The sequence below is a fragment of the Paenibacillus aceris genome (genome assembly GCF_017874035.1).
In the GTDB taxonomy this organism is placed as follows: Bacteria; Bacillota; Bacilli; order Paenibacillales; family NBRC-103111; genus Paenibacillus_E; species Paenibacillus_E aceris.
This window is the reverse complement of the sequence record NZ_JAGGKV010000006.1, coordinates 1-57,671: the sequence shown is the minus strand read 5'-3', so window position 1 is coordinate 57,671 and position 57,671 is coordinate 1. Positions and strand designations below refer to the sequence as shown.

Genomic DNA, 57,671 nt, shown 5'->3' with positions numbered 1-57,671 from the left:
CCATTGATTGATCAAGCTTATATCGAACTACACGAAAAGCAAAAATTCGAAGCATTAAGCCGCTTGCTTGATATGGAAGCTCCGGAACTGGCCATCATCTTCGGACGTACGAAACGCCGCGTTGATGAATTAGCGGAAGCTCTACAAAAAAGAGGCTATGCAGCTGAAGGTTTGCACGGGGACTTGTCCCAAAATCAACGTGACAATGTCATGAGAAAATTCCGTGACGGAAGCATCGATGTGCTCGTTGCAACAGACGTTGCGGCTCGCGGTCTTGATGTATCCGGTGTAACGCACGTTATCAACTTTGACCTTCCGCAAGATCCTGAAAGCTACGTTCACCGTATCGGTCGTACGGGACGTGCTGGTAAAGAAGGTACAGCTTGGACATTCGTAACACCTAGAGAGATTGATCACCTGCACTTCATCGAGAAAGTTACTCGTCATAAAATTAGCAAGAAGCCACTGCCTAGCTTGGCTGAAGCAATCGAAGGCAAACAAAAAATGACAGCTGAGCGAATTCTGGATGTGCTTCAAAATGATGCGCAATTCGAATTCAAAGGCTTGGCTATCCAAATGCTGGAGCAATATGATTCCGTCAACTTGCTTGCAGCTGCTATGAAGCTTTTGACAGGCGACAAAAAAGAATTAAACATCGAATTGACACCGGAAGATCCGATCCGTGCCAGAAAGAAAAAATTCGATGTACGCAGTTCAGGCCGTCGCGTTGGCGGTGGATATGGTTCCGGTTCAGGAGATCGTCGTCAAGGCGGTTACAGCTCTGGCGGTTCCGGCAGTTCCAATTCCCGTTACCCGCGTAAAGATGGCAGAGATTACGGTTCAAACAGAGACGGTGGAGAAGGACGCAGCTCCTCTTCCAGAAATCGTGAATACGGAAGCAACAATCCGGGCAACCGCGATCGTTCAAGAGCTCCTCGTAAAAGCGAAGACACTTTGGTGAACAAATAAGGGTTTACACCCATACAAATAAAGGCGGAGATCCTTGATGGATCTTCGCCTTTTTACAATAGTAGTTGTGATAAAAATTTGGGAGTTGTTCCATTAATAATACTATCTTATGTAAAAGCACCTAGAACGACTAGACGTCTACCTATATGTTCAAAAATAGGCTATAATTAAATCTATAGTTGGCAAGACAAGCTATTGAGAACGCATGGACAATCAACGTAGAAAGTTTCCTAAAGGAAACGCTAAGGAGGAAGCGGTTTTGGAGTTTAGAGGAGTTATGGGAGGACTTTACAAAATATCAGAATGGATCATGCGTTTATCGGTGATTAATCTGTTGTGGATGTTGTGTTCCATTCCGGTTTTCTTTTTTGCTTTTATGGGATTGGTGAGTCAATCGCCTGACGGACTGAAAGCCATGTTACCGATCATTGCTATTTTGGCACCGTTTACTTTATTCCCGGCGACAACGGCCATGTTTGCAGTTGCTAGGAAATGGGTTACTGGAGAAGAAGATGTTCCTCTGCTCAAAACATTTTTCCGCGGATATAAAGAAAATTACGTACAGAGCATGGTTGGCGGCATTTTCTTCGTTATCATTTTCGTAATCATTAGTGTGAACTACTTCTTTTACTTAAAGCAAGGAAGTTCGCTTAAAGTATTGGCCGTTCTGTTCATTGCTTTCACGGTCATAATGATTATTGCCTTATTCAATTTCTTTTCGATCATGGTTCATTTGCATATGAAGATTTTCCAGATTTTAAAAAATTCTGTTCTGATCTCCATTGGAAATCCAATCAACTCCATCGTGTTATTGCTTTGTAATGGAGCGATTTTCTACATTTGTATAACGAAATTCAATTTCTTCCTGGTGGTTTTCTTCATGGGAAGCATTATGGCGACTTTTTCCTTCTGGCAGTTTAACCGCAGCTTCACTAAACTGCAAATTAAGCAGCAAGAGCTGGAAGAAAAAGAACAGCAGAGACTTGCGGAAGCTGAAGAAGGCGAAGATAGTAATGAAGATGGGGCAGAAGACAAAGATTCTGTTGTTAACCTGCATAAAAAGGATGAAAAGGATAGAGAATAAACCTACCAGTTGATTATCAGCCGGTACAGCACTATAATAAGAAATACAAAAGAATCCTGCGATGTACGTAACGGTTTTAAGTTGTTTTAAACCAATGACTGTTTCTAGGGAGACCTAAATCGAAGTGTGGCTGACATGCCCTCGAAAGGGGACCTCAAATACACTTCTGCGGACACCCACCTGCGAGAGCGGGTTTGAAGCACAAAAACCGGACGGCATAGGCGGGTTTCTTTGCGTTCTTAAGCATAAAACAAATAAGCGGTTGAGCAGGAGATTTCCTGTTCAACCGCTTTTTTAGTTCTAAGAATTAAGAATGACCGGCAAGGTCGCTTAATTGGTGAAAAGTATGTTGAAGGGTACCATAGAGACCGCGATAGATTTGATAATAGGACTCATATTTACTTTGATTATCAGCATTTGGCTCAACGCGATCTGTGACTTGGATCCACTTCTCACAAAGCGATGTGATGTCTTCTCCTAAGACTCCGGAGGCTGCCATGATGGCAGCGCCATAGGCCGGACCGTCTGTGGAGTTGACAGTGACGACAGGGATGCCGAAGATGTCGGCAATCATTTGACGCCAGAACGGGCTTCTAGCACCGCCTCCGTTCACGCGAAGTTCGGTCACTTCGACACCGGACTCCCGGATTAATTGAAGGGAATCGCGAAGCCCGAACGTAATGCCTTCAAGAACGGCACGGGTAAGATGGGCTTTGCCGTGTCTAAGATTGAGCCCGATGAATGCACCGCGGGCTTTAGGGTCTGGGTGCGGCGTCCGCTCACCGGACAAGTAAGGCAGGAACAGCAAGCCTTCGCTCCCCAGGGGAGCGGTAGAGGCTTCGGATGTCAAGATCTCGTAGACATCCTTGCCTTCCTGCTGCGCACGCTCCAACTCCTCGTGTGCGAAGTGGTTGCGCCACCACTGGAACGAGCCGCCGGCCGCCAGCATAACCCCCATGCGGTGCCATTTGCCTGGCACGCCGTGACAGAAAGAATGAAGCCGGTATGCTTCATCCACTTGATACGAGTCGTCATGAACGAAGACGACTCCGGACGTACCGAGCGCCACCGACGCGATGCCCTGGCGAACGACGCCGACACCTACGGCGCCGCATGCTTGGTCTCCGCCGCCGGCTACAATCGGCGTACCTGCGGTTAGGCCCGTGAGGCTGGCTGCTTCCGGCAGCAGATGACCGGCTACGTCGCCGGATTCAAACAGCGGCGGCAGCCACTCCAGCGGGATCTCCAGCCGCTCGGCAACGGTTTGGGACCAGCTGCGGTGTGCGACATCCAGCAGCAGCGTGCCGCTTGCGTCGGCCATGTCCATGCCGAACGCACCCGTCAGGCGCAGCCTGACGTAGTCCTTCGGCAGCAGCAGATGCCGAACGCGTTTGTAGTTCTCCGGCTCGTGCTGCCGGAGCCAAATGACTTTGGGCGCGGTGAAGCCGGTCAGCGCCCTGTTGCCTGTCAGTCGGCCGAGTTCGGCTTCGCCGACGGTCGACTCGATGTAGGCGCACTGCTCCGCGGTGCGCTGATCGCACCAGAGCAGCGCAGGACGGATGACCTGCTGCGCCTCGTCAAGGAAGACAGAGCCGTGCATCTGTCCGGAGAAACCGATCCCCGCAACATCGCTGCCAGCAATGTTTGTTTTCGTTAAGAGGGCGCGGATGCCCTCTATCGTGGCGTTCCACCAGTCCTCAGGATGCTGCTCAGCCCAACCGGGATGAGGCTGTTGAAGCGGGTATTCGACGCTATGACTGTCAATGACAGTTCCTGAGTCATTCACAAGTATGCATTTAACTGCAGAAGTTCCTAAATCTAAGCCCATGAAATACGACATAAGAATTCACCCTTTGTTGATTATGATAGAATGTTGTTCTGGATAATCTTTGTTTGTTTAATAAATATACAAAGATGACTCATTTAATATATTCGCAAGAAAAGGATAAATTCCTTCTTTTCGAAAGATGATTTCCATGTTTTTAATTAAATGATCTGTTGCAGCAGAGCGAGAGTGTGAATGCGAAGGGCAAACCCACTCGCCGCTATTGACTTGTAATGCCCTTGATTAGGGAGACAAATAAGCAAATAACGGCCGCTGAGTCCATTACCACATCAAATGCATCTCATGCCATTGGACTCCTCCGTGTTCGGATGCTGATGGGGAGAGATAACAAAACCCGTGCTTTTTATAGAATGGAATTAAGTGCTCCTCGCACATTAGAACGATACCTGCTAAGCCCTCTTCTCTGGCTGTATCGATGATTTGCTTGAGGAGCTGTGAGGCAATGCCTTGACGTTGATAATTAGGATGGACAGCAATCGTAAGCAAACAAAAGTATCTCCCGTTTACATCATATTCTACACCTTGTTTGATACTCTCATCAGCGAGGTCCTTATGATTTAGTTTCACACCATTAGCCACTCCGACGATTGGATGCTCGGAACCAAATTCTGTTTCGGCCACCAGGAAGTAGGAGCCGAACACCTGCTTTCTCATCTGAAAAGCTTCCCGTGTAGCGGCGGATTCTTTCGCATAGACGGTCATTTCAATGTCGTGAGCTTCGAGTAACTCTAGATTATTAGCAATTGGACGAATATTCATATCGGATGAGGCTCCTTTTTCTTAAGTTTTTCCCATGGGAAAATTTATTTCGTATGCACATAAGTGTTTGCCTATAGCATAGTATAGGTTTATATAGTATAATTCTAAATAAAAAGTTTCCCTAGGACAACATTATTGGTCTTACGAAAGAAGGAGATAGATATGGAAGCAGCTTATAAAGAAACCGAGCAGGAACGGAAAGGCTGGAGAAGGAAATCCTCTTTGCCCAGCTTACCTGAGGTTCATCAAAGTATGCGAGTGCCTAAGAAGGCTGGATTTTTCCGTAAATTGCTTGCTTTCGTTGGTCCTGGCTACCTTGTAGCGGTAGGATATATGGATCCCGGTAACTGGGCGACCGATCTGGCAGGGGGTTCACAATTTGGTTATACACTTTTGTCCGTAATTTTAATATCAAACCTGATGGCTATTCTCCTGCAGGCTTTAGCTGGCCGCTTAGGTATTGTAACAGGACGTGACTTAGCGCAAGCTTGTCGGGACCATTACAGTAAACCTGTGTCGTTTGTGCTATGGGTGCTATGTGAATTAGCGATTGCGGCATGTGATTTAGCTGAAGTCATCGGCGCGGCGATCGCTTTGAATTTGCTGTTCGGGATTCCGTTGATATATGGCGTTATTTTAACGTCTATAGATGTTCTGTTAGTTCTTATGCTGCAAAAAAGAGGCTTCCGATACATTGAAGCAATGGTTATCAGCTTGATTGCCCTAATTACTTTTTGCTTCGTAATGGAACTGATATTTTCAAGACCTGATTTTGCGGCTGTGGCAGCGGGCTTCATCCCAAGAACTGAAATTGTAACTAACCCTGCGATGCTGTACATTGCTCTTGGTATTCTGGGGGCGACGGTCATGCCTCATAATTTATATTTACATTCTTCGATTGTACAGACGCGTAAAATTGAACCGACCATTGAAGGAAAACGCGAAGCGATAAAATTCGCTACCATTGATTCTACTGTCGCTTTAATGCTAGCATTATTCGTCAACGCGGCTATTCTCATTCTCTCGGCAGCAGCTTTTCATTCGGCTGGTAAGGAAGTAGCCGAGATCCAAGATGCTTATCATCTATTAGGGCCAATGCTTGGAACTGGCGCCGCGAGTATTTTATTTGCCGTTGCTTTGCTGGCTTCAGGGCAAAATTCTACGCTTACAGGCACCTTAGCCGGACAGATTGTCATGGAGGGCTTCCTGAACATCAGACTTTCACCATGGTTGCGCCGCTTAATTACACGGATGATTGCAATCATTCCAGCGGTCATTGTGATTGGCATTTATGGTGAAAGTGGTGCTACGGATTTACTTATTCTAAGTCAAGTCATCCTATCGCTGCAGCTTTCCTTTGCTGTTATCCCGCTTGTTAAGTTTACATCGGACCGGAAAAAGATGGGTGAGCTTGTAACACCGAAGTGGATGATTGTGCTTAGTTGGTTTGTTGCGATATTGATTGCCGTCTTAAATGCTTATTTGCTATACAGCACCTTTTTTGGTTAATAATTAGAAACATCTGGAAACAGAAGCGGAGTAATCCCATTGATTTCATTTTCCCTCTTTTTCTTATCCCCAAACAGTGGTAATATAGAGAACAGTGTAGAGATGGCAAGCGGTCTAAATGCACTTCATTGAAGGGGGAAAAGGCTTTTGCTTAAGAGAACTTTAATCGGATTACTTCGCAGTCACGAAACGACCGGAGATAAAGCCAAAGATCCTTTGCTTAAAACAAGATATTATAAGCTTCCCAAAGATCAGGTGTGGGAAGAGGTCACGGCTGTTCTGAAAAAAACACCGGGGTATAAGCTGCTGCACGAAGTTCAAAATGTAGGCGAGATTCTCGCGGAACGCAAAACAATGACAGGCAGGACACAAGATGTTACTTTGACACTGTTTGCGATCAATCCCGTGAAAACTGCGGTGGACATTTATTCGGCATCCCGCGGTTCGATGGGAGATCTGGGCTCCAACTACCGTACGATTATAGATATTTATAAACAATTAGACCGAAAACTAGCTCAATATAAAATTGAAGGATAATAAAAACAGCAGGGAAGCTAGGCCTCCTTGCTGTTTTATTTGTGTGTATTAAACTAGTTTTTTGACTGCTTCAACGGCAGCTTCGTAGTTAGGGTGAGCTGTCATTTCGCCCAAGTACTCTACGTATTGAACCGTATCGTTTGCATCAATGACGAAAATGGAACGCATATCAAGTTGAAGCTCTTTGATTAATACGCCGTATGCTTCGCCGAAGGATTTTGTTTTGTAATCGGACAAAGTGATAACTTTATCGATTCCTGCAGCACCGCACCAGCGGGATTGTGCGAAAGGAAGATCCACGCTAATTGTCAGAACAGCAACATTGTCGCCAAGGCCAGCTGCTTCTTCATTGAAGCGGCGAGTTTGTGCGTCACAAACGCCTGTATCCAAAGATGGAACTACGCTGATCAGCTTTACTTTACCAGCATAATCTGCCAAAGTTACTTGAGTCATCAAATCTTTGTTCACAGTGAAGTCAGGTGCTTTGTCACCTACTTTAATTTCAGGTCCTACCAAGGTGATCGGGTTACCTTTGAGGGTAGCAACACCAGTGCGGTCTTGTGCCATTTGAACAGTTCCTCCTTTAATTTCCATGCAAGATAACAACTTTTTTATTATAAGCTTTTTGATCTTAAGTTGTCCAATTGATGCTGTGAAGCTATAATTTAGATGCATAAAATGTAGACAGAATCGTAATTCTGTAAGAAAAGTCGGAGGATTTATCCAAGTGGAATTAAGACAATTGCAGTACTTTGTGAAAGTTGCAAGAAAACAGCATGTGACCCAAGCTGCGGAAGAAATGCATGTGGCACAATCGGCTGTTAGTCGCCAGATTCATCTGTTGGAAGAGGAGCTGGGCGTTAATTTGTTTGTTCAAAAAGGGCGTAACCTGCATCTCACTTCAGTTGGCCATTTATTCTTGAGCCGCATCGAGGGGATATTAACGGATTTGGAACGCGCGGTAGGTGAGATGCATGAATTTCTAGATCCTGAAGCCGGCGAAATCCGTATTGGCTTCCCGCACAGCTTAGTCATTAATTTGCTTCCTGCGGTTGTTGCGTCTTTTAAGAAAGATCACCCTAATGTTAAATTTCGGCTGCGTCAAGGAACTTACACGTCCTTGATTCGAGATGTTTCAAAAGGTGAAATCGATCTTGCTTTCATTTCGCCATTCCCAGAGTCACACGAGCATGTGACGGGTGAATTATTACTGACAGAAGAGCTATACGCGATTATTCCGTCCAATCATATCCTTGCTGACTATACGTCGATTCGACTTGAACAACTTAAACATGAGAATTTTGTTATGTTTAGCGAAGAATATACGCTACGCTCGATCGTGATGGAGGCTTGTCTGAAGGCGGGGTTCGTTCCGAAAATTGAATTCGAAGGAGAAGAGACGGACACGATACGCGGTCTTGTTGCCGCGGGAATGGGTGTCAGCTTGCTGCCTTCTATGGCTTTAATTGAAGGCGGGCAGATGCAGCCTGCCAAAATTCGCGTGACGGATCCGCAAGTAACCCGAACCGTTGGATTAATCTCGCGGAAGGGCGAGAAGCTTCCGCTAGTGGCTGAAGTGTTCAGACGGTTTCTGCATGAATATTTTCAATAATAAAAGCTCTCCTTGTGTGTGTGATCCCACAGCACAATGGAGAGCTTTTCATGTTAATCGTCGCTATTACGACCGGTGAATATCATAATATATTTCAGCAACTCAAGGACGGAGATTAGTGCCGCTGCCACATAGGTCAGTGCGGCTGCATTTAGGACCTTAGCTACTCCGCGTTCTTCCTGATTGGAGATGAACCCCTCAGAGATCATCAGATCACGGGCCCTTGAGCTCGCATTAAACTCTACTGGCAATGTCACCAATTGGAAGGCAACAGCGGCTGCGAAAAAGATAATACCCAGACCCAGAAGCCATGGAATCTGTTGGAACAAGAAACCGGCTAATATTAAGAGCGGCGCTACACCGGATGCAAAATTGACGACTGGGAACATATGATGTCTTGCAACGAGCATCGGATAATGAACTTTGTGCTGAATCGCGTGCCCTACTTCGTGGCAGGCGACGGAAATGGCTGAGATGGAGCTTTCGTAATAGACGGGCTCCGATAAGCGAACAACTCTAGCCATCGGGTCATAGTGGTCGGTTAACGTGCCTCGTACGGCTTCAACGGGGATATCGTAGAGCCCGTTGGCATCCAGCATCCTGCGTGCTGCTTGGGCGCCTGTCATTCCTGAATAGACAGGGACATTTGACCATTTGTTGAATGTTCCCCGAACTCGAAACGAGGCCCACAAAGAAAGAGCGAATGCAATAATAATGAGAAAATCCATTGGGTGAAAAAATAACATTTCACACGCCTCCGTAATTCGTTATGAGAACGGATTTTTACCTAGAAGAACGATTAATGCTTCAATGCATGCTGCAGTTGGCTGTGTCAGTATGCGATAAAGCTTTTTTAGCTGGTTTGGGTTCAGCTGCTGGATAATCGGGCCCAGCTCCTTGGCTTCCTTCATTAACTGTTCAAGATGAAGTTGAATGGATGTCAGCTTATCTCTCACGTTATCATCTGGGGACACCTTGCTCCATTGCTGTAAGTTTGCTTTGATCTCCTCTAGGGTATACTTCTCGTTCTTCATTGTTTCAATACGTTTAAGTCGATTCAAAGTTTCATCACTATAAAGACGGTAATTCGTATCGGATCTTTTCTCGGGCTCGATCAAGTTTAGCTTGGTGTAGTAATCAATGGTTCGAGAACTGACATCGGCAAGTTTAGCTAGTTCCCCGATTTTATAGAGCTTCTCATTCCCCATATTTCATTCACCTCTACTCCAATGTCATTTGATAATTTGCTTCTATAATAATGATACCTGATTACAAACCGTACAGTCAAACGTGATGCTTATCTATGGTGAGAATGTTTAAGATAGAAAACTTAACATTTTTCATCATCTATGAATGAAAACACGAATTATGCCTGTTTGATGTCAGGTTATTTTTCGTTTTTTTCATTTTTTTAGAGAAAATCCTATTGTCAAACCCAAATAACCTGTATATAATGACATTAAGAGTTTCATCTTATGTTATTTAATCTAACATTAAAGGAAGTGGTCGTATGGTTAAGAAATTGTTGTTAGCTTTTGGTGTCATGGCCTTATTGTTTCCTACTCTCGCATTTGCTGCAGATGAAGCGACAATACCCCAATTGCAAAGTGCAATCGATGCTGTTTGGGTTATGTTAGCCGCGATACTGGTTATCTTCATGCAAGCTGGTTTTGCCTTATTGGAAGCGGGGTCTACTAGAATGAAAAATGCCGGTCACGTAGCCGGTAAAACAATCTTAACTTTCGGATTATGCGCCATCGCTTTCTGGGCAGTAGGCTTCGGCTTCGCCTTCGGTGACGGAAATGCTTTCTTCGGAACGACAGGCTTCTTCGTAACAGGCTTGGAAGATCAAGCCGCCGCGGCTTTCGGTTCCTTGTCTGCCTCTGATGTGCCTATCGGAATCAAATTCTTATTTCAATTAGCTTTCGCGGGTGTATCCCTGGCAATTGCTTGGGGCGGATTTGCAGAAAGAGCTAAGCTTCCTGTTTACTTTATCTTCGGAATTTTGTTTACCGTAGTCATTTATCCCATCGTTGCTCACTGGGTATGGGGCGGCGGCTGGTTGAGCAAGCTTGGCATGCAAGATTTCGCGGGTTCGACGGTTGTTCACTTGCAAGGTGCGACAGCAGCGCTTGTAGCTACGATCTTGTTAAAACCACGTATTGGCAAATATAATAAAGATAAAACGCCAAACCTGATTCCCGGTCATAACCAAGTGTTATCTGTTCTCGGTGTTATCATTCTCTGGATTGGTTGGTTCGGATTTAACCCAGGAAGCACGCTAAGTGCAATGGGAGATGGATTCTTCGGTTATATCGCATTGACAACGAATATGGCTGCTGCGGCAGGTGGCGTTGCGGCGTTGATTATCTCATGGATGTACTTCGGTAAAGCGGATATTCCTAGCATGTTGAATGGTGTACTTGCTGCGCTTGTTGCGATTACAGCAGCTTGTGCGTTCGTAGACACATGGGCGGCGATTGTTATCGGAGCAGTGGCAGGTATTGTAACATTCTTCACGGCGCAATGGTTTGAAAAAGCAGGTATCGACGATCCGATCTATGCTTTCTCTGTTCACGGTATCGCGGGTATTTGGGGTACACTTTCCACGGGTCTTTTCGCAACGCCAGATTTATCGGCTAAAGTGGGTGTCGGCGGCGCAGGATTATTCTATGGTGGCGGATTGCACCAATTAGGAATTCAAGCGCTTGGCGTTTTTGGAGCCCTGGTATTCGTGCTTGTTCTATCATTCATTATCTTAGGAATTCTTAAAGCTACAGTAGGTCTTCGTGTTACAGAAGAAGAAGAAATCATTGGTCTGGACTTGTCTGAACACGGTTCATACGGTTACCCAGAACAAATGAAGAAAGCAGCTCAAAACGGCGTGTCCGTTTAATACCTCATAACTTTCTACATGAGCAAAGGGGATGCAACATGAAACATCTCTCAATGGAACAGATCCTGGAGCGTATCTATCTATCGGAACAGTTCGATGAGATGCGAATAACCAGAGATCAGGTGCATGAGATGTTTCGGGAGCATCTCCTTTTCTCTCATACACCAGAATTAGGTCGAAAAGTGAATGCGATCCATGATGCTTTTATTCAAAGGACGATCGAACTGGCTGAACATATGTTAGAAGACGAGGGCTATGGGAAGCCTCCTGTGCCATATGCTTTCATTTTGTTCGGGAGTGGTGGACGCAGTGAGCAAACCTTATGGAGTGATCAGGATAACGGGCTTATTTACGGTGAAAGTGCAGAACATCTTGAGGAATATGTAGAAGCGTACTTCATAAAATTGGTTGATTGCATTTTACAAGGGTTAGATGCTCTGGGTTACCCGCCTTGTGAAGGGAATGTTATCTCTAGTAATAAACAATGGCGTAAGCCGATTACCGGATATACCGGCATGATGCTGGGGTGGTTGCAAGAACCGGATTGGGAGAATGTCCGTTATTTACTCATCATGGCGGATATGCGCTGTATATATGGCTCTCAAGATTTAGTGGATCAGCTTAAAGGGGCATTTCTGACCTATGTTCAGGAGCACCCGGGCATTTTGAATCAATTACTATCGAATACGCTCCACCACAAAATATCGTTGGGCATCTTCGGCCAACTCATTACTGAAAGGTATGGCGAAGACGCAGGTGGTTTTGATATCAAGTATGGCGCTTATATTCCTATTGTAAACGGCATTCGTCTGCTTGCCATCCAGGCTGGGATAACGCACTCATCCACGTCGCAAAGGATAAAGCTGTTGAAGGAAGGGGCGTTTATTCCGGAACAACAGGCGAATGAATGGCTGCAAGCTTTTGGCGTCGCGCTTAGACTGAGGGATTTGACTCCATTTCAACTGGAAAATGAGATGTATACAACCCGGGGGAAGCTTGGGGCCGATCAATTGACCAAAGAAGTCAAACATGAATTAAAGCAATGCTTACGCTCTGGGATTGAACTGCAGAAGTATGTAAAAAGGTCGATTGTTTCACACATAGAAGAGAAAAAGGTTAGATAAATCGGATTGCATTTTTTCTTGTGCTGGAGAGGTGAATCGGAATGAAAGATATGCGCCCGGCTGGACGTATGTGGCAATTGTACAAAATGGGAGGCTTAACACCGGCGATTACCTCCATGTTTGATGTGCAAAGTGCGCAGCAGATGGCATTTATTCGCTCCATGTTAAAAGAACAGAGGAAGGATTCCCTGTTTGAAATACCGCTGCACTCGATGGAAATTGTAGTTTTTGATTTGGAAACGACGGGGTTTTCTCCTTATAACGGTGATGAAATTATTTCGTTCGGCGGGGTCTCTGTCATTGGCGGTGAAGTGCAGAAAGATCAAACCTTCTATAGTATGGTAAACCCGAAACGGAAAATTCCCGATGACATTGTTGAACTAACGGGGATTACGAATGAAATGGCTGCGGATGCGCCGGAACTGATCGGCGTACTGAGTGATTTTCTGGAGTTTGTCCAACAGCGAATCTTGGTTGCTCATGCAACCGGTCATGATAAAAACTTTTTGAATTCTGCCCTCTGGCGTACCTCTAAGGTCAGCTTGTCTCATCGCGTTCTCGATACGATGATGATAGCGAAGTGGTTGATGCCCAAGAGGAAAAATTTAAGCCTAGATTCTTTACTCCATGCTTATGAGATTCCGGTTACGAAACGTCACCATGCCCTTGAAGATTCCTTAATGACGGCTACGCTCTGGTCAAGATTTATGGAGGAAATCAAAGCGAGGAATGTAGATACATTAGGTGATCTATACGCCCTTTTAAGCCATCATTGACCGATTACAAACGAGAGTTTGTGATACCCGGTTGAGACGGCTTTTTTTATTTGGTAAAGAAGCAGTTCAGGGTTATGCATATGCTGCAAGGACAAGATCCAGTAAGTGGGAATCGTGTGCCAAAGTGTTTGCAGGTCCAACTCGGATGGAATTGCTGGGGCTGTAGGATGTGAGTGAAACAACCCGATGACTGGATTTTGGCTATCTGTAAGATAGGGAATCATCTCGTTAGGACTTAATTCGAAATGACCCCTAGGATCATTGGCGCAATTATGAAGTGGAATAAGAGCATGGGCGAAAAGACTCCCGTTCGCACTTGGAGAGTGTTCGCCCAGGATGAGGCCGCACGCTTCTTCGGGCAGCTTTTGGAGGCTATGTTGGAGAAGTTGGTTGTAAAGCTCATCTTTAAATTGAACGATCACTAGCGTTCACACCTCATTACAGCTCTTAGCTCAGAATGTGGCTAGTATATCATGCTTTTTCTTTCAATTCCTCATTCGGTTTAATAAAGAAGAAGACAAGAGCCAGCATGAGAAGTGCCATTGAGGCTACTGTGATGAATAAGGTTTTGTGCGACATGTTCATGAGCCATCCGAATAAGGGTGGACCAAAAGCTACCCCAATAAAGCGAAGGCTGTTGTACAACGATGTGATCATACCGCGCTGCTCACGCTCGACAGAACCGGTTATCATGGTATTTAAGCAGGGGAGCAGGAGGCCTGTTCCGATTCCACTGAGTGAAAGTAAACCGATGAAAACATAGAGATTCGTGTTCAGAAAGATGGCTAGCGTTAATGAAACGGTCATTAAGATCAGTCCGATATTCATTAACCAACGCATTAATACGCCGTTCTGTTTGATTTTGGCGCCTGTTGTATACGAGGTAATGACCATACATAGCAGCGGGACAGCAAGAACAAAGCCTTTACGGACCCCCTCAATGCTGTAAGGCTTCTCTTCTAATATTTGCGACAAGTAAAAGAGAACTCCGAAAAGAATAAATAGCGTAATCGAACCCGCGAAAAAGGCAGGGATAAGCCAGCGCCCTTTTTCCCGAAGTATATCGCGTATTTGCTTTAAGTAGACCCCAAGAGGGTCTGCTTTTTTCTCATTGGGTGGTTCTTTAATCATGAAAATGACAGCAAGCAAGGCTAACAAGCAAAATATCGGAAATGCGAAAAAAGGAGCGAACCAGACGATCATAGCAAGCAAAGAGCCTAATATCGGGCTAACCACCTTACCAGTCCCATTAGAAGCTTCGATGAGCCCGAGAGCTTTACTTGCGTCACCGCCTTTGTACAGATCACCAACGAGTGCCATGGCGATAGGCGCAGTACCAGCCGCTCCAAGCCCTTGTATGGCGCGAGCGATGATAAGGACAGGGTAAGAGTTCCAAACAGCGCCAAAGCCTGCCAGAACCCCGGCAGCTCCATAAACGATGAGTGACGGGATGATAACTGATTTCCGTGTGAAGCGATCGGATAAATAACCGGACACTGGAATGATAATGCCTGCTGCGACGGAGAATAAGGTGATGACGAGAGAGCTTTGGAAGCGGGAAATACCCATTTTTTCTTGCAGATCAGGTAAAATAGGGACCAACATGGAGTTCCCTAACACAAGTACTAGAGGAATTGTGGCAATGGCGATGTACTCCCAGATAGAACCTTTGCTTGATTTAGTGCTGGATTTGTTGTTGGAACTGTTGTTAGAGCTGTGATTGGACATGTCTTTGAATCTGTTTTTGTCTCTTGTTCTGGCATTTGATGTTGCGACTTTGTTCACTTTTGTGGTTCCTTTCCGCATGATTGGTAGGCTTACTTTACCCGATTATGGAGAAAGCATACTTGCGGACAAGCCAATGTTGGAAATTCGCCCGATTTGGGGATAATATAGACAGAGTGGAGGTGAAGACTTTTTTGAAAAAGAATGTATTCGTGATCGTATTGGTCGTAATATTGGCGGGGATAGCCATTTATCAAAATGCCCAGCGTGAGAATAAAGAAACATTGATGCCTACAGAACAAGCCCCTCAGGTGAATTTCTTAGCTCCTTCCTTTACACTGACAGGACTCGATGGGAAGGCGTATTCGATTGGCGGTCCGCGTGAGAAACCTCTGCTCGTTAATTTCTGGGCCTCCTGGTGTGGTCCTTGTGAAGAGGAAGCGCCGGATCTGGTGAATGTCTATCACAAATACGAGGGACAGTTTGATCTGTATGCGGTGAATGTAACGCCTGGAGATAAATTGGAAAATATCAAGAAATTTGTGGAGACGTATAAATATCCTTTCCCAGTGCTTTTGGATAAGCAAGGAACGAATGCGGATACGTATCGGGTTGTTGCCATTCCGACGAGCTTCTTGATTGATAAAAATGGGGTTGTCCGTGAAGTTATTCACGTGCTTTCGCACAAAGAGCTGGACAAGAAGATTGCTAGTCTCATCAAAGGATGACAAAAAAGCTGCAAGTTGGCCTCATGGGCTGAACTTACAGCTTTTATTTTGTTGAAAAATGCTAGTGATTGATTAAACCGAGCCGCTCGTTCTGCTCTTTGTTGGCTGGCTCCACGCGTTGTCTGCCGATGAGCGCATAACGCAAGCTATCCACGAGCGCATACCAGCTGGCTTCGATGATGTTGCTGGACACCCCGAGTGTGTTCCAAGTAGTGTTGAAATCTGTCGTTTCCATCAAAACACGAACTTTACCGGCGGTAGCGCCTTTCTCGTCTAGGACACGAACTTTATAGTCCGAAAGGTGGACGTTCTTGATATCCGGATAATATTGCAGGAGCGCTTTACGTAAAGCATTATCCAAGGCATTGAGTGGACCGTTTCCTTCTGCCGCGGTGTAGATCGTTTCGCCGTGAACCTTAACCTTGACGATGGCTTCGGACGCGACGGAATGATTCGCTGATTTCTCAACGAGCATTTTGAATGACTCTAATGTGAAAATCTCTTCAAGTCCTTCGAAGGCTTCGCGCAGCAAAAGCTCCAGTGTTGCGTCAGCTCCCTCGAATTGGTAGCCTTGATGTTCGAGATCTTTAATCTTTTCGATTACTTCTTTGGTTTTCTGATGTTCTTTATTGAAGTCTAAGTTCAGCTCTTGGGCTTTGACAAGCACATTGCTTTGGCCCGCAAGTTCAGATACAAGAACGCGTTGTTTGTTACCTACAAGCTCAGGCTTGGTGTGCTCGTAAGTGCTCGCATCCTTAAGAATCGCAGAAACGTGAATGCCGCCTTTGTGGGCAAAAGCCGCATTACCGACATAAGGCTGATTGATCGGCATATGCATGTTGGCGATTTCGCTGATATATCTCGATACCGGCGTTAGCGATTTCAACTGCTCTTCGGAGATGACATGATAACCCAGTTTCAACTGCAGGTTAGGGATGATTGAACTCAAGTTGGCATTTCCGCAACGTTCGCCATAGCCGTTAATCGTGCCTTGGACTTGTCCGGCACCCGCTTGAACGGCGGCAAGGCTGTTAGCTACGCCTAATTCGCAATCGTTATGTGCATGAATGCCGACAGGCGTCGAAACATGCTGCTTTACCGCTGTCACGATAGCCGTTACTTCGCCAGGGAGCGAGCCTCCGTTCGTATCACACAGCACGATCCAGTCCGCGCCGGCATCCTGGGCTTTGGTGATTGTTTGCAAGGCGTAATCAGGATTGTTTTTGTAACCGTCAAAGAAATGCTCCGCGTCATAAATAACTTCTAAGCCGCAGCTCTTCAAATAAAGAACGGAGTCGTAAATCATCGCCAGGTTTTCTTCAAGTGTCGTTTGAATGGCGGTATGAACATGGAAGTCCCAGGACTTCCCGAAAATGGTTGCTACCTGCGCGCCCGACTCGACAAGTCTGTTCAGATTTATGTCATCCGAAGCGATGGAGTCTTTGCGTCTTGTACTTCCGAAGGCAGTGATTTTTGCGTTGTTGAACTTCATGTCACGAACGCGCTCAAAGAATTCGATATCTTTGCTGTTGCTGCCCGGCCATCCGCCTTCAATATAATGAACCCCAAGCTCATCGAGCTTGCGGGCTATTTTAATTTTATCCTCAACGGATAGGCTGATGCCTTCTCCCTGAGTTCCGTCTCTTAATGTGGTGTCGAAGATTTTCACTGATGTTGGCATGGGTTCCTCCTTCAAAAGCTAGCAAAGTGACATGGTGATTGTGTGCAGGTTAGTATGCTTGCTTTAAAGCGCTAATGTATAATTTACAATTATATCATAATGTTTCGGGTAAAGACATCATAACGCAAAAATGCGTTTGCTTGAAACAATATTTTTTTGTATGCTGAAAAAGGCTCTATTCTAGGTTTTGAACGTGGAGGGATTGTGAAATGGCGACGGTCGAGCATCATTATCCCAAGCAAGGCAGAGTCATTTTGCACATCGATATGAATGCATTCTATTGTTCGGTACATGAGGCTGTTGAGCCAGACATATATAAAGGGAAACCAATTGCAGTTGCAGGCAGTGTCGAACTACGCAAAGGGATTATCGTTACTTCATCTTATGCTGCACGATCCGTAGGGATTAAGACCGGCATGCAGGTTAGACAGGCGATGAAAATTTGTCCGGATTTGATTCTTATCCGTCCGGATTTTGAATTGTATCGCAGCTTTTCCCGGCATTTTATGCAAATTGCTTATAGTTATTCGCCAATGGTTGAATCTATGTCTATTGATGAATGCTTCGTAGATATCACGGGCTCCAAGCAGTTTGGCACACCCCTTGAAATCGCTGGAACAATTCAACAACGTATTATGAAGGAACTGAAGCTGCCCTGCTCCATTGGTGTAGCGCCTAATAAATTGTTAGCCAAAATGGGCTCAGATATGAAAAAACCGAATGGTATTTCTGTTTTGCGCTTGCGTGATGTACCTGCTGTCTTATGGGACCAGCCGTGCAACTATTTGTATGGGATCGGTAAAAAGACGGCTGATAAGCTAACAAAGCTTGGCATTCATACAATAGGTCAATTAGCGAATGGCGACGAGGCATTACTTAGTAAATTTTTTGGGGTTATGGGGCCGCATTTAAAGCGTTCGGCTAACGGCATCGACAACTCACCTGTTAATCCTGAGCAAGAACAAAGCAAATCTATCGGTCATACGACCACACTGCCGCGGGATTATATAGAAAGAAAAGAGATCCATCGCGTTTTCTTGAATCTTGCCGATCAGGTTGCCCGAAGGCTTCGCAAGCAGGATTTGATGGCGTCCACCATCCAAATTACGATACGTGATCCAGAAATGAGGACGATTACGCGTTCCGTTACCTTGCCAACACCGACGGAACATATGGATGATATTTATAGAACCTCCTGTCAGCTCTATGATCATCAGTGGGAGGATGGAAACCCTGTCAGGCTGTTGGGAATTACGCTGCAAAATTTGACCAGCAAGGAAGAGACGTTCGTGCAGCTTGATTTATTTGACTATGAAAAGCAGCCCAAACGCGAAAATCTAAATAAGATTATGGATGGACTGCGGGACAAATTTGGGGAGAATGCGATATTGACCGCAGGGATGATGAGTGACGATCCTTCGGCATTTATCAGAAATCATAAGGCGAGAGGGACTTCTTTGCAAATGGACCATTTAAAAAATAATCCCCTTCATCAAGAAGAGGAGAAGTGAGGAGCATATGGCACATTGTATGGGCTTTGCCGGTTATTCGGGCAGCGGCAAAACGACACTGATCGCCAAACTGGTTGTGGAGATGAAGCGTCGCGGCAAGCAGGTTGCTGTCATGAAACATGATGCGCATGGACATTATAAAGAGGCATCAGGTGCGGATTCTACAATTTTTGCGCAATCCGGTGCAGAAGCAGTTGTTACGATCTCACTTGAGTCCATTCATATTTATGAGAAAAAGCGGAATCCGGATTTGCAAGAGCAGATCAGTGCTTTTGGACATCTGGATTATGTTTTTATTGAAGGATTCAAGCGGGAAAAGCATCCAAAGATCGCTGTTTATCGTACAATGGAGCAGAGTGCAATTATTCAAGCTCTCGAGCAGGAACCCGTTGCGATTGCAACGCATTTGGAGGTGCTAGATTCACATTTATCAACCCTACCCAGTTTTCATTTAAATGACGTTGTTGGTCTAGCGGACTTTATTGAAAGGTATTTTAAGGGAGAACAATTTTAAGGTTTGAACTTTGTCCTCATTTATATTATATTTTACAATGAGGATAAATTGAGGAGGAGTTAAACTATGGCAAAGTATACATTCGTTGATAAAGATACTTGCATTGCTTGTGGCGCTTGCGGAGCTACAGCACCAGACATCTATGATTACGATGATGAGGGCTTGGCGGAAGTGATTTTTGATGGAGACGGCAACAAAGGGGTAACTGAAATCCCTGAAGATCTGTTTGATGATCTGCAGGATGCACAAGATGGCTGCCCAACAGACTCCATCAAAGTTGCGGATACACCTTTTAACTAATCATACCAAAATTTGCGGAGTCATCCGCGAAATGTCGAAAAAGCTCGGTTCCTGTCCAAGGAACTGGGCTTTTTTTTTTGCGACAATTTGTATTTATTGTAATATATCATTGCCATTTGTTTTCCTCCATCTTACAATGAAGCTAGTATACATAAGGGAGGCTCTTATGGGTAAAAAGAAATGGATCAGGACGCTAGCAGCAGGACTTGTTCTCTTGTTGTTATCGACATATTTCTACACGGTGAATTCCAGCGGATTATTTTATTTTGTCGAGGGGCCCCTTCAAGATGTGCTGCGAAAAGCTAAATCAGTTGACGAACGACAACCTGAGGATCGGATCAAAATTGTCAAGATTGATGAGAAGTCTTTAAAAGCCATCGGAAAGTTCCCGTGGGACCGTACAACGTATGCGCAATTGATTGAAAAGCTGGAGCAGTCCGGCGCAGCAGCTATCGGTATAGATGTGGTCTTGGCCGAACCTTCGAAAAACCCCGCCGATGATAAAGCTTTGGCTGATGTCTTAGCCAAATACCACAACGTCATCCTGCCCATCCAAATTAATTATCCCTCCAAACAACAGCAAGCAGGAGATTTAGTGCCTGAGAAAGTCGACTATCCAACTTCAACCTTAACCACCAGCAGACAGCAAATGGCGCATATTAATGTATTTGTTGACAAAGATGGGAAAGCACGCAAATTGCCTGTTGGGCTGCCGGATGAGAATGGGTCTTACATACCAGCGTTCAGTGTCGCACTTGCTAATCTAGTTCTCGACGATAAAGAGAAAGTGAAGAGAGATGAAGCGACAGGGGAATGGAAACGAGGCACTGTCATTCTGCCAACGAATGATAGAAATCAAGTAACCACTGAGTTTTTCACGCTGCCCAGGCAGAAAGTGGATGCAACTACCGGCTACGAAATGCTTTCATTCGTAGATGTTCTTAATAGTAAAAATCCTTTGCCTCTGCAGGGAAGCATAGTACTGGTTGGGCCCTTTGTAACGGCGATGCAGGACGAATATCCTACACCCATCAGCTCTGTTAAGATGTTTGGGATTGAAATACATGCCAACATGATTCAAACCTTGCTGGAAAGCAAATTTTACAAAGATATGAGTAAGACGGCAGGTATTGGTCTTATTCTTTTGGTTTCGTTACTAGCTATGTTCTTATTCGAGAGATTCAGAGGAAAGACGGCGCTATTTATTTTCATAGGCATGTTCATCTTCTATGGAGGCGTTTGGCTAACCTTCTATATTGCAGGATCCACGTTTGCCCCGCTTGTGTATCCGCAATTTGCTTTAGTTACTATTTACATATGGTCATTAGTAAGTCATTACTTAGAGGAGCGCAAGGAGCGCAATCGGGTAACAGGTATTTTCGGCAGGTTTGTTTCCAAGTCTGTCGTGGATGAATTGCTTCAATCCGGAGAGGACGTTAAGCTTGGGGGCAGCCGCAAGGATATTTCTCTAATCTTCGTCGATATTCGCGGGTTTACACCGATGTCTGAGCGGTTGGAACCTGAGCAGGTTATTCAAGTTTTGAACGAGTATTTGGATGTATGTACGAAGGCTATTTTCAAATTTAATGGTACCCTCGACAAATTCATAGGGGATGGTGTTATGGCAATGTTCGGTGCACCTATTGAATATGACAATCATCCGGAGATGGCTGTTCGCGCAGCGATTGAGATGAAGGCGCAGGCGAATGTGCTGGAACAGAAATTGATCGAAAAGTACGGAATCGGCGTTAAGTTCGGACTTGGTATAAACAGCGGACCCGCAGTTGTCGGGAATATCGGGTCGGAAGATCTGCGACTGGATTACACAGCTATCGGTGATACGGTGAATTTGTCGGCACGGCTGGAATCTAACGCTAAGCCCGGTCAAATTCTTATTAGCGAGCAGACATATGAGCGTGTTAAAAACCTTTTCGTGATTGAGTCAATCGGCGAGATCAAGGTTAAAGGAAAAGAAAAACCCGTTGCGGTGTACGAAGTGATCGGGAATCTTTAAGGATGGATACTGGGGAGGAAATCAGGATGGGGATGTCCAAGAAATCATTTATCTCATTATGTCTAAGCTTAAGTTTGGTATTTAGTTTAATCTCAGGGCTTCTTGCAAAGCCTGCCGACGCCAAAACCGTTCGTGTGGCAGTAGTAGCGTCATTATCCGGAGATGTAACCGTCAAGAAAGGCGGAGGTTCCAAGTCATACGATGCATATGAAAATATGAGTTTAAATCAAGGGGATACTGTCTATACAGGTGCTGACTCATCTGTGACGCTTAACTTGAGCAATGGAGATGCTGATGTTACCTTAGGCGAAAATGCCGAAGTCAATGTGTCCGACCTGAATTCTTCGAATGGGAACAAGAAGTCCAAACTGAAAGTTTGGGCCGGTTCCTTATGGGTTAAAGTGAAGTCATTAGCAGGTTCTAATGATGAATTTGAAGTTGAAACGCCGACGGCCGTTATGGGGGTACGGGGGACACAGTTCTTTGTAATGGTCGATCCGGTAACAGGATCAATCAAGATGGGGGTTGGAGCTGGAAAGGTTTCTGCATCTACCGTAACGACCGGCGCGGAATCCGAGCAGGAGACGAGGGTTACATACTTGTACCCAACACAACAAATTTCACTAGATTCCAGGGATGAAACACAGGATTTGTCGCTGAAAGTAGATTTCATTGATTTGGATGATTTCATTCATCAGGCATCTCCGGAAGTCATTGAAGAGTTCATTCGAAATAAAGCGGAAATCGATAAAGAAAACGATGAGTTTATTGCGCAAAAAGAGAAAGAACTTGCTGCAGGCCAAGTAACCGATGACCCGACTTTGTTTGTGAAGAGCAAAGAAGAGCTCGATAAGGTGAAACAAAATTTCGACAATCTTGTCGGAAATATTGCCAAAAAAGCGTTGACAGAAAACAAGATCGATCGCCTTTCGATGGACAAACTTATAGATGAAGCGAATAAAAAGATTTCGGATCAAACCAGAAAACTAGATTTAAGCAAAGTCAAAGATTTAGATAAAACAGCAGGTATTGATACGGAGAAAGAGAAAGCAAAGCAAGAGCAGTTGAAGAAGCTTGAAGCTGAAAAGCTGAAAAATAAGCTTGAACGCGAGAAAAAGGAAGCTGAACTTAAGAAGCAGCTGGAAGCACAGATTAAATTAGTTGAAGAAAAGAATAAACAGATAGAGGAAGCCAAGCGGAATCTAGAGAACGCTTCGAAGCCTCCGGTATCCGGTAGTACTGGATCGGGGTCAGACTCTTCGACACCAACATCACCAACAACGCCACCAACATTGACAGTAGAAAGTCCGGTTATTGAAGAATCGCCAGCGAATGATGGCAGTATCGGCGCTACACAAGTGATTACACTGGCAAATGGCATATATGATCAAGATATGAGCACTGGTGTTACGGTTAATCATCTGCCGGAAGGATTGACGGCTTCAGTACTTCGCAATAGTAATAATAAGATTACGATTACCTTTAATGGTAAGGCTGCCGCACATTCATCTGACAATGATGTAACCAATGTTTTTGTCACGATCGCCAAAGAGAAAATTGCTGGAGCCGTTGCAGATGTAAAATCGGGTGAATTTGCAATCAAGTTTAGCAATCCGGGTGTTCCATCACCGAAATTCAGTTTAAGCCATGGTGAAGTGGGTAACCTGGGGGATTTTAATTTGAATGTGGATTTAAGCGATTTTGTTGGTGACAACTCCGTTTACGGCGTAGAGCTGCACTTCACTTATGGTGCGAATATAAATTACAATGATGAAAATTCTTGGGTAAGCAATTCAGACATATTTGATCCTGCCACAAGTGCAGATTATATGAAACAATTTTCCAATGGAACACAAAACGAGCTTGTGTATGCTGTAACAAATTTTGGCTCTGCTACGAATATTGAAGTAAATGGGAAGAAAAATTTAGTCACAATCCCAATGTACGGTCAGTCTACGCAAATAGGCACAGCTCCTTACACAATTAAAGTTGAGAAAGTTATTATTATTCATAAAAATGGTTCCGACGCACAAAAAGTGGAGTTTACTGGGAATCCGGAAATTATCGTGAATTTGCCGAATTCCAGAGTCTGATCCTCAGTTCATCATCTTAAAAGGAGAAACCTATGAAACCCTTAAAATATATACTCGTTTCCTCTTTAGCGGTTGCAACCATACTAGGAGGTTCATCGGCATGGGCGGCGGGATTATCGGCGGATGCGCTGCTTTCGAGCAACGGGCAAATCATGTCCGATGTCTCTACGCTTGTGGGAATCGGTGATTTTGAAGATATAAACGGAGATGCGATAAAAGCGGGCTTCCGTGCTCCAGGCGGTGTCGTGCAGATGCAGGACGGGAGCATTCTCATTGCTGATACCCGCAATCATCTCATTCGTAAAGTTGCAGGAGGCAATGTCACGACGTTCGCTGGTCCGGAGATCGTGGTGACGAAAAATAGCCAAGGGTTCCCGACGGGGGGGCTTCTTGACGGTAAAGCGTCTCAATCTTTCTTTAACGAGCCAACGGGCTTGGCAGTAGATGGTAAGGGGAACTTATATGTAGCCGATTCGGGAAATAACGCGATTCGAAAAGTGGACACGAACGGACAAGTCACCACGATAGCGGGAAATGGCGTTCCAGGCAACAAGGATGGGAAAGGTGCGGATGCAAGCTTTAATCGTCCGAGCGATATTGCGGTAACGGCCGACGGATTTGTGTATGTCGCGGATTCGCTCAATCATGTGATTCGTAAGATTGCAACGGATGGTACGGTGTCGACGCTGAACGCGGCTTCAACCCGGGTGGTTGAAATTCGTCCCGGCAAAGCTTCTTCCGCAGGCGAATTCCAAGACGGCAATTTGACCGCGGCCAAGTTCAACGAACCTTCCGGTTTGGCATTGGACAGCAAAGGCAACCTATATGTAAGTGATACGGGTAATCAACTTATCCGGTATATCGATTTGCAAGCAGGAACGGTGAAGACTGTTGCCGGCTCTCCTAGCAGCGCGATCTATGGGAAAAGTGAGCTGTACGCAGGCGGCGATTATGCCGATGGTGAGGCGTCAAATGCTAAGTTTGACTTTCCAAAAGGGCTCACTGTGACCTCTGAGGGCGGGGTATTGATTGCAGATAGTTTAAATCATGCAATTCGGTATTTGTTGGACGGCAAGGTGACAACGATCTCCGGAACTGTTCAAACGGGCGAGGCCGACGGTGTGGAACGGGCAGCTGAATTTTACAACCCTAGCGATGTTCTTGTGACAGCTCAAGGCAATATCGTCGTTGCAGACTCTTCGAACAACAAAATTCGCAAAATAGCGCCTTATCATTTGCCTGCAGATTTAGCAAGTCAGGGAATTAAGGTCGTAAATGGAGGGAAAGTGATTTCCTTCGATGCTCAACCTGAAATTGAAAACGGACGGACGATGGTTCCCGTTCGCGCTATCGGTGAAACCTTTGGCTTTGAAGTCAAATATGCAGAGCGCTCGGGTAAAAAGGTTGTACAGCTAATCAAAGGCGACACGACAGTCGAATTGACGATTGATGATACGGGTGTCGTTCGAAAGCAGACAGGACAAGCGGAGGTCAAGCAAGTTACGGATGTTGCGCCATATGTGAAGCAGGACCGCACGTATGTGCCGATTCGTTTCTTCGCGGAACAGATCGGGTTGGATGTTCAGTGGGACGCCGATACGCAAACAGCGATTTTGCGTATAAAATCTTTTGTAAAGTAAACATAATGAGTCTGGCAGAGGAAATCTTTGTCAGGCTCGTTTTATTTTACAGCTTCAACTCCAAGCGCCTTATGCCGATAAATCAGAGGTAGTCAGTCTCGAGTCGTGAGGAGGAGGTGTCTGGGTTGAAAAACAAGAATCATCATGACCAACTGGAACGCTTTTTTCAGCATAATCCGATCGAAGATCCGCAGTATCTCAAAAAATACGTGAAAGAACATCCCGATCATAAAATGGCTTGGTATTTGTTAGGCCGGGAATACGCGGCGCAGGGGAAAGAAGGCAAGGCGGCTTACTGTTTTGCGCAGTCTGGGGAGATCTATGAGGCTTTTGAACGCCAGAAAATAACGATTGAGGGTCCGCTTCCATCCTACCCTACAGTGACCCTTAAGGATCTCAGCGAGCCTGCATCAAAGAGCAGAATGAAGGGCGCAGGAAAATGGATGCCTTTATTGGTTATTTTGCTTCTTCTAGCTGTTCCGGCAGCGATAGATTCCGCGAATCAGAAAGTATCTGATGGGGTTGGCAAAGCGAGACCATATGCAAGTTCGACACCTACCGTTCAGACGCCTGTGAAGCAGGAAGGACCGGCAGGGACAAAACTTTATTTCTCAGAGGGTGATTGGGGGGAAAAGCTACAACAAGTCCTTACATCATCCGGGTCAGGTACTGGGGAATCAGTCATCATGCAAGCGCCGCGAAGCGCAGACGGTAAATGGACGGAGTGGAACAAATCGGTGAATCCGCTGCTTGGCGTTACGACTGAAGGAGGCGGGAGTTCCGCGGCATTAAAGTACTATCAATCGCAAATTTGCTCCTGTCAGGCTGCCGATAGCTCAGCACTCGTCCCGGTCATTGATCAGTGGATGCGTGAGCGGGAGCGGGCGATTGTGCTGCAAAGCGCCATGGAGGCTTATCAGCAAAAGACGGGATCGATGCCCGAGAAACCAGATCAGTTAGCGAGGCCATACCCGGATAATCTGCTCCCAGGACTCACAGCGGAGATGCAGGAACTGTTTCCGCAAGCGCTCAGTACGCTTAAAGCAGAAATCGCTAAAGCGGATCAATCACAACAGGGGACGAAGCAATTCGAAGAAATTGCTCAGTCCCAGCAAGAGGGCAAAGAGAACGCTGTGCCAAGCAGTTCGCAACCAATGGCTTCGACAGATCCATTGCGTGAACCGCTCAGAATCGTGATAGATACGGAGAAACATCTCTTAGCACTTATCAGCGGCGATATGATTATCCGCAGCTATCCTGTTGGGCTAGGCGGAGAGAAAACGCCGCTGGGTGACTTCATCATTAGCGAAAAGGTTCGCAATCCGAATGGGAAATCGAACGGTGAGTTTGGAAGTCGCGGGATGACGTTGTCCGACACGCTTTATGCCATTCATGGCACGAATAAGCCTTCGAGTATCGGAAAAGACGAGTCGCACGGCTGTGTGAGAATGCAGCAAGCAGATATCGAAGAGCTCTATAACATGGTGACACATCAAACGAAAGTTACCATTGGCAAGGGGATACTGCCTCAATCGGGTCCAGACGGTGGAGATCTGGGGAGCGGTGCGGGCAGAGGAATGCCGGAACAATCTTTCGTGCTTCCTCTGCAGACGAATGACAGCAATCCAGGCAAGAAATATAAGTGGTTGGATTAGATACGGATAAGTCAAAGGAAAAGGGGCCTGAATATTATTCGGGCCCGTTTTTTGATACACAGTGAAAACGCTTAGAATTTGTATTGACATTCATTGAGAAAGCGATTACAATTCAAAATGCGACGATTTCAATCATTTCATTTGAGATCATTTGTTCAAAATGAGCAGTAATGTCATGGCTAGGATGATAACAAGAAAGACGGCGCCTGTCCAAATGATAGCTTTCTTATTAACTTCCTCTTTGGCTCTTCGATTAACGGCTGCTGGTTTGCGTTTGGACATAGGAATCACCCTTTTCGTAGAATTAAACGATATGATCTATCATATCACAAGTATGGTCGATCATAGAATATGGTGGACCAAAGGAAATTTTAAATTCATGTATTGACGTTCATGTCAATTTATTGTAATATTTAATCACACGAAGCAAGAAAAACAATTAAATATGTCAGTTTTAATAACATGTTACCGTAAGGGCATTAGTTATTAGAAGAACGCAAGTTTTCTTCTATAACTATGCCCTTTTATTTGTTTTCCAAGACTTGAAAGGGGTTGGTAGCACAAACAACGGAAGTATGTTAAACCGGGAATTCGCTACTCCAAATATCAAACAGATTTATTAAAAAAGGGAGAAGATGAACACATGAACATGAAAAAATGGTCAACAATGGGCTTGGCTGCATCCATGATACTTGTAGCAGCAGGCTGCGGTAAGTCCGCTACTCCGGCAGAAACGACAAAACCAGCTGCGAGCGTTGCACCAACCGCCGCCGCTGCAAGCGCTGCGCCAACTGCGGCAGCAGCAAAAAAATTAACAGGTGATTTTGAAATCCAATACTTTGTCGGCGGCTATGGCGACAAATGGTGGAAAAAAGTTATTGCTGATTTCCAAGCAGCAAATCCAGATCTGAAAATTAAAGAAAGTGCGGGACCAAAAATCAACGAACAAATGAAACCCCGTTGGATCGCTGGTAACCCACCTGATTTCGTATATATCGACGGACCTGAATTGTTTGATCGCCAAATGGTGACAGACGGTCAGCTTGAAGATTTGACAGACTGGATTAAAGACGCGAAAAACGTTGACGGCGATAAAATTATGGATTTGCTTGCTCAAAAACCGCAAGAGTTTGACGGCAAAATCTATAACGTTCCATTCGTCATGAGCTCATGGGGTATTTTCTACGATAAAGCCCTATTCAAAGAAAAAGCTTGGGCAGAGCCTAAAGACTTTGAAGATTTCCTGGCTGTAAGTGAGAAAATTAAAGCTGCAGGCATTAATCCTTTCATTCATACAGGTAAATACCCTTACTACATCAATGGTGCTGTACTATTCCCTGCAATCGTATCTGCAAATAACAATGACTACAAATTGCTGCAAGATATGTCCACCAACAATCTTGAAGCTTGGAAAAACCCAGCTATTATCAAAGGTCTGAACAAAATCGTTCAACTGCGTGATAAAGGATTCATCGACAAAGCATCCGTACAAATCAACCACACGGATTCCCAATCCTTGTTCCTGCAGCACAAAGACGCTTTCATCCCGAATGGTCTGTGGCTGCCAAACGAAATGGCGAAAGACGTTCCAGCTTCCTTCGACTTTGGATTCATCCCTTCCATCACGCAAGATAAAGGTGGAAAAGTTGTTGCGAACACGTCCACAGCGACTTTTGCAATCGCGAAAAAAGCGAAAAACAAAGATGCTGCCAAAGCATTCATGCAGTTCGTATTCTCCAAAACGCAAGCTTCCCAATGGGCTGAGCTGAGCGGTGCTCCTTCGAACGTTAAAGGTGATATCTCTTCCTCCAAAGCACCTAACTTCGTTAAAGACGCTGCAAAATTCTTGTCTTCACCTGACACAGTGGTTGTACCTACGGTTTCCTTCGCAGCAGACGTTGACAAAGCTATGCAAGATGCGAGCGTTGCGTTGACAATCGGAACAATCACACCTGAAGAGTGGGTAAAACGTGTTACTGATGTCGTAGCTAAGCAGAAGAAATAGGAACTGAATGAGGTAGTGCGGAGAACAAATAAGGCTAAGTGCCCTAGGCGTTCTCCGCCATTTTAATGATAGGACGGTGAGGATAGAATGAAGGCCAAGTCAAAAGTGTGGAAAAGGAATATGTTCATCGCTTCATTCATCATTCCGACTTTTTTGTTCTTCTGCGTATTTACGATCTACCCTGTTATACAGGCCTTGCAGAAGTCATTCTATGATTGGTCAGGTATGTCGGAGAACAGCGCGTTTATCGGTTTTGACAATTTCAAAGAGTTATTTAAAGACCCAATTATCCTTAGAGCCATTGGGAATGACTATTTCTTAGTCGTAGGAAAAGTAATCGGCATTATGATTCTGGCAACGTTCTTCGCGGTTGCATTGACACGCTTCAGAGTAAAAGGTTCCGGCTTTTTCCGAGCCATTTTTTTTATCCCCAATGTTATCTCGGTCGTTGTTATCGGTGTTCTCTGGAATTTCATCTACAATCCGCAGATTGGATTCCTGAATGCATTCTTGTCACTGTTTACAGGTGAAAAAGTTGATATTACTTGGTTAGGCTTTCCTCAGCATACGATTTGGATGTTACTGCCGCCAACAATTTGGGCAGGTATCGGTTTCTACATGATCTTGATGATTGCTGCAATCGTGAATATTCCTGCTTCTTATTTTGAAGCAGCTAATATAGATGGAGCCGGTCAATGGTCGCAATTCCGCAACATTACGATGCCGCTTATTTGGGAGCAAATTAAGGTTTCTGTTGTTAACATTGTTATCACGACACTAAACGGTTCCTTCGTAATTGTTCAGCTAATGACGAACGGCGGACAGCCTGATAATACAACCCAAGTGATGGGATCTTACCTGTATCGGATGGCTTTTCAACAATATCATTTCGGTTATGGAGCGGCGATCGGTGTCATGATCTTAATCGTCTCATTGATCACAACCCTAATTCTGCAGCGTGTTATGCGCCAAGAAACCATCGAAATGCATTAAGGTCATCTTAGAAACAGAAAGATTCTGAAGGAGGGGAACCATCGTATGGAGATCAAAAATCCGTTAGCCAAAACGTTTGTCTGGATCATTCTTTTAATTTGGAGCGTTGCCGTTCTGTATCCATTACTATGGACGCTGCTCGATGCCCTTAAAAATAATGAACAATTTTTCCTGAACGCCCCATGGGCGCTGCCTAAGTTCCCGCTGCTGTGGTCAAACTTCTCCTATGTTTGGAGCAAATATAACTTTAGCACTTATTTCTTAAATTCAATTGTTGTTACGGCTGGTAGTACCCTGCTCGGTATGATTCTTGCAGCAATGACAGCGTATATCTTAGCTAGATATGATTTTAAAGGGAATAAAATCATTTTTACGATCTACATCTCCTCGATGATGATTCCGTTCGCTCTTGCTTTGATTCCGCTGTTCTTCTTACTGAATGATTTGCAATTAATTAATACGTGGCTGGGCTTAATTCTTGTCTATGCCGCACTAAACCTGCCATTCGGGATCTTCCTGCTGGTTGGCTTCTACAAATCGCTGCCAAAAGAAATTGAAGAGGCGGCTATCATCGACGGCACATCCCACTATGGAACATTCTTCCGCGTTATGCTGCCATTGTCGCAACCCGGCCTAATTACGGTTATGATAACGAATATGCTGAATAACTGGAACGAGTACTTCTTGGGAGTTGTTTTGACAAATGAACCAACGAAGTACACGCTTCCGATCGGTCTTGCCGTTATGCAGGCAGAAATGCAATATCGCGTTGAGTGGGGACCTTTGTTTGCAGGCTTACTGATTACAACGCTTCCAACGCTGATTGTCTATATCATCTTCCAGCGCCAAATCGCAAGCGGGATAACGGCTGGAGCGGTGAAATAACCGTATACTGTTGCATAGAAAAAACACCTTAACCTAGAGGATTTTATCCTTTCGGGAGGGTGTTCTTTCTACTATAATTGGGATAGGAAAGAGCAAACAAGAAACGGCCAAACTTGTGGGCTTAATAGGTGACTTGATATGAGATCCATGTATTTATTGCAGAAAATGGGACGTTCTTTAATGATTCCGATTGCGGTGCTGCCGGCGGCATCCATTCTTTTACGTATAGGCAAAATGACGTTTAGCGATCCTTTTCTTATGCAGGTGGCTCATATTTTTGAGTCGGGCGGAAGTGCGATATTTGATAATTTGCCATTAATCTTTGCGATTGGTATTGCCATCGGGTTGACGTCCGGAGACGGGATTGCAGCACTGGCAGCTACGGTAGGCTATCTCGTGTTTAACAATGTATTGCAGCTATTTCATGTCGGTACCGATTCGGCGGAGCGCTTGGATATGGGCGTATTTGGCGGCATGCTCGTCGGTGTGCTGTCCGCGACGTTTTTTAACAAGTTCCAGCATATTCAATTGCCCCGGGCATTAGGCTTTTTCGGCGGAAAGCGGTTTGTTCCTCTGCTGACTGCTATGGCGATGGTTTTTCTAGGGCTGCTGATGGGTTCCATATGGCCCCCGGTGCAAAGAGCGATTAGCGTTTTTGGTTTATGGATTGTAGATAATGGAAATATCGGCGTCCTCATCTACGGGATCATGAATCGTTTGTTGATTCCTACGGGCTTGCACCACATTATTAACAATATCGCCTGGTTTCAAATTGGGGATTATACAACAGCAACAGGTAAAATCGTACATGGCGACATCTCCCGATTTTTCGCGGGTGATCCGGAAGCGGGCATGTTCATGACAGGATTTTATCCCGTGATTATGTTTGGTCTTCCTGCTGCAGCCATGGCTTTGATTAAAAGTTCAGCGTCAGTCAATAAACAGCTGGTAGTTCCAGTTCTGCTGAGCGCCGGTTTGACCAGTTTCTTAACAGGTGTAACGGAACCGATCGAGTTTGCTTTTATGTTCGTAGCACCGGGTCTTTATATTATACATGCTTGCTTAACGGGCATTTCGATGCTGCTTATGAATGTCCTTCAAGTGAAGATGGGTTTTGGTTTTTCGGCTGGTTTTATCGACTTTGTACTCAATTGGCACTTGTCAACGAATCCATATCTCATTCTCATTGTTGGTGCAGGTTACTTTTTCGTTTATTATGTAACGTTCCGGGTGTATTTGTATTTCTTCCCGATGAAGGTATCCAGCCGTGACGAAACGGCTGTGCCGGAAGATGTGGCGGATCGTCCTCCTGTCGAAATCAAAGAGGATCGACCCACTCGTATTTTGAGACATATCGGCGGGCCGTCGAATATCATTTCAATTGATGCTTGCATCACGAGGCTGCGCTTGCTCGTCAACGAAGAGAAGCTCGTGATGGATAACGAACTCAAAGATCTTGGCGCGATCGGGGTTATCCGACTGGGAAAAGGTAATGTTCACGTCGTATTCGGTACGGAATCAGAGCAAATTCGAGAGAGTATCAAACCTATGCTTCACACGCAAAAAGACAAATCAGGACAAGCCTAAATTTACCGCGCAAAGTGACGTATGCCTTCGAAGTCTATTCCGATTACTTTGCGGGACCCCGAAATAAAGATTAGGAGGTGTCTTATGATTGAACGGACGATCATTCATGTACTCTCACACAATGTGGTGATGGCGCATTTGACATCAGGGAAAAATTCGATTGCATTTGGTAAGGGGATCGGCTTTAAGAAGACACCGGGAATGCCTATTGATGAAGCAGAAATCACACAAGAATTCCTTTTACATACCTCAGAGGTGCTTAGGAATTATGAACAAATCCTCAATGCGGTTGATGTGAAAATTATCGGGATCACGGAAGAGGTCATCGCTTACGCGCAGAGCATGTTGGAAGGCGACTTCTCGGAAACGATTCACGCATCGTTAGTAGACCATATCAATTTTGCGGTAGAACGGCAAAAACGAGGTATTTTCATCACGAATCCATTTGCTTATGAAATTGGTTATATGTACCCGGAGGAATATAAAGTAGCCAAGAAGTCGGTCGAGTTTCTCAATGAACATCTTGATGTCAAATTGCCGGAAGATGAGGTTGCCTTCTTGACGATGCATTTCAACAGTGCACGCAAAAAGGAGCAGGCGTCGGATTCCTTAGCGGTTGTCAGAATCGTATCGAAGACGATCGAATCGGCTAAAGAGTTAGGCTTTAACTTCGATGATTCCTTTTCCACATTGCGGTTCATCAGTCATTTGAAAGGTGTCATTGAACGGGTTAAACAAAGAAAGACACTGCAAAATACGCTGCTTGATAAAATTAAAGAAGAGTACGGAGACACCTATGTGAAGGCAAAAGTATTGTCGCTTATGCTCAGCGATGCTCTTCAAATGGAAGTTCCGGACGACGAAACCGGCTATCTCACGATGCATTTGGAACGACTGCTTCAGCGCTCAGAAGTCTAGAGTTTGGCATAGTGTAATCCTTTCCCTTGCAACCGTTATGGAGCAGGGATTTTTTGTTTGAAAAATAGGTTTGAGGCTTACAGTGGATTGCATAATTGCACATTGTCAGCTAAACTGACTGTTAGAGTCATTAGAGAACGGAGTGCATAGGACATGCTGTATAAGAAGTTAGCAAAACCGATTTTGTTTCGAATGGACCCTGAGAAGGCGCATCATCTGACCATTGACGGTCTAAGTGCGGTAACTCGTTTCCCAGGAGGAGCGCAGTTACTTAAATCGATGTACGGAGTGCAGAACTCACCTCTCATGAACCAGCGTATATGGGGACTGGAGTTTGCCAATCCGGTTGGTTTGGCCGCAGGATTAGACAAAAATGCAAAAGCAGTGAAAGGCTTCTCTCAGTTAGGCTTTGGATTCATGGAGGTTGGCACGATTACACCCAAGCCGCAACCAGGCAATGAGCTGCCGCGGTTATTTCGTTTACCCGAAGACAGGGCGCTTATCAATCGGATGGGCTTCAATAATGTAGGGACGGATGAGATGGCCCACAACCTGCAAAAGACAGGTAAACGTGATATTCCCGTAGCGATCAACATAGGTAAAAATAAAACGACTCCGAATGAGCAGGCCGAAGAGGATTATCGGGCTTGCATCCGGGAGTTATATACATATGGCGACTTCTTTGTCGTCAATATTAGCTCACCAAATACGCCGGATTTGCGTAATTTACAGCATGGGAATGATTTGAAGCGATTGCTTGATGCGGTTACAGCCGAGATGCAGCTTCAACAGACAAAGAATGGTCATACGGGCAAGCCTGTTCTCGTAAAAATAGCGCCTGATCTCACTGACGATGAGCTTGAATTAACCGTGCACACGATTAAGGACAGCGGAGTTTCAGGGATAATAGCGACGAACACCACACTTAGCAGAGCAGGTCTCGTTCATGCAAATCGTTCGCAAGCAGGCGGGCTTAGTGGAAGACCGCTGACAGAGCGATCCACTGAGGTCATTAGACGCGTCTATCAATTGACGGAAGGCAAGCTGCCGATCATTGGGGCTGGCGGGATTTTCACAGCTAGGGACGCCTATGACAAGATTCGGGCCGGGGCCAGCTTAGTTGAAGTTTATACAGGTTTAATCTATGAAGGTCCTGGCATTCTTACAAACATTAATAAGGGGCTTCAAGATTTACTCAAAAAAGATGGGTATACTCATATTTCCCAGGCAATCGGTGCAGATCACAACTGACTTCATTCGGAATGGAGGAAAAATCAATGGATGGACGAGACTGGAAGAAATTTCTCCTGCCTTACGAACAAGCGGTAGAAGAGTTGAAAGTGAAATTTAAAACGCTGCGCGGCGAACTCAAAAGCAGGGAAGAATATGCCCCCATTGAATTCGTAACTGGCCGCGTTAAGAAAATATCAAGCATGTTGGAAAAAGCGAAGCGTTTGAATGTACCGATGGATCAATTGGAATCCGGCATAGAGGACATCGCGGGCATTCGGATTATGTGTCAGTTTGTAGCGGACATCGAGCGTCTGGCTGAACTTATCCGCAGCCGGCAGGATATGAGTATTGTCTACGAGAAAGATTATATTACCAATAAGAAACCTAGCGGGTATCGGAGCTTTCATATTATTATTGAATATCCGGTACAGACAGCATTAGGGATGAAACGAATTCTGGCCGAGGTGCAAATTCGAACGCTCGCCATGAACTTCTGGGCGACAATTGAGCATTCCTTAAATTATAAATATAAAGAGCAACTGCCTGCTGATGTTAGGGCTCGTCTGAGTAAAGCGGCAGAGGCAGCTTATCTATTAGATCAGGAAATGTCCAGCATTCGCGGTGAAATTGTTGAATCGCAGAAAATGTTTGAAGATAACTCGAATTTAGTCAATAAAGTACTGAGCAACATTCAGGAGCTTTATTTCTATCATAGAGTTCGGGAAGCAGCTCAATTTCAGCTAAGATTCAACGAGATTTGGGAAACGGAAGATGGCTTAAGTGATCTGTCTTCCGATCTTGAGATCGCAATCGCCCGAGCAAAAAAAGGAGATCAAAACTGATCTATGGCTGCTTACGATCGTTTATATGTGGCTTACTTGTATTATTTTAATGAGCTGCGCGATTATTTTGAATGTCATGAAGTGATGGAGGAGCTTTGGCTGGAAGAAGGCCGGAGCCCTCTATATCAAGGTCTACTGCAGATTGCAGTGGGCCTTTATCATCATGCGAATGGAAACGTAAGCGGTTCCATTAAGCTTTTTTGCGCGGGATTGGATAAATTGGCACCTTATCCTGCGAATTCGCTCGGAATCGATTTAGGACGTCTGATCGAAGAAAGCAAGCTGTATGTGACAAAGCTCCACCGGATTGAAGAAGAACCCTTTGCTCCGTATGATCTCACCATCCATCTCATAGACCCGGAACTAGTTGAGCTCCTGGAAGAAATGAAGCAGCATCCACCCCAGCATGACGAGGAGGAAGGCAGCCATGATTGAGGTTCGCAAGTTGAGCAAATGGTACCAAGTCCACGAAAGAGAACCGGGCTTCATCGCATCGCTCAAAAGCTTGTATCACCGTAAGTTCCGAACGGTTAAAGCGGTAGACGATGTGTCTTTTTACATCCCGGAGGGTGAAATCGTCGCTTTTCTCGGACCGAATGGGGCTGGCAAAACAACAACGATGAAAGTACTGACCGGACTGCTGCATCCTTCAGGTGGTGAAGTGAATGTTGGTGGTTTTGTTCCTTTTCAGCATAAAAAGGAATTTAAGAAGCAGATTTCTCTGGTCATGGGGCAGAAGAGCCAACTGATCTGGGATCTTCCCGCAGCAGAGACGTTTCTTGTGAATAAAGTGATTTACGAAATTCCCGACCAAGCTTATGAAGAGACATTGGCTGATTTGGTGCATCTCTTGCAGCTGGAGGAAGTTATCCGCAAGCCGGTGCGACAGTTGTCGCTAGGAGAGCGGATGAAATGCGAGCTGGCTGCAGCGCTTCTGCACAGGCCCAGGATCGTATTTCTCGACGAGCCGACAATTGGGTTAGACGTGAATATGCAGGAAGTGATGCGTCGTTTCATTCAGGACTACAGCCGCAAGTACAAGGCGACGATTCTGCTCACGAGCCATTACATGGCGGATGTTACAGCTTTGTGTGAGCGGGTACTGGTCATCGGCAAAGGTCGCCTGTTATACGATGGAGCGATAAATCAGTTGGTAGAAAGGTATGCGCCTAATAAGCGTATTCGTCTTCAACTGGCGAAACGAACTCAGGAGCATGAACTTGAGGATGTTATCGACGGTATGGGAACATTAGTACACTATGCATTTCCAAATGTCGATGTGGATGTGCCCAGAGATCAAGTTTCCGAGCTTTCGGCAAGGCTTTTATCCAAGCTTAGCGTACTGGATTTGACGATCGAAGATCCATCCATGGAATCGGTGATCGCCCAAGCCTTTGAGGCGAAGACCGAAGGGGGAAGCATCGGGTCATGAAGGGATTGGCTCTATTTTGGCAAAAATATCGTATCCTGCTTCGGGTTGAGTGGGCGGTTATGTTTGCGTACCGAAGCGAATCGCTGATTTGGATGGTTGGAGCCTTTATTCAGCCGCTCGTCTCAATGGCCGTTTGGTTGTCGATAAGCAACAATCAAGCTGTAGGAGGATATAATGCACATGATTATATGGTGTATTTCCTAGGCGTTCTTTTGGTTGATCGTTTGACAAGCACTTGGGATGTATGGGAGCTGGACGCCAGTATTCAGGACGGATCACTGTCTACGAAACTCGTTCGGCCGTTCCACCCCGTACATTGGAGCATTTCACAAAACCTCGTATATAAATTGTTTTTCGCGTTGCTATTAATTCCGGCGTGGGCGATAGCGGCAGCTTTGTTCCCAATGCTAAGGCTGAATATTTCCTTGGAAATAATCATGCTGTTCTTCTGTGCGATTGTCTTATCTTCGATCATCCGTTTTCTGATTGGGTTCGAGTTTGGTTTGCTGGCATTTTGGACGAATCGGGCAACGGCAATTTACAGCCTCTACGAGGGGATTCATCTGTTTCTTGCAGGCCGGATAGCGCCATTAAGCATGTTTCCATCGTGGGTTGAGGGAGTCGCCGCATGGCTGCCCTTCTATGGAACTGTCGGTTTTCCGGTAGAACTGTTGGTTGGCAAAATCGAGGTGGGTTCGCCTGCTATCCTTCACAATTTCGCGATCCAAGCCGTTTGGCTCATCATCCTGTTCGTAACGTTTCGTTTGCTATGGAGGAAAGGCGTAAAGAAATACGGCGCTGTGGGCGGATGAGAAAGGTGGTGAGGTCGTTGATGAAATACGTACGATTATTTCGAGAATTCATGCGTGCTTGTTTAATTGAGGAGTTTGAGTATCGCGCTAATTTTGCCGCAAATGTTTTATCGACAGTGTTTTGGCTGGTAATGGCGATATTGACGGTGCAATTATATTTTTACCGGACACAAGAGATTGGTGGTTGGGACTTCTATGAAGTTCTTGTGCTGCTGGGCATCTTCAACGCGGTTCATGGGTTTATTGAATTTATTTTACAGCCGAATATGTCGCGCCTCGTTAATCACATCCGGAAAGGGACATTGGATTTCGTTTTGACGAAGCCCGTTGACAGCCAGTTTTTTATCAGCTTCAGACATCTTGTTTTCTGGCGATTATCAGACGTAGTACTCGGGCTTGCCTTGGTTGCCTATGCGCTGTGGCAGCTTCAGGCTATTCCTAGCTTGCTCATGCTGATGGAGTTTGCAATTGTTTTTTTGGCATCGCTTGTCGTGGTTTATTCACTTTGGATGGGCATGATGATGTTCTCCTTCTGGGCTGTGAAGGTAGACAATTTGTCTTATTTATTTAGTTCCTTTTTTGAAACGGCACGTTTTCCGGTTTCGGTTTACAAAGGTTTTCTACGCTTCACCCTAACGTATATTTTTCCGATAGCTTTCATTACAACTTTCCCTGCTTCGGCTCTCATTGGACGTATCAGCGGCTGGCAGGTTGCATGGAGCGTAGGCATTGCGCTTGTTTGTTTGGGATTGACACGAATTCTTTGGAAATTCGCCTTGCGGCATTATACAAGTGCAAGCAGCTAAATATCAGTGATGGATAGGGACTTCTCTCCGGATTGGGCAGAGGTCCTTTTTGCTGTTCAGCTGACATTTTATACATAATTTCATAGGTTGCAGGGAAAACTTTCCTTGAGCAGGCCTGATTCTAAAATGAATGTGGTGGTGGCGACAATGAGGAAATCATGGAGCAAGACGCTACATCAACTATTCACTCGTGACAAAATTCCAACCGTGCGATCCCGAGAAATGGAAGATCCTCTTTCGCAAACGAACATTTCTAGTGATAGCACGTTGAATATCGAGCAAATCAAAATAACCTTCGGCGATAGCGCCGATCTCAAAACCGGCGAGCTTTACCTGGAACTAGAAGCGGACTGCAAAATTGGCTTCGCTTACCTGGAACAGATGGTACATAGAACATTATTTCAGGATATTATGAACGGCTTAACTGCAAAATCGGCTGAATTCATAGAAGGCATCGAAACGGGGTTCTATGAACTGCCGGATTTAATGAAGAACGTTCTTCAGACTTTCGGAGAAGTCATAACGATCAGCGATTACAAAGAAGTGTGTTATCGGATTTTGTCAGGGGAAACCGTCCTATTTGTCGAAAATTATCCACAAGTACTATCTGTGAATACCTCATCTGAAGAACAGCGCTCGGTGGAGGAGCCAATGACGCAATCCGTGGTGAGAGGTCCTCGCGATGGATTCACAGAGTCGATTGGTACGAACATCTCACTCATTCGCAAGCGTATCAAGAGTCCGAACTTATGGCTGGAAAGCATGACAATCGGAAGAGTTACGCAAACAACAGTGTCGATCATGTACATCCATGGCATTGCGAACGACAAAATTGTAAATGAAGTACGGCAGCGGCTGGCACGAATTGATATTGACGGCATTCTGGAAAGCGGCAATATCGAGGAGCTCATTCAGGATGAAACGTTCACACCGTTCCCGACAGTTTACAATACCGAGCGACCTGATGTAATATCGGCTGGATTGTTGGAGGGGCGTGTTGCCATTTTGGTAGATGGAACACCCTTCGTGCTGGAGGCGCCTGTATTATTTACGCAGTTTTTTCAATCGGCGGAGGACTATTATCAGCGGGCAGAATTCGCAACGCTTATCCGTATTCTGCGCTATATGTGTTTCTTCATCTCTTTGATGGCACCTTCTTTCTATATTGCGATGACGACATTTCATCAAGAGCTCGTGCCCAGCTCATTGTTGTTCAACTTAGCGGCGCAGCGGGAAGGCATTCCTTTTCCAGCCTTTGTTGAAGCACTTCTGATGGAAGTGACCTTTGAGATACTGCGCGAAGCCGGTGTGCGGCTTCCCAAAACGGTTGGTCAGGCCGTATCCATCGTTGGTGCGCTCGTTATCGGGCAGGGAGCTGTGGATGCAGGGCTGGTTTCACCGGCTATGGTCATTGTTGTGGCGATCACAGCTATCGCTAACTTTGTGATTCCGGCTTTTAGCATGGGAATTCCCATACGAATCATTCGTTTTATTTTGATGATATTTGCAGCTACATTTGGCCTGTTCGGCATTACCGTTGGCTTAATCGCCATGGTCCAGCACCTCTGTTCCCTACGTTCGTTCGGAGTTCCGTACATGTCTCCTATGGCGCCGTTTGTATTAGCGGATCAGAAGGATACCATCCTCAGACTGCCGCAATGGGGCTTGTTCTCCAGACCTCGATTTATTAGTCAAAGGAATATTATTCGTGAAAACAATGCCCCGACTGCTAAACCAAGTCGAAAGTAAAGGGGAGCAGCCAATGAAAAGATTAGGTTGTATTCTTTGTACGCTAAGCTTACTTGGCCTTGTACTCTCAGGGTGTTGGGATCGGCATGAATTGAATGATTTGGCAATCACGGTTGGCGTGGGATTTGATAAAAGCGGGGATGAATACTTAGTTACTGCGCAAATCGTGAACCCTAATGAGGTAGCTTCGAAAAAAGGGGCAGGTTACAGCACGCCTATCACGACGCTTTCAGCGACGGGGATTTCAACGTTGGAAGCAGCAAGGAAATTAACGACTTCAGCTCCCCGTAAATTGTTCGCTTCCCATTTGCGCATTATCGTAATTGGTGAGGAACTTGCTCGTGAAGGGGTATCCAAAGTTCTGGATGGCATCACCAGAGATCATGAAGTTAGGTCCGATTTTTACATTATCGTTGCCAGAGGTACGACAGCCGCCAAAGTGTTGCAAATATTGACGCCAATTGAGAGGATTCCAGCGAACAAAATGTTCAAGACGTTAGAAACGTCAGAGAAGGCATGGGCACCGACGGTCAGCGTCCGCATCGATCAGTTTATAACCAATCTTAGCGAACCGACGACTGAAGCGGTATTAACCGGCATTCGAATTGAGGGGGACCCCGAGAAGGGGAAATCGAAGTCGTCCTTAGCGGAGACAAAACCTATCGCCAATTTGCAGTATACGGGGCTTGCTCTTTTTAAGCAGGACAAATTGATCGATTGGTTAAACGAGGATGAAAGCAAAGGATATAACTATATTATGGGAAATGTCAGAAGCACGATGGGGCATTTGGAGTGTCCCAAAGGTGGAACGTTAACCGTAGAAATCATTCGTTCCAAAAGCAAAGTCAAAGGGCAAGTGAAAAACGGCAAGCCCGAAATCAATGTTCACTTAATGTTGGAAGAAAATATAAGCGAAGTTCAGTGTGAGATCGATTTGTTGGATCCGGACACGATACATGAAATCGAGAAAATCGCCGTCAGCTCCTTGAAAAAAGTGATGACGTCCGCGATTAACAAAGCAAAAGAGAATAAAGCGGATATCTTCGGTTTTGGTGAGCTCATTGAGGATGCGTCTCCCACTGCATGGACGAAGTTAAAGCGAGATTGGCAAAATGAATTCGCGGAGCTGCAAGTGAATTTCTCCATAGATTTACATATTCGCCGACCAGGTACAACGAATAACTCCATTATTTTGCGGCCAAAGGAGGAGTGACTGCATATGTGGGTCATCTTCTCCGTGTTAATCATTGCTGCTCTCGCGGGGCTGCTGGAACTCCCAACCCTGCTCCGCAAACAGCTTGTAGCAGAAAGCTGGGTATTTTCTTCCCTTCTGTTTATCGGAACACTGCTATGCATTCTTCATTTTGGGAGAGTGAAGCTTCCGAATCCATTGGATTGGATTACGTATGTGTATCATCCAGTTAGTCAATTTGTTTTTGGCATTCTAAAATAGAGGTGAATCGCATGATTGAGAAGGGCAGGATAGGCGTCCATCAGTTTACAATATTGACCGTTCTGTTTACGATTGGCAGTTCTATCCTTATCGCTCCCTCGGGACTAGCCTATGATGCCAAACAGGATGCATGGATTGCTGCCATTTTAGGACTCTTAATCGGTTTGCTGCTCGTTGTCCTATACCTAGCTCTTGGTCAGCGGTTTCCCCAGAAAACAATGGTTGCCTACAGCGAGGAGTTAATGGGAAAATGGGTGGGAAAAGCCGTTGGTTTGTTGTATTTCTGCTTTTTCTTTCTTCTGGCCGCGTTGGTGCTTCGTAACTTAGGCGATTTTATTTCAACCCAAGTACTTGTAGACACTCCGCTGCAATTTACGCATATTTTCTTTCTGGCGGTCGTCATTCTGGGGATTCGAAATGGGCTGGAAACGTTTACGCGCACGTCGGAAATTTTTCTGCCCTGGGTGTTGATCTTTTTCTTCCTCATGTTCATTTTGCTTCCAACCCAAATGAAGACAAGCAATATACTGCCGATACTCGGGTATGGTCTTAAACCTGTTATACGTGCGTCCATTCCTCTGATTGGAACACCGTATTTCGAACTTGTCATTTTTTTAGTCATTATGCCATTCGTAAAACAGACGCAAAAGCTGGGCAAATCGTTTCTCGCAGGAGTTTCCATTGGGGGCTGCTTGATTGTTATCATCTCGGTTCTATCTATTCTAGTGTTAGGTGATGATTTAACAGCGGTGCAAATGTATCCGAGTTTTTCCTTAGCCCGAAGAATTTCCATTGGCAGTTTTCTGGAGCGGCTGGAGGTCATCATGGCGGGGATTTGGTTTATTACCATTTACTTCAAATTAACGCTTTGCTTGTATGCTTCTGCCGTGACCTTAGGTGAAATTTTTAAATTGAGTGAAATTCGTCAGCTATATATTCCATTGGGAATGAGCTTGGTCGTGCTTTCTGTCATCGCATACCCGAATGCGGCGTATTTCATTCAGTTTGCTTCTAAAATATGGGTCTTTTTTTCGGGTACGTTCGGGCTGATCATTCCCTTGTTATTATTCCTCTTAGCTATATTTCGTAAAAAAACCGTTGGCCAATAGAATAAAAAAAGCAGCGGATTCCGCTGCTTGGTCGTACATATTAACCTTTGTATTTTTGAAAGAAGGCTTTAAATACTTCAGGTGTGTTACCGCCAGCTGCTCCAGCCTCAGGAACTCCGCCAACGATACGATCAACTTCCTTACCGTCTTTGTAATAAACGAGGGTCGGTGTGGAGTCGATTTTATACTTTTCCCAGCCGTCTTTGAATTCTTCTAGATTGAATTGCTTCACATCAAGACCGAGATCCTTTTCCAAAGGAACAAGAACAGGAGTCGTCACTTTGCAGTGCGGGCAGGTGGATGCGTAATAATATTGGAAAAACGTTTCTTTGTTCTTCAGCCTTTGATCAAGATCTTTAGGCAGAATAAGATTCTGGTAGTTCGGATCATTTAGTTGTTTCACAGTTTCCGGGTTTAGCTTGGATGCCGCAACGCCGTACGGATTGTCTGCGTTTGCTTTATCCGAAGATTTGGTAGACTGCTGATTAACGAAATATAATCCCCCAAATAAAATAACGACAATGCCAAGGTAAATAAGCAACTTCTTCATTCCATGCACCTCATCTTGTGTTGTATACTTACTACTAAATTCGATAAAAAGTATAGCATATCCTGTTCGTATTTTGAAAATTATTGGCTGTTTCGTGACAGTTCAGCTATAATAGCGAAGATAAAAGAGGAAAGAGAAGAGATTAGATGACGAAGCAGCTGCCTCCCTTGTTTAGGGATAAAATGATGGATTTACTAGGGGAAGAGGAATTTGAGCAGTTTCTGGCCTCTTATGACCAAGCAAGATCCTTTGGTTTAAGAGTCAATACGGGAAAAATCGCGAAAGCTGACTTTTTGGATAAAAGTCCTTTTGTGCTGGAACCGGTGCCATGGGCTTCAGAAGGGTTTTACTATGAAGAAGGAGAACGTCCTGGCAAGCATCCTTATTATCATGCAGGACTTTATTATATTCAAGAGCCCAGCGCGATGGCGCCAGCAGAGTTGCTGCAGGTTCAGCCGGGGGATAAGGTGCTCGATTTATGTGCGGCTCCGGGGGGCAAGTCTACTCAAATCGCAGCGAAGCTGCAGGGCGAAGGCGTTCTTGTCGTGAATGATAACCATTCGGATCGGGTGAAGGCGCTAGTCAAAAACTTAGAGATTTTTGGCGTTCGGAACGCAGTCGTATTAAATGAGCGGCCGGAACGGATGTTGAACGTGTTTCAGAGCTACTTCGATAAAATATTAATAGATGCCCCTTGCTCTGGGGAAGGGATGTTCCGTAAGGAAGAGGATATGATGCTGCAGTGGGAGCGTCATACGGTACAGGAATTTGCCGGCATGCAAAGGGAACTGCTTGGACAAGCCGCGCAAATGCTTGCGCCGGGCGGTACGATTGTGTACTCCACTTGTACGTTCTCACCGGAGGAAAATGAGGCGCAGATTGCGGAGTTTTTGGATAGGCATCCTGCCTTTGAGGTGGTGCCGATTGAGCGTTTTGAATCTGGTCGGCCGGACTTTCTGCGTGAGCCGTGGTGCGAGGAGGACTATTCCACTCGTTCCCGGGAGGCGGTTGCTGGTACTGCCCGACTTTGGCCGCATCGTTTGCGCGGTGAGGGGCATTATGTGGCCGTGCTTCGGAAGGCTGGCGATGCTGGGGCGGAAGCTGGTGCTGGTGCCGCAGTAAATGCAGTTGCGGGACGAGATGCGGGGTTGAAAGCGAGTGCCAAACGAGATGCAGGGCTGAGAGCAGGAGCGGATGCCGACTTTGTGTCGGCATCGGGAGCGGGACCGCGCAGCGGTCGCGATGCGCTGCGTGGGAAGGGCCGCGCGGGGACTGATTCCCGCGTGAGTCTTGAGCCGCTGCAGGCATTCGAGGACGAGCTGCTTCGCAGCGAGCCTTTTGCCGACTTACGGCTCGTGTGTTACGGTGAGCACGCGTATGCGTCGCCGGCGAGCTTGCCTGAGCTGCACGGACTGAAGGTCGTGCGGCCAGGCTGGTACATCGGCGCGCTGCACCGCGGCCGATTTGAACCGTCCCATGCGCTAGCCATGGGACTGCGTATGCTCGAAGCCAAGCGAGCGCTGAGCTTGGATTTGAGCGACGAGCGAGCCCTTCGGTACCTGAAGGGCGAGACGCTCGAGGTCGCGGAGAGCGAGATTATCCGCGATCCGGAAGTGACCAAGGCAGCCAAAGGCTACTGCCTTGTCTGCATTGATGGGCATCCCGTCGGCTGGGGCAAATGGCTGGACGGGATGCTGAAGAACGAATACCCGCCTGGCTGGAGGTGGACCTAAGAGGTCATGAAACAAACACAACGGCTCGATAAAATACTCGCCCACGTGGGCATCGGAACGCGTTCCGAACTTAAACGTCTTGCTAAAGAAGGCGTGATTTATGTTAATGGAGTAAAGGTCAAGGACAGCGGGATGCAGGTCAATCCCGAGAAGGACATCATACAGGTAAACGGTGAAACAGTGCTCTACCGGGAGTTCGTCTACCTGATGATGAATAAACCGCAAGGCGTTGTTTCTGCTACAGAAGATAATCGTGATCGAACGGTGGTTGATCTTTTGGATGCGGCTTATGCGCCATTCGAAGTCTTCCCTGTTGGCCGATTGGACAAGGATACAGAAGGATTTCTCTTGCTTACCAATGATGGGAAGCTTGCACATAACTTGCTCTCTCCCCGTAAGCACGTCCCCAAAACCTACTTTGCTAGAGTAGAGTGGGAAGTCACGGTGGAGGATATCGAAGCATTTTCGCAAGGTGTAACCTTGGATGATGGTTACGAAACGCTTCCTGGTACTTTGAAAATTCTAAGTACCGGTAACGAATCAGGTGGAGTACTCTCCGAAATTGAGTTAACAATTATGGAGGGTAAGTTTCATCAAGTGAAACGGATGTTTCAAGCAGTAGGTAAGAAAGTTGTGTACTTAAAAAGAATTTCCATGGGGCCACTTGCTTTGGATCCGAGTCTGGCATTAGGTCAAGTGAGAGAATTGACGACTGAAGAGCTGACTGCTCTAACAAATGCCCACGAGGCTCAAAATTAGAGATTTACAAAACTACTAGTATATGGTATTTTTGGAGTAATGAAAATAAGTGTGCGGAAGAACCGCCCAAATCATCGATGCGTGTAGTGCATTTCGATGTCTGGGTGGTTTTTTATGCTTTTATTTTGGATTATGCGTGATTATTAGGTAGACATTTACAATTTTGTCATGCATACTACCGATAATGAATAGTCACATTTTTCCAAAAATAATACTCGAATATACAGAGAAAAGAGGTTTTTATGAAAAGAAGATTATCTGTTTTGGGAATCACAATGCTTTGTTTTGCATCAATTGGCTATGATGTCATGGACTCTTCTGCACAGAGTCCGATCCGTTTCAAAGACACAGCTCAGCATTGGGCGGAGCAAACCATTCAAACCGCAGTTGAAAAGAAGTACGTTGACGGCTATGAAGATGGAACATTTAAGCCTGATGCGTTCATCAGTCGCGCTGAATTTATTAAAATGGTCGTGTTGGCAACGGGGGAGAAAGTCAACCACGCCGATGGAGATGGATGGTTTCAGCCTTATGTGGATCGTTTGAAAGCGCTGGAGATTATCCCAGCCGAGTTTCCTGAGAGATACAATGAACCCCTGCAAAGATACGAGATGTCTATTTTGAGTGTGCGAAGTGTTGATAAGACATTGAAAGGCTCTTTGGTTGACTCTACGAAAATGGGATTGATTCATGGTGTAAGCAGGACTGATCTGGACGTGTATGGGACTAGCACGCGTGCGCAGGCGATTACGGTCATTGAGCGGATTCTTAGTGCTAGAAAGGGCGAGAAGCTGCCGATTGATAAGTATGCAGCTAGTGCGGCTGAGATTGCTGCTACTGGGAGTAATGTGGGGACGATGTTGGGGTTGAAGGCGAAAGAAGTAGGAACTGAGTGGCCATATGGTACTGGTGTAACTGTTAAGTTAAACCAATTAATTATTGCTGATCCATCTGATCCTGATGATCCTTATATGAGTTTGATTGATATGAACAGCTTTGATAAATCTTTAGATATATCCAAAAATGTAGTTGTACTTGCTAATTTCACAGTTACAGTAGGTGATGCAGGTGTTAACAGTGATAGGGACCTAATACCACAGCAATTATTAACTTTAATTGATCAAACCGATCAATTACTCCTTTCAGAGCAGCAACTCAAACGTTGGATTCGTTTTAACTCTCCACAAGTTCAAACAGGATTTGTAGCATACACATGTTACATAGAACATGCTAGATGGGGATTTAATTTCGATATCCTTGGTAAAAGTGTATTCATGGCAAATAATTAGGGGTGAATTACCTGAGAATTCTTGCACTTAGTATTATTCTATATTTAATTTTTCTTGAGATATTAGTTTCTTTTGCCCATCCTGCAAACGCTTATGCTGCAAGTATTAAAAAATTGTACTATAACTTTGAATTGGGTACGTTCACTGAATCACCAAATAAAGTTCAATACTCTGCATCGTCATTTAAAAGTTTTAACGAAGATATAAGTAAGTTTGTTTCAGGTACTATTACAAAAGTAACACTGAATAATAATGATTTAGATAACTCATCTACAGTTTCTTTTTCTGGAAATTCCATCGTAGTAAATTCACTAAGTGGTGAAAAAGCAATTGTTTATGGCAAATCTGAAACAAAGCCTATGCATCAAATATATAGGCAACCTGAAGGTCAAATATGGGAACACAAAGGTAGTAAAACAGTTCCAATTGAGTTTGACGGAGTTTTTGGAAGGCCCAAGTCTCCATACCCAGGTATAATTCCACAATTTGGCCGCAAAAGATATACAACAGACTCGTTTAACTACTCAACTACATTAAATAACGGCCCTGATCTTCGTTATACATACGACTCAGAACAATACTACAAAGATGGTAGCTCAAACACGAATGCAAGCGGTGACAAGGTAAAGGACTATAGTAAAGTAGGTTATGCTGTAACCACGGCGTATGAAGTTAACAGGCCTGATATTTGGTTTATTTCTTCCAATATGGCTAGCATGAATCCAAATGATCCCAATATCATTATTAACGACGGAGATAAGTTGGTACAAGATAGCATAAAAATTTATGAAGCTGAAAAGTACAGTTTGTCCTACAGTGCGATTCCTTTATCAATTGGTCAAGGCAATAATCCAGGTCAAGGAATGATTCGAACTATGATGTTACTTGACGGTAGTGTACTAATGGAACAAATATTTGATGAGCCCGATTCCGACGGATCCGGAGGACTCTCTCGAAATTACCAAATGTACGCCATAGGCCTATGGAAAGGAGAAACCTACAAATACCAAACCTACATCGAAGTCACCTACACCCCTCCAAACAAACCCGATCTAGCAGCATTATCCATTGATGCAGGCAGTTGTGTCCTCTCTGGTGCTAGTACTAACCTCAGTATCAAGTTCAAAAACTCAGGTGTTGCCATCCCGAGCGGTACTTCCTTCCAAGTGACTCTAGCCGCTGATGGCGCTGTTTTCAAGACTTTTACCTATACGGCAGGACTACCGCCCGGAGAGACGAAAAACGAGACAACTCCCTACACCTTCAACAGTGTGAAAAGCATCACACTAACCGTCGATTCCAATGACGATATCTCAGAATCAACTTCCTCGAATAATGTACTTTCTCAAATTATTAATCCACAAGCCAGCTGCACACCCACTGGGGGCAGTTACTCCGGCAAAACTTCAGCCGATAAGTCTTCTATTTCATGGAAAGAATCCAACATCATCAAGGCAGATTGGACAATACCCTCCAGTTGTACACCAGTTAGAGGGCGCTTCATTCTATCTCAGACGACTGGTGAGTATATTCAATATGGCTGGAGTACACTAAGCAGCACGTCTACGAACGATATGTCTATTTTTGCTTATGGAATGATGGGCTTCATTGGCTACCCTGGTAACGTACAAAGCGGACAAGTAGATGTTTCATACAAACTTGAGGATAGCTGTGGAGGAACTTCTTATTTTTATGAAGGGAAGTTTACAGTGGGGCCGAAACCTCCCAATAGACCGCCGCAGTTCGAAATCGGATGGTTTCCAGACAATGATTACTTCAGTCGTACACCCATATCTGAGGCAGTTCTCGGCGACAAGGTAAATGTGAGGCTGCTGCCTGAAATGGCACCTAATCATTATGATCCAGACGATGATTTTGTATCATTCGAATGGCTGTTCACGAACAGCTCAAGCGTTTGGATCAAAAGTTTCCCTTCCTTGGGTTATTTAAAAGGAGAGGATAAACTGACATGGCTAACGGCATCAACAGCCGGCGAGCACACGATTTCAGCAAAGATGTGCGACGATAAAGGGGCCTGTACGCAAAAAGAGGCCACCATCACAATCACTCGTCCTGAGCCTGATCCTTGTATGAATGTACCTAGTCGTGTCGTGCAAAATCGTCCTTTAGCCACGAACGCTATCAATGGAGCATGCAGTCGTGCAGCCAAGAACAGAACAATATCGGAGTACTTTTGGACGAATAATCTTCCAGTTTACCCCAACGTCGGTACAGAAACGGTCACTCTCGAAGTCAAAGATAACTATGGAGTACGGAGCCTACCGGAAAATAAAGCGATCAAAAACCTTCATGTTGTCGAGGATAAGCCTCCTGTTGCTTTGATTGACCTCCCGCTTTTTGCGGTTCGTGGAAACGTACCGTTCAGAGATATTTCTTTTAGCCCAGACGGAGATGTCATTGTAGAGACAGCGATTACCTATGTGTATGACAGCAATAACGATGGAATTTTTAATGATCACATGCCGCTCAATATTCCTATAACTGTTGGCGGATCTGCATTGCTCCCAGCTAACAAGGTAGGGAAATATAAATTAACGGTTAAAACAAAGGAAGACTGGGGGTTAACAGACACCAAATCATTTGTAATCGATATCAAAAATGATTCTCCCGAGGTCGCATTTACGGTTACAAGCGCCAATCCAGAACCCCCTTTGTTTCAAACGGTAAACGAGAACGAAATGCTAATGGCTTTTGGAGATCAATGGGAAGGTTCAACGTTAACAAATACAAATCTACATAAAACAAAAGATCTTGGTTTAACGTATAACCCTGTTACTAAAGGATTTACTTCTCATTATGCAAAAGCACCATACAAGGCTCCGGCCAATGGTTTGATTTTTACTAATGCGGTGGAGACCGTGGGTCTTAATGAAGGAAGCAGCTACAGCATTCCTCCTTTATATGGCACTCAATACTTAGGCAATAAAAGCGGAGTAGCTGTTCGCGGTGCTATCCCCTACACGGTACAAATGGTTGATTGGCAAGGAATACCTTATGGGCAACCTTCGACTACTCAGCTTAGTGGAGATAACGCCACGCCTACAGCTAGCAATACTGGCAATTACTTAGCATATGACGCTAAAGGGGGAAGCTATAGTTTATCCTGCAGATATTACTATGCGAATATGTCAAATGATAATGATATCTATCATTGGTGGTGTGATTATACGAGAAAGGATGCCTCCGGCCTAATTTCATGGGTTAAGAGCTTCGAGAGTTTAAGTTATTCGGTTTCTAGTTTTTTTGTTCTTCCTACCCAGCCTTACCAAGTTGCGAATGCCAGCAATATGGAAATCAATGATGACGGCACGAAAATAAAAATACCATTTTCTCTTTTTAATCCCAGTTCCTGTATAAACTGTGGTGGTGGAGATCCTTCGCTTTGGTATGACGTGGAAACGGGTCGTGAAGTGCCTGCAGCAACGATTACCAGACCAAGTTTAGGAAGTGGTGCTATCTTTGAAGACTCCGAAGTAGCAGTCTATGCTCATCAAGATTATGTGAGCACATATAGCAACGCTAATTATACAAATAGTGGCAGGAGCTCAACTTTTAGAGGAACATACACGAATTATCTGACTTCGTATAACAAACAAACGGGTCTTACCAAGCGTTTAGATGTCAGTACGGTCAATCGAGACGATAGCAGTGAATCCCGGGATGGAAGTGTAATCAGAGGAGACGGTTCGGATCGATCAACCAGCTCAATCACACAAGTGAAATGGGATGTTTCCGAGGATGGATATGTGTACATTGCAGATGGATTTAATAAGCTGATTGTCGCAGACAAATTTGCTGCTAAGATGGCAGAATATACAACAGCTAATGTACGTCCCAAGGACTATCACAGTAATGAGCAAACTTTGTACGAAGACAGACAGTTCACGATAGCAGCTTCCGGATTTGGAGCAGATGGCGAATATTACTTGCAGTTGCAGGAGCGATACCAAAAGCTTAGAAGGTATAATTTTAAATGGGAATCTTGCGGCAGCTCCAGTGTCGGCAGTTACGTATCAAGCTATGACGAAGATACAACGGGTTCGTTTAATAAATATTACTTTTACACCATTAAGGGTGAAACGGCTAGTCCTAAAGTGTACGCTTCCTCTGAGGTTGGTCAAATTCTTAAAAAAGATGCCGATATTGCTGATGCAGATTACTATTTTGACTTTATGCAAACGAGTTTGAACAATAGCTTAAAGACACCTTCGGGCTTTAGTTTTAGGGCACAAAATAACAATAATATGTACAGGCTGGAATTGACTTCGAACCGCATATCTTTCGTGAAAATAGTAAATGGGAATCGTTCCGAGCTAAGATCAAGCCCTATTAATCTAAGTACAACAGATTTTATAAACCTCAAGATTTCAGTTAGAGGGTCAAAAGTGAAGGTCAGAGCAGGGCAGCTTCCCATCTTTGAAGCATCAGATTCTACGTTCGCTTCAGGGACCTACGGAGCATTCATAGGGAGCTTTGGTTCTCATTTGCGAAACGTTTTTGTTAAAATTCCGATTGTTGATAACACGACAATAAGTGATATGGGAATTGTAGGAGAAGAAATTATCTACGGAACTACGTATAATGACCCAGAGAACGATCCGCATCTTATTGTTAAAGACAAATGGAAGTATGAGCATACGAATGCAACCAAATTTTTGGACGCAGTGGATGGACAAAGTGGGCTATCCGTCTATCATGGTCAAACTTTAATGGGCGGTCCTGTGAAAATACTGGATAAAGTTGGTTTGTATAGACTGACCTATATCGGCGCTGACGACCCGGCTCCACAAGGTTATGCTTTTCCTAACGGGACTTTTGCCAGTTACTTATCCGAGTCCGATCCCTATTCGAGAAATATTTTGATACACCGAAAACCGATAGGTAAGATAAACTGCAGCCAGGATTTGTATGGCAAGGTAACGTGCGATGATTCAATGAGCTATGACCCGGATCGATGGTTATCTTCTGCCAATTACTCTACCGAGTCAACAGGAATCAACTATGCTGCAACAAAAGGTATACTTGATCGCAGATATGAATATATCCTTCCGGATGGAACTACGGTAGCGGGACTTATCGACCGGGTTAAAGAGATGGGTCTATATACGTTCAGGGTGGCTGTAAAAGATGAATATGGCGCATGGTCTGACTGGGCAGAAGCGTATATTTGGTTAAATGTCCCTCCTGTGAATCATCCGCCATTTGTTGATATTACGAATCCTTCCAGCGGTGATTTTAGCAACCCATCAGGGGCGCCGGCATCAAATCCGCTGCTCACATGGAATGCTGTGGATTATGACGCGGATAGCTACATTGTAAAATCTGAAATCGATATTCAATATTATTTGTATGACTACTACAGTAATCCGCAGTATAGGTGGGTGAGTCAGTTTTATCCTGCTATTTCTAATAGCAGTAACCTCAAAAGTGAAGGCATTACAGTTGGCTTAAGCTATACTCTTGCATTGTCATTGCAGGAGAATCGGGTTTACAAGGCAAGGATTCGCGTTCAGGACGAGAAAGGGGCATGGTCGGAATGGTCTGAGAAATATTTCAGTAAGGGATATCCTCCATCCACTGCTCTAACTTTTCCAAATGGGACACGAGCGAATCCGACTCCGATTGCTGGCGGGCTGCTAATTCCTTCATGGAATCAAACGGATCCAGACGTACCAACGGAATATAAAAGCTTCCAATACAGAATCCTCGACGAAAATGGAGCTCAAGTTACTTACAATTATTACGGAAATACAAATAATGCAGTTCTAGGTGGCAGCTACGCTCACGGGTGCAGATATGATAGTGATTCCAGTACATGGCGTGGATGTCAGTATTATACGATGAATAATTTTTGGACCGCTCATCCCGTAGAGCAATTTGGTTTGTCGGTACTTGCAGGAATGCCTGGTCCTTATCAAGTTCAGGTTCGTGTGAATGACGGTAGATACTGGTCGGAATGGTCCAACTCAGGATGGTTCGTGCGTGTTGTTCCTGTACAATCTGCGTAGAAATACGTAATAAAAACAGGGGGTTAATTTTAACCTAACTCTATACTGATTTATCAGGGGAAGTACCTGATGTGTTAGAAAACTGGCTAACACTCCCTAATCCTCCGATATGCATTAACAGACACCTCTGTTAATGTATAAAGCTCGGTGAAGACGGCGAAAACCAGACCTGCGAAGTGGTTAAGGAAGTAGTCGGGGGGCTATAAAATGACTATGCTGAGAATGACTGTCTGGAACGACAATCTGACGAAGCTTCGAATGTACGGCTCGTAACCGAGGGGCATTCTAAAGTAAAGAAGAATGCTGCTCCCCTCAGAGGGAGTGTTACCGAAGGTAAACTATTCAGCCATGGAATACCTTCACTAATCCTACAAGGGTTTAGAGTTCTGCGTCCTCCAGTTGTGGACAAAAGAATGGTAACCGGGTCATAGAAGTCAGCTAAGGTCTTATGTAAAGCTAAAGTATAGGGAACAACAGAACCACAGCAGGAAATGTAAAGGGTAGGTGAACCCAATGTTCCTAAGTATGGAGGAAATGCCTACTGAAGCTGTGGGGCAGCAGCCCGTAGTAGTCCGAGAATGGGAAAGCCATTCACATGGCGAAGGGGCATAGTCTAAGTTTTACAAGTAACAATTCAAACCGTCAAGGAAGCCGTAGGCGCACCTGACTAAAACCAACATCCCTCCGAAAGGAGGTGTTCCGTTGGCACAAAAATTTGACTATCTAAGAACTGAATCTGAATTACGATCTTGGCAAGACGAAGTATATGCTATTTCCAAGAAGAAGTTTGAAGATGGCGAAAGACCAATATTCAAAGGACTAATGGAAAAAGTCTTGTCTGAACCCGTTATCCTTACAGCTATACACAATATCAAAGCCAACAAAGGGAGTAAAACGCCCGGAAGTGATGGATTAACCATTAGGGATGCTTTCCTTCGGAAACGATACGATGAAGTTGTAAATACGATCAGAACATCGTTATCCAATTACAAACCCGAACCGGTTAGACGAGTATGGATACCCAAGCCTGGTAAAAAAGAGCTAAGGCCACTCGGTATCCCCACCATTGCCGACAGAGTCATTCAAGAATGTGTAAGGATCGTAATTGAACCCATCCTAGAAGCACAATTCTTCAAACACTCATACGGATTTCGACCTATGAGAGACTCAAGCATGGCTTTGGAAAGAATAACTCATCTCGTTAAGCTGACCAACTACCATTGGGCAATTGAAGGGGATATTAGTAAATTCTTTGACAATGTAAATCACAGTATTCTCATTAAGAGACTGTGGCACATGGGGCTCAGAGATCGTAGATTACTAATGGTCATCAAAGCGATGCTTAAAGCTGGTGTTATGAACGAAACAAAAGAAAACCCTTTGGGTACTCCCCAAGGAGGAATCATTTCACCACTATTAGCTAACGTATATCTTGACTCCTTTGACCAATGGGTTGGCAATCAATGGGAATGCAAGCCGACGAGTTATAACTATTCGCTTCAAAACAAAAAGATTAGAGCACTTAAAAAAACTAATCTTAGGCCTGCATATCTCATTCGCTACGCCGACGACTGGGTTATCCTAACCAATACGAAGAAAAATGCTGAGGAATGGAAACGTAACATCACGGACTATCTTAAAGTCAAACTTAGACTTGAGCTTTCTGAGGAAAAGACTTTAATAACGAACATCAAGAAAAAGTACGTTAGATTCCTAGGATACGAGTATAAACTTGTCAAAACTCCGAATAGCAACGACTACGTTAAACGAACTATGCCAAACAGGGTAAAGTTGGAAAGTAAAGTTAAAAGCACCCTCTATGAGATCAAAAGGTTGAGAAAACTCACGAAAATTGAGGATGTCATTCACGGCATCAACCTAATCAACAGCAAGATCAGAGGATTGATTAACTATTACGAGCACACCACCTTGGTCAACGTAGTTCTCAGAAAGTACTCGCAAATACTTGGTTACGCAGGGATCAACTCTCTGAAAAGATTCAAGGCAAAATGGGAGCCAGCCAATAAAGTCTACAATTTGAGTTCCATTCATTCCAAGTACAGAACACGCCTTGCTACAATCAAGTACATGGATACACTGATTGGTATAACGTGCATACGATTTTGTAGTTGGAATAAAGTGTACCCTAAGATCCCCGAAGAAACGCCCTATTCCGAACGTGGTAGAGAATTATTTCAATGGCGCACGGGGAAGAAACCATTACAGGTTCGAGCAGATGAATTGCTTTCTATTCAACTATCTGAGCTTATATCTAGGGGCATGACTCGAATTAAATATAACTTCGAGTACTTCATGAATCGAGCTTACGCATTCAACCGCGACAAAGGTAGATGCAAAATTTGTGGCACTGACATTGGGGATGATTTGGAAACTCATCATATTGACCCCAAGCTCTCTATTGACCTAGTCAACAAAGTTCAAAACTTAGCGAGTACTCATAAATCGTGTCACAAGCTTATTCATGACAAGGAAGATCACTCTCACCTCAACCGTCGAACATGGAAGAAGATTCTGTTTTATAGAGAAAAATTGAATTGTTCCTTGTAACTCATAGATGGAACGCCGTATGCGATGAAAGTCGCACGTACGGTGTGAAGGAGGGGAAAAGGAGATCCTAACGTTTAGTCGAGGATTATCCTCACCTATTCCTATACTCTGAACAGACCTCCATCTGCGATAATGAAGATACCAAATGGGACGCAGGCTGCGCCGACAATTTTCTCGGAGCTTCGGCCAACGTTTCAATGGACGCAAACGGATCCTGATCCAGGTACAATCTTCAGTTATTACCAGATCCAAATTACCAATGAAGCTAATGATGTCATGGTATTGGATTCGGGGCAATTCTATCAAGGAACGGCTTCAAACCAGGGCATTTGGCAAGTTAATCGCGAGCTTCCTCCTGGTCAGATACTCCGAGTCAGAGTCAGAGTGTTCGATGGAACTACGTGGTCTGATTACTCCGAACAAACATGGTTTGTGCGTGTTGTTCCTGTACAATCTGCATAGAAATATGCAATAAAATCAGGAGGTCTTCAGACCTAACTTTGTATCGATTTAACAGGGGAAGTTCCTGTTATGTTAGAAGATTGGCTAACATTCCCTAATCCTCCGATATGCAATAGAAAACACCTTTTCTATTTGTATAAAGCTCGGTGAAGACGGTGAAAACTGGACCTGTGAAGTGGTTAAGGAAGTAATCGGGGGGCTATAAAATGACTATGTTGAGAATGACTTCCAAAAGAAGTCTGACGAACCTTTGAATGTACGGCTCGAAAGTTTGAGGCATTCTAAGTTACAGAAGAATGTCGCTCCGTTATAGGGGTGCTACCGAGGATAAACTATTAAACCATGGAATATCTTCACTAATCCTGTAAGGATTAGAGTCCTTAGTCCACCAATCATGGGCAAAAGGATGGTAACCGGGTCAAAGAAGGCAGCTAAGGTCATATGTAAAGCTGAGATACAAGGAACAACAGAACCACAGAAGGAAATGTGAAGAGCAGGGGTGCTCAATGTTCCTAGGCAAGGAGGAAATGCCTGCTGAATCTGTGGGGCAGCAGCCCGTAGTAGTCCGAGAACGTGAAAGCCGTTCACATGGCGAAGGGGCATAGTCTAAGAAATTATATTAATAAATCAATCCGTCAAGGAAGCCGTAGGCGCACCTGACTAAAACCAACACCCTTCCGAAAGGAGGTGGTCTGTTGGCACAAAAATTTGACTATCTAAAAACCGAGAGAGATTTACGTATATGGCAAGATGAAGTATATGCTATTTCCAAAGGGAAGTTTGAGCAAGGTAAAAGACCTTCCTTTAAGGGATTAATGGAAATAATTTCGTCCGAGCCTGTGATCCTAACAGCAATTCACAATATCAAAGCCAACAAGGGTAGCAAGACCCCCGGAAGCGATAGCCAATCCATCAGAGAAGCATTTCTTGAGAAAGGGTACGATGAAGTAGTCGGCCAAATACAGGAAATGATGAAAAACTACAACCCGAAACCTGTTAGAAGAGTATGGATACCTAAACCAGGAAAAAAAGAGTTAAGACCTTTAGGGATTCCAACAATCGCTGATAGAGTTATACAAGAATGTGTGAGAATTGCAATAGAGCCGATTTTAGAAGCTCAATTCTTCAAATATTCTTTTGGTTTTCGTCCGATGAGGGACTCAAAGATGGCTTTGGAAAGGATAACTAACCTAGTCAGGGAGACTGGCTACCATTGGGTCATTGAGGGTGATATAAGTAAGTTCTTCGACAAGGTAAATCACAGTGTGCTACTAAAAAAATTATGGCATATGGGATTGAAAGATCGAAGATTACTAATAATCATCAAACGAATGTTAAAAGCTGGCATCATGGATGAGATTAGCGAGAATCCAATTGGGACACCCCAAGGGAGACCTCCGAAAAAGTCAGTTATCAATGCTAATTTAACCCCAAATATATCTATTAATAGAATATAATAGAAATATAGATTCGTTATTTGGAGG

48 protein-coding genes and 1 other RNA gene (1 of these 49 running past the window's edge) are annotated in these 57,671 nt (G+C 44.8%); 39 read left to right on the top strand and 10 right to left on the bottom strand.

Annotation, left to right across the window (positions count from 1 at the left end; genetic code table 11):
• From cshA to ssrS, 3 genes are all read left to right on the top strand, one after another.
• Positions 1–969: the 3' portion of a degradosome RNA helicase CshA gene (cshA, locus tag J2Z65_RS13015; protein ID WP_167060520.1), read on the top strand. It extends 636 nt beyond the left edge of the window; 969 of the gene's 1,605 nt are visible here — the last part of the coding sequence; its start codon lies off the left edge, out of view; it ends in the stop codon at positions 967–969.
• A gap of 259 nt (positions 970–1,228) precedes the next feature.
• On the top strand, positions 1,229–2,053 hold the full coding sequence (locus J2Z65_RS13010; protein WP_167060516.1) for a YesL family protein: 825 nt from the start codon (positions 1,229–1,231) through the stop codon (positions 2,051–2,053).
• A gap of 50 nt (positions 2,054–2,103) precedes the next feature.
• A non-coding RNA gene (gene ssrS, locus J2Z65_RS13005) (6S RNA) lies at positions 2,104–2,285 on the top strand.
• A 75-nt stretch (positions 2,286–2,360) separates the two neighbouring features.
• Here ssrS and xylB read toward each other — a convergent pair.
• Together xylB and J2Z65_RS12995 are read right to left on the bottom strand one after the other, a co-directional pair.
• A complete protein-coding gene (gene xylB / locus J2Z65_RS13000) occupies positions 2,361–3,881 on the bottom strand; it encodes a xylulokinase (RefSeq protein ID WP_240159848.1) in 1,521 nt (506 codons plus the stop codon).
• Positions 3,882–4,160: 279 nt separating this feature from the next.
• On the bottom strand, positions 4,161–4,658 hold the full coding sequence (locus J2Z65_RS12995; protein WP_167060510.1) for a GNAT family N-acetyltransferase: 498 nt from the start codon (positions 4,656–4,658) through the stop codon (positions 4,161–4,163).
• Positions 4,659–4,820: 162 nt separating this feature from the next.
• Here J2Z65_RS12995 and J2Z65_RS12990 point away from each other — a divergent pair, with 162 nt between their 5' ends.
• Positions 4,821–6,167, top strand: coding sequence for an Nramp family divalent metal transporter (locus tag J2Z65_RS12990; RefSeq protein WP_167060507.1), 1,347 nt, complete (start codon positions 4,821–4,823; stop codon positions 6,165–6,167).
• Positions 6,168–6,314: 147 nt separating this feature from the next.
• Positions 6,315–6,704: a DUF1499 domain-containing protein gene (locus tag J2Z65_RS12985; protein ID WP_167060504.1), complete on the top strand. Its 390-nt coding sequence runs from the start codon at positions 6,315–6,317 to the stop codon at positions 6,702–6,704.
• A gap of 48 nt (positions 6,705–6,752) precedes the next feature.
• Here J2Z65_RS12985 and tpx read toward each other — a convergent pair whose 3' ends face one another.
• Positions 6,753–7,271, bottom strand: a complete 519-nt coding sequence (gene tpx / locus J2Z65_RS12980; protein WP_167060501.1) for a thiol peroxidase — start codon at positions 7,269–7,271, stop codon at positions 6,753–6,755.
• A 160-nt stretch (positions 7,272–7,431) separates the two neighbouring features.
• Here tpx and gltC point away from each other — a divergent pair, with 160 nt between their 5' ends.
• On the top strand, positions 7,432–8,316 hold the full coding sequence (gltC, locus tag J2Z65_RS12975) for a glutamate biosynthesis transcriptional regulator GltC (protein WP_167060498.1): 885 nt from the start codon (positions 7,432–7,434) through the stop codon (positions 8,314–8,316).
• 53 nt (positions 8,317–8,369) lie between these two features.
• On the opposite strand, the gene J2Z65_RS12970 is transcribed toward gltC, so the two are convergent.
• On the bottom strand, positions 8,370–9,062 hold the full coding sequence (locus J2Z65_RS12970) for a zinc metallopeptidase (RefSeq protein WP_167060495.1): 693 nt from the start codon (positions 9,060–9,062) through the stop codon (positions 8,370–8,372).
• Between the two features lie 21 nt (positions 9,063–9,083).
• A complete protein-coding gene (locus J2Z65_RS12965; RefSeq protein WP_167060492.1) occupies positions 9,084–9,524 on the bottom strand; it encodes a MerR family transcriptional regulator in 441 nt (146 codons plus the stop codon).
• Between the two features lie 302 nt (positions 9,525–9,826).
• Between J2Z65_RS12965 and J2Z65_RS12960 the strand changes: the two genes are divergently transcribed.
• Genes J2Z65_RS12960 through J2Z65_RS12950 form a run of 3 tightly spaced genes read left to right on the top strand, consistent with a single transcriptional unit; the run spans position 9,827 to position 13,112 of the window.
• Positions 9,827–11,212 (top strand): ammonium transporter, encoded by a 1,386-nt coding sequence (locus J2Z65_RS12960; RefSeq protein WP_167060489.1) that lies wholly within the window; start codon positions 9,827–9,829, stop codon positions 11,210–11,212.
• A 38-nt stretch (positions 11,213–11,250) separates the two neighbouring features.
• Complete coding sequence (locus tag J2Z65_RS12955; protein WP_167060486.1) at positions 11,251–12,336, top strand: DUF294 nucleotidyltransferase-like domain-containing protein; 1,086 nt, start codon at positions 11,251–11,253, stop codon at positions 12,334–12,336.
• Positions 12,337–12,377: 41 nt separating this feature from the next.
• Complete coding sequence (locus J2Z65_RS12950) at positions 12,378–13,112, top strand: exonuclease domain-containing protein (RefSeq protein WP_167060483.1); 735 nt, start codon at positions 12,378–12,380, stop codon at positions 13,110–13,112.
• Here the strand turns inward: J2Z65_RS12950 and J2Z65_RS36110 are convergent.
• Both J2Z65_RS36110 and J2Z65_RS12940 read right to left on the bottom strand, forming a co-directional pair.
• Positions 13,106–13,534 (bottom strand): M67 family metallopeptidase, encoded by a 429-nt coding sequence (locus J2Z65_RS36110; RefSeq protein ID WP_167060480.1) that lies wholly within the window; start codon positions 13,532–13,534, stop codon positions 13,106–13,108. The genes J2Z65_RS12950 and J2Z65_RS36110 overlap by 7 nt on opposite strands.
• A gap of 49 nt (positions 13,535–13,583) precedes the next feature.
• Positions 13,584–14,897, bottom strand: coding sequence for an MFS transporter (locus J2Z65_RS12940; RefSeq protein ID WP_338111715.1), 1,314 nt, complete (start codon positions 14,895–14,897; stop codon positions 13,584–13,586).
• A gap of 134 nt (positions 14,898–15,031) precedes the next feature.
• Between J2Z65_RS12940 and J2Z65_RS12935 the strand changes: the two genes are divergently transcribed.
• Entirely contained in the window at positions 15,032–15,565 is a 534-nt protein-coding gene (locus J2Z65_RS12935) for a TlpA family protein disulfide reductase (RefSeq protein WP_167060477.1), read from the top strand.
• A 61-nt stretch (positions 15,566–15,626) separates the two neighbouring features.
• Here the strand turns inward: J2Z65_RS12935 and cimA are convergent, their stop codons facing one another.
• Entirely contained in the window at positions 15,627–17,246 is a 1,620-nt protein-coding gene (gene cimA / locus J2Z65_RS12930; protein WP_167060474.1) for a citramalate synthase, read from the bottom strand.
• 209 nt (positions 17,247–17,455) lie between these two features.
• On the opposite strand from cimA, the gene J2Z65_RS12925 reads away from it, so the two are divergent.
• The 7 genes from J2Z65_RS12925 to J2Z65_RS12895 all read left to right on the top strand — a co-directional run bounded on the left by J2Z65_RS12925 (position 17,456) and on the right by J2Z65_RS12895 (position 26,973).
• Positions 17,456–18,757 (top strand): DNA polymerase IV, encoded by a 1,302-nt coding sequence (locus J2Z65_RS12925; protein WP_167060471.1) that lies wholly within the window; start codon positions 17,456–17,458, stop codon positions 18,755–18,757.
• Positions 18,758–18,764: 7 nt separating this feature from the next.
• Positions 18,765–19,271 (top strand): molybdopterin-guanine dinucleotide biosynthesis protein B, encoded by a 507-nt coding sequence (gene mobB, locus J2Z65_RS12920; RefSeq protein WP_167060468.1) that lies wholly within the window; start codon positions 18,765–18,767, stop codon positions 19,269–19,271.
• A 66-nt stretch (positions 19,272–19,337) separates the two neighbouring features.
• Positions 19,338–19,571, top strand: coding sequence for a ferredoxin (locus tag J2Z65_RS12915; protein ID WP_029193460.1), 234 nt, complete (start codon positions 19,338–19,340; stop codon positions 19,569–19,571).
• 166 nt (positions 19,572–19,737) lie between these two features.
• The gene (locus tag J2Z65_RS12910; protein ID WP_167060465.1) at positions 19,738–21,585 is read left to right on the top strand and encodes a CHASE2 domain-containing protein; all 1,848 of its coding nucleotides are present in this window, start codon (positions 19,738–19,740) and stop codon (positions 21,583–21,585) included.
• 26 nt (positions 21,586–21,611) lie between these two features.
• A complete protein-coding gene (locus tag J2Z65_RS12905) occupies positions 21,612–23,678 on the top strand; it encodes a FecR family protein (protein WP_167060462.1) in 2,067 nt (688 codons plus the stop codon).
• Positions 23,679–23,710: 32 nt separating this feature from the next.
• Positions 23,711–25,318, top strand: a complete 1,608-nt coding sequence (locus J2Z65_RS12900; RefSeq protein ID WP_167060459.1) for a stalk domain-containing protein — start codon at positions 23,711–23,713, stop codon at positions 25,316–25,318.
• 125 nt (positions 25,319–25,443) lie between these two features.
• Positions 25,444–26,973 (top strand): L,D-transpeptidase family protein, encoded by a 1,530-nt coding sequence (locus J2Z65_RS12895; RefSeq protein ID WP_167060456.1) that lies wholly within the window; start codon positions 25,444–25,446, stop codon positions 26,971–26,973.
• A gap of 147 nt (positions 26,974–27,120) precedes the next feature.
• Here J2Z65_RS12895 and J2Z65_RS35695 read toward each other — a convergent pair whose 3' ends face one another.
• A complete protein-coding gene (locus tag J2Z65_RS35695) occupies positions 27,121–27,255 on the bottom strand; it encodes a hypothetical protein (RefSeq protein WP_275691046.1) in 135 nt (44 codons plus the stop codon).
• Between the two features lie 361 nt (positions 27,256–27,616).
• On the opposite strand from J2Z65_RS35695, the gene J2Z65_RS12890 reads away from it, so the two are divergent.
• The 15 genes from J2Z65_RS12890 (at position 27,617) to J2Z65_RS12820 (ending at position 42,797) form a co-directional block, all read left to right on the top strand.
• Entirely contained in the window at positions 27,617–28,978 is a 1,362-nt protein-coding gene (locus tag J2Z65_RS12890; protein WP_167060454.1) for an ABC transporter substrate-binding protein, read from the top strand.
• A gap of 87 nt (positions 28,979–29,065) precedes the next feature.
• Positions 29,066–29,971 (top strand): carbohydrate ABC transporter permease, encoded by a 906-nt coding sequence (locus J2Z65_RS12885; protein WP_167060451.1) that lies wholly within the window; start codon positions 29,066–29,068, stop codon positions 29,969–29,971.
• Between the two features lie 45 nt (positions 29,972–30,016).
• Positions 30,017–30,856, top strand: a complete 840-nt coding sequence (locus tag J2Z65_RS12880) for a carbohydrate ABC transporter permease (protein ID WP_167060448.1) — start codon at positions 30,017–30,019, stop codon at positions 30,854–30,856.
• 138 nt (positions 30,857–30,994) lie between these two features.
• Positions 30,995–32,443: a PTS transporter subunit EIIC gene (locus tag J2Z65_RS12875; RefSeq protein ID WP_240159802.1), complete on the top strand. Its 1,449-nt coding sequence runs from the start codon at positions 30,995–30,997 to the stop codon at positions 32,441–32,443.
• A gap of 84 nt (positions 32,444–32,527) precedes the next feature.
• Entirely contained in the window at positions 32,528–33,361 is an 834-nt protein-coding gene (locus J2Z65_RS12870) for a PRD domain-containing protein (protein WP_167060445.1), read from the top strand.
• 153 nt (positions 33,362–33,514) lie between these two features.
• On the top strand, positions 33,515–34,612 hold the full coding sequence (locus J2Z65_RS12865; RefSeq protein WP_167060442.1) for a quinone-dependent dihydroorotate dehydrogenase: 1,098 nt from the start codon (positions 33,515–33,517) through the stop codon (positions 34,610–34,612).
• Between the two features lie 26 nt (positions 34,613–34,638).
• Positions 34,639–35,436, top strand: coding sequence for a GTP diphosphokinase (gene yjbM, locus J2Z65_RS12860; protein ID WP_167060439.1), 798 nt, complete (start codon positions 34,639–34,641; stop codon positions 35,434–35,436).
• Between the two features lie 3 nt (positions 35,437–35,439).
• On the top strand, positions 35,440–35,871 hold the full coding sequence (locus J2Z65_RS12855; protein WP_167060436.1) for a DUF309 domain-containing protein: 432 nt from the start codon (positions 35,440–35,442) through the stop codon (positions 35,869–35,871).
• Positions 35,864–36,868: an ABC transporter ATP-binding protein gene (locus J2Z65_RS12850; protein ID WP_167060433.1), complete on the top strand. Its 1,005-nt coding sequence runs from the start codon at positions 35,864–35,866 to the stop codon at positions 36,866–36,868. Before J2Z65_RS12855 ends, J2Z65_RS12850 begins: the two co-directional genes overlap by 8 nt.
• Positions 36,865–37,680, top strand: a complete 816-nt coding sequence (locus J2Z65_RS12845; protein ID WP_167060430.1) for an ABC transporter permease — start codon at positions 36,865–36,867, stop codon at positions 37,678–37,680. Before J2Z65_RS12850 ends, J2Z65_RS12845 begins: the two co-directional genes overlap by 4 nt.
• A gap of 17 nt (positions 37,681–37,697) precedes the next feature.
• Positions 37,698–38,486: an ABC transporter permease gene (locus J2Z65_RS12840; RefSeq protein WP_167060427.1), complete on the top strand. Its 789-nt coding sequence runs from the start codon at positions 37,698–37,700 to the stop codon at positions 38,484–38,486.
• Between the two features lie 147 nt (positions 38,487–38,633).
• Positions 38,634–40,235: a spore germination protein gene (locus J2Z65_RS12835; protein ID WP_240159801.1), complete on the top strand. Its 1,602-nt coding sequence runs from the start codon at positions 38,634–38,636 to the stop codon at positions 40,233–40,235.
• A gap of 13 nt (positions 40,236–40,248) precedes the next feature.
• Positions 40,249–41,448 carry a Ger(x)C family spore germination protein gene (locus J2Z65_RS12830; protein ID WP_167060424.1) on the top strand — a complete coding sequence of 400 codons (1,200 nt, stop codon included), beginning with the start codon at positions 40,249–40,251 and terminating at the stop codon, positions 41,446–41,448.
• 6 nt (positions 41,449–41,454) lie between these two features.
• Entirely contained in the window at positions 41,455–41,688 is a 234-nt protein-coding gene (locus J2Z65_RS12825; RefSeq protein ID WP_167060421.1) for a hypothetical protein, read from the top strand.
• 11 nt (positions 41,689–41,699) lie between these two features.
• A complete protein-coding gene (locus J2Z65_RS12820) occupies positions 41,700–42,797 on the top strand; it encodes a GerAB/ArcD/ProY family transporter (protein ID WP_167060418.1) in 1,098 nt (365 codons plus the stop codon).
• Positions 42,798–42,837: 40 nt separating this feature from the next.
• On the opposite strand, the gene J2Z65_RS12815 is transcribed toward J2Z65_RS12820, so the two are convergent.
• Entirely contained in the window at positions 42,838–43,347 is a 510-nt protein-coding gene (locus tag J2Z65_RS12815; RefSeq protein ID WP_167060414.1) for a thioredoxin family protein, read from the bottom strand.
• Positions 43,348–43,493: 146 nt separating this feature from the next.
• Between J2Z65_RS12815 and J2Z65_RS12810 the strand changes: the two genes are divergently transcribed.
• From J2Z65_RS12810 to J2Z65_RS12780, 7 genes are all read left to right on the top strand, one after another.
• Positions 43,494–45,080, top strand: a complete 1,587-nt coding sequence (locus J2Z65_RS12810) for an RsmB/NOP family class I SAM-dependent RNA methyltransferase (RefSeq protein ID WP_167060411.1) — start codon at positions 43,494–43,496, stop codon at positions 45,078–45,080.
• Positions 45,081–45,086: 6 nt separating this feature from the next.
• Complete coding sequence (locus J2Z65_RS12805) at positions 45,087–45,839, top strand: pseudouridine synthase (RefSeq protein WP_167060408.1); 753 nt, start codon at positions 45,087–45,089, stop codon at positions 45,837–45,839.
• Between the two features lie 242 nt (positions 45,840–46,081).
• The gene (locus tag J2Z65_RS12800) at positions 46,082–47,128 is read left to right on the top strand and encodes an S-layer homology domain-containing protein (protein ID WP_167060405.1); all 1,047 of its coding nucleotides are present in this window, start codon (positions 46,082–46,084) and stop codon (positions 47,126–47,128) included.
• 2 nt (positions 47,129–47,130) lie between these two features.
• The gene (locus J2Z65_RS12795; RefSeq protein WP_167060402.1) at positions 47,131–53,157 is read left to right on the top strand and encodes a CARDB domain-containing protein; all 6,027 of its coding nucleotides are present in this window, start codon (positions 47,131–47,133) and stop codon (positions 53,155–53,157) included.
• A 702-nt stretch (positions 53,158–53,859) separates the two neighbouring features.
• On the top strand, positions 53,860–55,725 hold the full coding sequence (gene ltrA / locus J2Z65_RS12790) for a group II intron reverse transcriptase/maturase (RefSeq protein ID WP_167060399.1): 1,866 nt from the start codon (positions 53,860–53,862) through the stop codon (positions 55,723–55,725).
• 132 nt (positions 55,726–55,857) lie between these two features.
• Positions 55,858–56,187: a glycoside hydrolase family 78 protein gene (locus tag J2Z65_RS12785; RefSeq protein WP_167060396.1), complete on the top strand. Its 330-nt coding sequence runs from the start codon at positions 55,858–55,860 to the stop codon at positions 56,185–56,187.
• 695 nt (positions 56,188–56,882) lie between these two features.
• Positions 56,883–57,644 (top strand): reverse transcriptase domain-containing protein, encoded by a 762-nt coding sequence (locus J2Z65_RS12780; RefSeq protein ID WP_167060393.1) that lies wholly within the window; start codon positions 56,883–56,885, stop codon positions 57,642–57,644.
• The last annotated feature ends 27 nt before the right edge of the window (positions 57,645–57,671 follow it).

What these genes read in the sequence shown, in the direction of transcription:
- xylB (WP_240159848.1), bottom strand. Translation starts at nt 3,881, where the DNA reads ATGGGCTTAGATTTAGGAACTTCTGCAGTTAAATGCATACTTGTGAAT.
- J2Z65_RS12995 (WP_167060510.1), bottom strand. Translation starts at nt 4,658, where the DNA reads ATGAATATTCGTCCAATTGCTAATAATCTAGAGTTACTCGAAGCTCAC.
- J2Z65_RS12990 (WP_167060507.1), top strand. Translation starts at nt 4,821, where the DNA reads ATGGAAGCAGCTTATAAAGAAACCGAGCAGGAACGGAAAGGCTGGAGA.
- tpx (WP_167060501.1), bottom strand. Translation starts at nt 7,271, where the DNA reads ATGGCACAAGACCGCACTGGTGTTGCTACCCTCAAAGGTAACCCGATC.
- J2Z65_RS12970 (WP_167060495.1), bottom strand. Translation starts at nt 9,062, where the DNA reads ATGTTATTTTTTCACCCAATGGATTTTCTCATTATTATTGCATTCGCT.
- J2Z65_RS12965 (WP_167060492.1), bottom strand. Translation starts at nt 9,524, where the DNA reads ATGGGGAATGAGAAGCTCTATAAAATCGGGGAACTAGCTAAACTTGCC.
- J2Z65_RS12960 (WP_167060489.1), top strand. Translation starts at nt 9,827, where the DNA reads ATGGTTAAGAAATTGTTGTTAGCTTTTGGTGTCATGGCCTTATTGTTT.
- J2Z65_RS12955 (WP_167060486.1), top strand. Translation starts at nt 11,251, where the DNA reads ATGAAACATCTCTCAATGGAACAGATCCTGGAGCGTATCTATCTATCG.
- J2Z65_RS12950 (WP_167060483.1), top strand. Translation starts at nt 12,378, where the DNA reads ATGAAAGATATGCGCCCGGCTGGACGTATGTGGCAATTGTACAAAATG.
- cimA (WP_167060474.1), bottom strand. Translation starts at nt 17,246, where the DNA reads ATGCCAACATCAGTGAAAATCTTCGACACCACATTAAGAGACGGAACT.
- J2Z65_RS12925 (WP_167060471.1), top strand. Translation starts at nt 17,456, where the DNA reads ATGGCGACGGTCGAGCATCATTATCCCAAGCAAGGCAGAGTCATTTTG.
- mobB (WP_167060468.1), top strand. Translation starts at nt 18,765, where the DNA reads ATGGCACATTGTATGGGCTTTGCCGGTTATTCGGGCAGCGGCAAAACG.
- J2Z65_RS12915 (WP_029193460.1), top strand. Translation starts at nt 19,338, where the DNA reads ATGGCAAAGTATACATTCGTTGATAAAGATACTTGCATTGCTTGTGGC.
- J2Z65_RS12910 (WP_167060465.1), top strand. Translation starts at nt 19,738, where the DNA reads ATGGGTAAAAAGAAATGGATCAGGACGCTAGCAGCAGGACTTGTTCTC.
- J2Z65_RS12905 (WP_167060462.1), top strand. Translation starts at nt 21,612, where the DNA reads ATGGGGATGTCCAAGAAATCATTTATCTCATTATGTCTAAGCTTAAGT.
- J2Z65_RS12900 (WP_167060459.1), top strand. Translation starts at nt 23,711, where the DNA reads ATGAAACCCTTAAAATATATACTCGTTTCCTCTTTAGCGGTTGCAACC.
- J2Z65_RS35695 (WP_275691046.1), bottom strand. Translation starts at nt 27,255, where the DNA reads ATGTCCAAACGCAAACCAGCAGCCGTTAATCGAAGAGCCAAAGAGGAA.
- J2Z65_RS12890 (WP_167060454.1), top strand. Translation starts at nt 27,617, where the DNA reads ATGAACATGAAAAAATGGTCAACAATGGGCTTGGCTGCATCCATGATA.
- J2Z65_RS12885 (WP_167060451.1), top strand. Translation starts at nt 29,066, where the DNA reads ATGAAGGCCAAGTCAAAAGTGTGGAAAAGGAATATGTTCATCGCTTCA.
- J2Z65_RS12880 (WP_167060448.1), top strand. Translation starts at nt 30,017, where the DNA reads ATGGAGATCAAAAATCCGTTAGCCAAAACGTTTGTCTGGATCATTCTT.
- J2Z65_RS12875 (WP_240159802.1), top strand. Translation starts at nt 30,995, where the DNA reads ATGAGATCCATGTATTTATTGCAGAAAATGGGACGTTCTTTAATGATT.
- J2Z65_RS12870 (WP_167060445.1), top strand. Translation starts at nt 32,528, where the DNA reads ATGATTGAACGGACGATCATTCATGTACTCTCACACAATGTGGTGATG.
- J2Z65_RS12865 (WP_167060442.1), top strand. Translation starts at nt 33,515, where the DNA reads ATGCTGTATAAGAAGTTAGCAAAACCGATTTTGTTTCGAATGGACCCT.
- yjbM (WP_167060439.1), top strand. Translation starts at nt 34,639, where the DNA reads ATGGATGGACGAGACTGGAAGAAATTTCTCCTGCCTTACGAACAAGCG.
- J2Z65_RS12855 (WP_167060436.1), top strand. Translation starts at nt 35,440, where the DNA reads ATGGCTGCTTACGATCGTTTATATGTGGCTTACTTGTATTATTTTAAT.
- J2Z65_RS12850 (WP_167060433.1), top strand. Translation starts at nt 35,864, where the DNA reads ATGATTGAGGTTCGCAAGTTGAGCAAATGGTACCAAGTCCACGAAAGA.
- J2Z65_RS12845 (WP_167060430.1), top strand. Translation starts at nt 36,865, where the DNA reads ATGAAGGGATTGGCTCTATTTTGGCAAAAATATCGTATCCTGCTTCGG.
- J2Z65_RS12835 (WP_240159801.1), top strand. Translation starts at nt 38,634, where the DNA reads ATGAGGAAATCATGGAGCAAGACGCTACATCAACTATTCACTCGTGAC.
- J2Z65_RS12830 (WP_167060424.1), top strand. Translation starts at nt 40,249, where the DNA reads ATGAAAAGATTAGGTTGTATTCTTTGTACGCTAAGCTTACTTGGCCTT.
- J2Z65_RS12825 (WP_167060421.1), top strand. Translation starts at nt 41,455, where the DNA reads ATGTGGGTCATCTTCTCCGTGTTAATCATTGCTGCTCTCGCGGGGCTG.
- J2Z65_RS12820 (WP_167060418.1), top strand. Translation starts at nt 41,700, where the DNA reads ATGATTGAGAAGGGCAGGATAGGCGTCCATCAGTTTACAATATTGACC.
- J2Z65_RS12815 (WP_167060414.1), bottom strand. Translation starts at nt 43,347, where the DNA reads ATGAAGAAGTTGCTTATTTACCTTGGCATTGTCGTTATTTTATTTGGG.
- J2Z65_RS12810 (WP_167060411.1), top strand. Translation starts at nt 43,494, where the DNA reads ATGACGAAGCAGCTGCCTCCCTTGTTTAGGGATAAAATGATGGATTTA.
- J2Z65_RS12805 (WP_167060408.1), top strand. Translation starts at nt 45,087, where the DNA reads ATGAAACAAACACAACGGCTCGATAAAATACTCGCCCACGTGGGCATC.
- J2Z65_RS12800 (WP_167060405.1), top strand. Translation starts at nt 46,082, where the DNA reads ATGAAAAGAAGATTATCTGTTTTGGGAATCACAATGCTTTGTTTTGCA.
- J2Z65_RS12785 (WP_167060396.1), top strand. Translation starts at nt 55,858, where the DNA reads ATGAAGATACCAAATGGGACGCAGGCTGCGCCGACAATTTTCTCGGAG.